Annotated in this window: 53 protein-coding genes and 1 tRNA gene (1 of these 54 running past the window's edge); 45 read left to right on the forward strand and 9 right to left on the reverse strand. The window is 69.1% G+C overall.

Features of this window, described 5'->3' with window-relative positions; genetic code table 11:
- From VKV57_06885 to VKV57_06900, 4 genes are all read left to right on the forward strand, one after another.
- The coding region (locus VKV57_06885; protein HLW59636.1) for a MoxR family ATPase at window positions 1–613 on the forward strand (613 nt) is incomplete at its 5' end.
- Between the two features lie 6 nt (window positions 614–619).
- Window positions 620–1,534, forward strand: a complete 915-nt coding sequence (locus VKV57_06890) for a DUF58 domain-containing protein (GenBank protein ID HLW59637.1) — start codon at window positions 620–622, stop codon at window positions 1,532–1,534.
- Window positions 1,531–3,324 (forward strand): VWA domain-containing protein, encoded by a 1,794-nt coding sequence (locus VKV57_06895; GenBank protein ID HLW59638.1) that lies wholly within the window; start codon window positions 1,531–1,533, stop codon window positions 3,322–3,324. Before VKV57_06890 ends, VKV57_06895 begins: the two co-directional genes overlap by 4 nt.
- A complete protein-coding gene (locus tag VKV57_06900) occupies window positions 3,321–6,065 on the forward strand; it encodes a VWA domain-containing protein (protein ID HLW59639.1) in 2,745 nt (914 codons plus the stop codon). Before VKV57_06895 ends, VKV57_06900 begins: the two co-directional genes overlap by 4 nt.
- A 32-nt stretch (window positions 6,066–6,097) precedes the next feature.
- On the opposite strand, the gene VKV57_06905 is transcribed toward VKV57_06900, so the two are convergent.
- Window positions 6,098–6,817 carry an HAD-IA family hydrolase gene (locus VKV57_06905; GenBank protein ID HLW59640.1) on the reverse strand — a complete coding sequence of 240 codons (720 nt, stop codon included), beginning with the start codon at window positions 6,815–6,817 and terminating at the stop codon, window positions 6,098–6,100.
- A gap of 207 nt (window positions 6,818–7,024) precedes the next feature.
- On the opposite strand from VKV57_06905, the gene VKV57_06910 reads away from it, so the two are divergent.
- The 5 genes from VKV57_06910 to VKV57_06930 all read left to right on the forward strand — a co-directional run bounded on the left by VKV57_06910 (window position 7,025) and on the right by VKV57_06930 (window position 12,325).
- Window positions 7,025–8,317, forward strand: coding sequence for a hypothetical protein (locus tag VKV57_06910; GenBank protein HLW59641.1), 1,293 nt, complete (start codon window positions 7,025–7,027; stop codon window positions 8,315–8,317).
- Between the two features lie 26 nt (window positions 8,318–8,343).
- Entirely contained in the window at window positions 8,344–9,144 is an 801-nt protein-coding gene (locus VKV57_06915) for an S-methyl-5'-thioadenosine phosphorylase (protein ID HLW59642.1), read from the forward strand.
- Window positions 9,145–9,160: 16 nt separating this feature from the next.
- A complete protein-coding gene (locus VKV57_06920) occupies window positions 9,161–9,436 on the forward strand; it encodes a hypothetical protein (protein ID HLW59643.1) in 276 nt (91 codons plus the stop codon).
- A 110-nt stretch (window positions 9,437–9,546) separates the two neighbouring features.
- The gene (locus VKV57_06925; protein ID HLW59644.1) at window positions 9,547–9,909 is read left to right on the forward strand and encodes an STAS domain-containing protein; all 363 of its coding nucleotides are present in this window, start codon (window positions 9,547–9,549) and stop codon (window positions 9,907–9,909) included.
- Window positions 9,910–10,093: 184 nt separating this feature from the next.
- Complete coding sequence (locus tag VKV57_06930) at window positions 10,094–12,325, forward strand: SpoIIE family protein phosphatase (protein HLW59645.1); 2,232 nt, start codon at window positions 10,094–10,096, stop codon at window positions 12,323–12,325.
- 59 nt (window positions 12,326–12,384) lie between these two features.
- Here VKV57_06930 and VKV57_06935 read toward each other — a convergent pair whose 3' ends face one another.
- A complete protein-coding gene (locus VKV57_06935; protein ID HLW59646.1) occupies window positions 12,385–14,004 on the reverse strand; it encodes a diguanylate cyclase in 1,620 nt (539 codons plus the stop codon).
- A gap of 207 nt (window positions 14,005–14,211) precedes the next feature.
- Window positions 14,212–16,059 (reverse strand): PAS domain S-box protein, encoded by a 1,848-nt coding sequence (locus VKV57_06940; GenBank protein ID HLW59647.1) that lies wholly within the window; start codon window positions 16,057–16,059, stop codon window positions 14,212–14,214.
- 824 nt (window positions 16,060–16,883) lie between these two features.
- On the opposite strand from VKV57_06940, the gene infC reads away from it, so the two are divergent.
- The 16 genes from infC to VKV57_07020 all read left to right on the forward strand — a co-directional run bounded on the left by infC (window position 16,884) and on the right by VKV57_07020 (window position 32,714).
- A complete protein-coding gene (gene infC / locus VKV57_06945) occupies window positions 16,884–17,447 on the forward strand; it encodes a translation initiation factor IF-3 (GenBank protein HLW59648.1) in 564 nt (187 codons plus the stop codon).
- A 17-nt stretch (window positions 17,448–17,464) separates the two neighbouring features.
- Window positions 17,465–17,662: a 50S ribosomal protein L35 gene (gene rpmI, locus VKV57_06950; protein HLW59649.1), complete on the forward strand. Its 198-nt coding sequence runs from the start codon at window positions 17,465–17,467 to the stop codon at window positions 17,660–17,662.
- A gap of 59 nt (window positions 17,663–17,721) precedes the next feature.
- Window positions 17,722–18,075 (forward strand): 50S ribosomal protein L20, encoded by a 354-nt coding sequence (gene rplT / locus VKV57_06955; protein HLW59650.1) that lies wholly within the window; start codon window positions 17,722–17,724, stop codon window positions 18,073–18,075.
- 13 nt (window positions 18,076–18,088) lie between these two features.
- On the forward strand, window positions 18,089–18,967 hold the full coding sequence (locus tag VKV57_06960) for an RNA methyltransferase (GenBank protein ID HLW59651.1): 879 nt from the start codon (window positions 18,089–18,091) through the stop codon (window positions 18,965–18,967).
- A 128-nt stretch (window positions 18,968–19,095) separates the two neighbouring features.
- Window positions 19,096–19,224, forward strand: coding sequence for a YqzL family protein (locus VKV57_06965; GenBank protein HLW59652.1), 129 nt, complete (start codon window positions 19,096–19,098; stop codon window positions 19,222–19,224).
- A gap of 347 nt (window positions 19,225–19,571) precedes the next feature.
- Window positions 19,572–20,594, forward strand: a complete 1,023-nt coding sequence (gene pheS / locus VKV57_06970; GenBank protein ID HLW59653.1) for a phenylalanine--tRNA ligase subunit alpha — start codon at window positions 19,572–19,574, stop codon at window positions 20,592–20,594.
- Between the two features lie 8 nt (window positions 20,595–20,602).
- Window positions 20,603–22,663 carry a phenylalanine--tRNA ligase subunit beta gene (gene pheT / locus VKV57_06975; protein ID HLW59654.1) on the forward strand — a complete coding sequence of 687 codons (2,061 nt, stop codon included), beginning with the start codon at window positions 20,603–20,605 and terminating at the stop codon, window positions 22,661–22,663.
- A gap of 29 nt (window positions 22,664–22,692) precedes the next feature.
- The gene (locus tag VKV57_06980; GenBank protein ID HLW59655.1) at window positions 22,693–23,220 is read left to right on the forward strand and encodes a CvpA family protein; all 528 of its coding nucleotides are present in this window, start codon (window positions 22,693–22,695) and stop codon (window positions 23,218–23,220) included.
- On the forward strand, window positions 23,221–24,942 hold the full coding sequence (polX, locus tag VKV57_06985; protein HLW59656.1) for a DNA polymerase/3'-5' exonuclease PolX: 1,722 nt from the start codon (window positions 23,221–23,223) through the stop codon (window positions 24,940–24,942).
- Entirely contained in the window at window positions 24,942–25,505 is a 564-nt protein-coding gene (locus VKV57_06990) for a DNA-3-methyladenine glycosylase (protein HLW59657.1), read from the forward strand. The genes polX and VKV57_06990 overlap by 1 nt, the downstream gene beginning before the upstream one ends.
- A gap of 75 nt (window positions 25,506–25,580) precedes the next feature.
- Window positions 25,581–26,477, forward strand: a complete 897-nt coding sequence (locus VKV57_06995; protein HLW59658.1) for a metalloenzyme — start codon at window positions 25,581–25,583, stop codon at window positions 26,475–26,477.
- Entirely contained in the window at window positions 26,474–28,843 is a 2,370-nt protein-coding gene (locus VKV57_07000; protein ID HLW59659.1) for an endonuclease MutS2, read from the forward strand. Before VKV57_06995 ends, VKV57_07000 begins: the two co-directional genes overlap by 4 nt.
- The gene (locus VKV57_07005; protein HLW59660.1) at window positions 28,840–29,781 is read left to right on the forward strand and encodes a cation diffusion facilitator family transporter; all 942 of its coding nucleotides are present in this window, start codon (window positions 28,840–28,842) and stop codon (window positions 29,779–29,781) included. Before VKV57_07000 ends, VKV57_07005 begins: the two co-directional genes overlap by 4 nt.
- Window positions 29,782–29,800: 19 nt before the next feature.
- Window positions 29,801–31,018: a tyrosine--tRNA ligase gene (gene tyrS / locus VKV57_07010; GenBank protein HLW59661.1), complete on the forward strand. Its 1,218-nt coding sequence runs from the start codon at window positions 29,801–29,803 to the stop codon at window positions 31,016–31,018.
- A 9-nt stretch (window positions 31,019–31,027) separates the two neighbouring features.
- Window positions 31,028–32,647 (forward strand): glycosyltransferase family 39 protein, encoded by a 1,620-nt coding sequence (locus VKV57_07015; GenBank protein HLW59662.1) that lies wholly within the window; start codon window positions 31,028–31,030, stop codon window positions 32,645–32,647.
- Window positions 32,638–32,714, forward strand: a tRNA-Ile gene (locus VKV57_07020). Before VKV57_07015 ends, VKV57_07020 begins: the two co-directional genes overlap by 10 nt.
- A 101-nt stretch (window positions 32,715–32,815) precedes the next feature.
- Here VKV57_07020 and VKV57_07025 read toward each other — a convergent pair.
- The 3 genes from VKV57_07025 to VKV57_07035 all read right to left on the reverse strand — a co-directional run bounded on the left by VKV57_07025 (window position 32,816) and on the right by VKV57_07035 (window position 36,690).
- Entirely contained in the window at window positions 32,816–33,703 is an 888-nt protein-coding gene (locus VKV57_07025) for an alpha/beta hydrolase (protein ID HLW59663.1), read from the reverse strand.
- Window positions 33,684–35,051, reverse strand: coding sequence for a glycosyltransferase (locus VKV57_07030; GenBank protein ID HLW59664.1), 1,368 nt, complete (start codon window positions 35,049–35,051; stop codon window positions 33,684–33,686). The genes VKV57_07025 and VKV57_07030 overlap by 20 nt, the downstream gene beginning before the upstream one ends.
- A 121-nt stretch (window positions 35,052–35,172) precedes the next feature.
- Entirely contained in the window at window positions 35,173–36,690 is a 1,518-nt protein-coding gene (locus VKV57_07035) for a glycosyltransferase family 39 protein (protein HLW59665.1), read from the reverse strand.
- A 426-nt stretch (window positions 36,691–37,116) separates the two neighbouring features.
- Here VKV57_07035 and VKV57_07040 point away from each other — a divergent pair, with 426 nt between their 5' ends.
- Entirely contained in the window at window positions 37,117–37,710 is a 594-nt protein-coding gene (locus tag VKV57_07040; GenBank protein HLW59666.1) for a hypothetical protein, read from the forward strand.
- A gap of 13 nt (window positions 37,711–37,723) precedes the next feature.
- Here the strand turns inward: VKV57_07040 and VKV57_07045 are convergent, their stop codons facing one another.
- Together VKV57_07045 and VKV57_07050 are read right to left on the reverse strand one after the other, a co-directional pair.
- Window positions 37,724–38,311, reverse strand: coding sequence for a GNAT family N-acetyltransferase (locus VKV57_07045; protein HLW59667.1), 588 nt, complete (start codon window positions 38,309–38,311; stop codon window positions 37,724–37,726).
- A 405-nt stretch (window positions 38,312–38,716) separates the two neighbouring features.
- Window positions 38,717–39,763 carry an Ldh family oxidoreductase gene (locus tag VKV57_07050; GenBank protein ID HLW59668.1) on the reverse strand — a complete coding sequence of 349 codons (1,047 nt, stop codon included), beginning with the start codon at window positions 39,761–39,763 and terminating at the stop codon, window positions 38,717–38,719.
- Between the two features lie 193 nt (window positions 39,764–39,956).
- On the opposite strand from VKV57_07050, the gene VKV57_07055 reads away from it, so the two are divergent.
- The 9 genes from VKV57_07055 to queA all read left to right on the forward strand — a co-directional run bounded on the left by VKV57_07055 (window position 39,957) and on the right by queA (window position 48,588).
- Window positions 39,957–42,410: a penicillin-binding protein 1A gene (locus VKV57_07055; protein ID HLW59669.1), complete on the forward strand. Its 2,454-nt coding sequence runs from the start codon at window positions 39,957–39,959 to the stop codon at window positions 42,408–42,410.
- A 161-nt stretch (window positions 42,411–42,571) separates the two neighbouring features.
- A complete protein-coding gene (locus VKV57_07060) occupies window positions 42,572–43,312 on the forward strand; it encodes a YebC/PmpR family DNA-binding transcriptional regulator (GenBank protein HLW59670.1) in 741 nt (246 codons plus the stop codon).
- 12 nt (window positions 43,313–43,324) lie between these two features.
- Window positions 43,325–43,786 (forward strand): DinB family protein, encoded by a 462-nt coding sequence (locus VKV57_07065; GenBank protein HLW59671.1) that lies wholly within the window; start codon window positions 43,325–43,327, stop codon window positions 43,784–43,786.
- 178 nt (window positions 43,787–43,964) lie between these two features.
- The gene (locus tag VKV57_07070) at window positions 43,965–44,474 is read left to right on the forward strand and encodes a crossover junction endodeoxyribonuclease RuvC (protein HLW59672.1); all 510 of its coding nucleotides are present in this window, start codon (window positions 43,965–43,967) and stop codon (window positions 44,472–44,474) included.
- A complete protein-coding gene (gene ruvA / locus VKV57_07075; GenBank protein HLW59673.1) occupies window positions 44,471–45,103 on the forward strand; it encodes a Holliday junction branch migration protein RuvA in 633 nt (210 codons plus the stop codon). The genes VKV57_07070 and ruvA overlap by 4 nt, the downstream gene beginning before the upstream one ends.
- A 53-nt stretch (window positions 45,104–45,156) precedes the next feature.
- Complete coding sequence (gene ruvB / locus VKV57_07080) at window positions 45,157–46,176, forward strand: Holliday junction branch migration DNA helicase RuvB (protein ID HLW59674.1); 1,020 nt, start codon at window positions 45,157–45,159, stop codon at window positions 46,174–46,176.
- Entirely contained in the window at window positions 46,173–46,388 is a 216-nt protein-coding gene (locus VKV57_07085) for a DUF2905 domain-containing protein (GenBank protein HLW59675.1), read from the forward strand. Before ruvB ends, VKV57_07085 begins: the two co-directional genes overlap by 4 nt.
- Window positions 46,389–46,396: 8 nt before the next feature.
- On the forward strand, window positions 46,397–47,536 hold the full coding sequence (locus tag VKV57_07090; protein HLW59676.1) for a SpoIID/LytB domain-containing protein: 1,140 nt from the start codon (window positions 46,397–46,399) through the stop codon (window positions 47,534–47,536).
- Between the two features lie 32 nt (window positions 47,537–47,568).
- Window positions 47,569–48,588, forward strand: a complete 1,020-nt coding sequence (queA, locus tag VKV57_07095) for a tRNA preQ1(34) S-adenosylmethionine ribosyltransferase-isomerase QueA (GenBank protein HLW59677.1) — start codon at window positions 47,569–47,571, stop codon at window positions 48,586–48,588.
- Between the two features lie 12 nt (window positions 48,589–48,600).
- Here the strand turns inward: queA and VKV57_07100 are convergent, their stop codons facing one another.
- On the reverse strand, window positions 48,601–49,101 hold the full coding sequence (locus tag VKV57_07100) for a hypothetical protein (GenBank protein ID HLW59678.1): 501 nt from the start codon (window positions 49,099–49,101) through the stop codon (window positions 48,601–48,603).
- 88 nt (window positions 49,102–49,189) lie between these two features.
- On the opposite strand from VKV57_07100, the gene tgt reads away from it, so the two are divergent.
- The 10 genes from tgt to VKV57_07150 all read left to right on the forward strand — a co-directional run.
- On the forward strand, window positions 49,190–50,365 hold the full coding sequence (tgt, locus tag VKV57_07105; protein ID HLW59679.1) for a tRNA guanosine(34) transglycosylase Tgt: 1,176 nt from the start codon (window positions 49,190–49,192) through the stop codon (window positions 50,363–50,365).
- Between the two features lie 2 nt (window positions 50,366–50,367).
- Complete coding sequence (gene yajC / locus VKV57_07110) at window positions 50,368–50,652, forward strand: preprotein translocase subunit YajC (GenBank protein HLW59680.1); 285 nt, start codon at window positions 50,368–50,370, stop codon at window positions 50,650–50,652.
- A gap of 18 nt (window positions 50,653–50,670) precedes the next feature.
- The gene (locus tag VKV57_07115) at window positions 50,671–51,384 is read left to right on the forward strand and encodes a phosphohydrolase (protein HLW59681.1); all 714 of its coding nucleotides are present in this window, start codon (window positions 50,671–50,673) and stop codon (window positions 51,382–51,384) included.
- Between the two features lie 397 nt (window positions 51,385–51,781).
- Entirely contained in the window at window positions 51,782–52,381 is a 600-nt protein-coding gene (locus tag VKV57_07120) for a helix-turn-helix domain-containing protein (protein ID HLW59682.1), read from the forward strand.
- A 47-nt stretch (window positions 52,382–52,428) separates the two neighbouring features.
- A complete protein-coding gene (gene hemC, locus VKV57_07125; protein HLW59683.1) occupies window positions 52,429–53,403 on the forward strand; it encodes a hydroxymethylbilane synthase in 975 nt (324 codons plus the stop codon).
- A complete protein-coding gene (locus VKV57_07130) occupies window positions 53,400–54,221 on the forward strand; it encodes a uroporphyrinogen-III synthase (protein ID HLW59684.1) in 822 nt (273 codons plus the stop codon). The genes hemC and VKV57_07130 overlap by 4 nt, the downstream gene beginning before the upstream one ends.
- A gap of 12 nt (window positions 54,222–54,233) precedes the next feature.
- Window positions 54,234–55,214 carry a porphobilinogen synthase gene (gene hemB, locus VKV57_07135; protein HLW59685.1) on the forward strand — a complete coding sequence of 327 codons (981 nt, stop codon included), beginning with the start codon at window positions 54,234–54,236 and terminating at the stop codon, window positions 55,212–55,214.
- A 126-nt stretch (window positions 55,215–55,340) separates the two neighbouring features.
- Complete coding sequence (locus VKV57_07140) at window positions 55,341–56,051, forward strand: glycosyltransferase family 2 protein (GenBank protein HLW59686.1); 711 nt, start codon at window positions 55,341–55,343, stop codon at window positions 56,049–56,051.
- Entirely contained in the window at window positions 56,033–56,713 is a 681-nt protein-coding gene (gene bshB1, locus VKV57_07145; protein HLW59687.1) for a bacillithiol biosynthesis deacetylase BshB1, read from the forward strand. The genes VKV57_07140 and bshB1 overlap by 19 nt, the downstream gene beginning before the upstream one ends.
- Window positions 56,710–57,671: the 5' portion of a hypothetical protein gene (locus tag VKV57_07150; GenBank protein HLW59688.1), read on the forward strand. It continues 586 nt past the right edge of the window; 962 of the gene's 1,548 nt are visible here — the first part of the coding sequence; its start codon is at window positions 56,710–56,712; its stop codon lies off the right edge, out of view. Before bshB1 ends, VKV57_07150 begins: the two co-directional genes overlap by 4 nt.

Below are 57,671 nucleotides of genomic sequence, written 5' to 3' on the forward strand. Positions count from 1 at the left end.
GATGCAAGAGAACGCGGTGACCGTGGCCGGCAACACGATGCCCCTCGAACCGCCGTTCTTTGTGGTCGCGACCCAAAATCCGATCGAGCAGGAAGGCACGTATCCGCTTCCTGAGGCCCAGCTCGATCGGTTCATGTTCAAGCTGCGCGTACCGTTCCCCGCGCTCGCCGATCTGCAGACGATCGTCGATCGGACGACCGGGCCGGAGGTGCCGGCGGCGCGCTCGGCCGCGGACGGGGAGGCGGTGCGGCGCATGCAGGCGCTGGCCCGGCAGGTTCCCATCGCCGGCCACGTGCGGGAGTACGCCGCGCGGCTGGTGCTCGCCACCCACCCGGACGCCGAGGGCGCGGCCGCCACGGCGCGCCGGGTCGTGCGTTACGGGGCGAGTCCGCGGGGGCTGCAGGCGCTGGTTCTGGCCGGGAAGGTGCGGGCGCTCAGCCTGGGGCGGTTCAATGTCGCGATCGAAGATATTCGCGCGCTGGCGCTCCCGGCGCTCCGGCACCGCCTCATCCTGAACTTCGAGGGTGAGGCGGAGGGGGCGGATCCCGATGAGGTCCTCCGTGCCGCGATGCAGGAGATCGAATCCCGAGCGCTCACCACGCCTCAGGCGTAGCCGGCGATGACGGAGCGGGCGACCGCGGGGATTCGAGTCGAGCGGCCGCTCCTGCTGGACCCGGCGTTTCTCCAAAAGCTCGACACGTTGAGTCTCCTGACGCGCAGGCGCGTGCGCGGCGCGCAGCGCGGCGAGCGCCGCAGCACGGCACGGGGTCGCGGGCTGGAGTTCGACGATTACCGCGCCTACCAGCCCGGGGACGACTACCGGTACATCGACTGGCACGTCGTGTCGCGCCTCGACCGTCTCTTCGTCAAGATGTTTTCCGAAGAGGAAGACCTCGACGTCTTCCTGATGATCGACACCAGCCGGTCGATGGCGGCGGGGGGCCCGAGCAAGCTCCTCCTCGCCAAGCAGCTGGCCGCCGCGATCGGCTACATCGGCCTCGTCAATCTTGACCGGGTGGGAGTCAGCGCGTTCGCGTCCACGATCGGGCCGCGGCTCGACCGCCTGAGGGGACGCGCCCGGGCCTTTGATCTGTTGGGCTTCCTGAGCGGTCTCGAGCCGTCGGGGGAGACGGACCTCACGCTGGCGATGCGCCGGCAGCTGGCGGCGACGCGCCGGCGGGGCCTTCTCGTGGTGCTGACGGACCTGCTCGATCCCCACGGCTACGAGCGGGCGCTGCTCTTGGCGCGGCACCGTCGGTTCGAAACGTATCTGATCCACATCCTCGCCGACGAGGAACTGGTGCCCGCCTTCGCGGGCGATCTCCGATTGGTGGACGCGGAAACGGGGCGGGCGGTCGAGGTGACGGTGGATGCGGAAGCGCTTCGCGCCTACGCGGAGGCCCGGGACGCGTTTCTGCACGGCGTGGAGCGGTTCTGCTTCCGGCACGGCGTCGAATACCTGCGCACGACGACGACCGTGCCGGTGGAGACGCTGGTCTTGCGCTGGTTGCGGCAGGGAGGGCTCCTCCAGTGATCCTGGGCGTGCCCGCGGCGCTGTGGGGGCTCGCCACCCTCCCGTTCCTCATCCTGCTTTACCTGCTGCGGGTGCGCCGGCGGGACCATCCGGTGAGCAGCGTGCTGCTGTGGCAGCGGTCCGCCCCGACCCTCGCCGCCTACCGACCGTCGAGGCGGATCGAGCGCAGTGTGCTGCTGCTGCTGCAGCTTCTGGCGGCGGCGGCGCTCGTGATCGGGCTCGCCCGGCCGGCGTTGGTCGCCCACGTCCCCGCGCAGGGCGACCTCATCCTGGTCCTCGATCTTTCGCTCTCCATGCGGGCCCGGGACGTTTCCCCCACCCGGTTCGAGCGGGCGCGGGCCGAGGCGCTGGACGCCGTTGCCCACCTGCGCGGGGGGGGGAGGGTCGCGCTCATCGACGCCGGTCCTCGCCCTCAACTCCTGGTTCCGCTGACGGATGACCGCGAACGGGTTGCCGCCGCGCTGCGGGCGCTCGAGCCGTGGGATGCGGCGGGCGACGTCGCCGCGGCGGTGGTGCTGGCCGCCGAACAGCCGGTGGGCCCCGGCGGGCGAATTCTGGTCTGGACGGACGCGGCCCGCGGTTCGTTGCCGGCCCTTCCCGAGGCGGCGTACCGGATCCTCGGCACCTCCGACGACAACGTGGGGATTACCGCGTTTCGGGCGATGCGCGCCCCGGCGGGTGCGGAAGGGCTGGTCCGGATCGACAACTTCAGCGCGCGGGCGCGGCGCGTTCCGCTGGAGGTGACGCACGACCGGAGTTCGGTCTACCGCAGCGACCTGGACGTCCCGGCGGGCGGGGCGCGGACCGCGGTGTTCCCGATCACGGGAAGCGGGGTCTTCAGCGCCCGAATCACGACCCACGACATGCTGCCCGACGACGACGTCGCCTCCACGGTACTCGATCCCGCGCCGCTGCCGTCCGTGCTGTTGGTGAGCCGGGGGAATCCGTACCTCGAGCGGCTGCTGGGACTGCTTCCGGTCGGCCGCGCCGCCGAAACCGCCTCCGCGGCGCCGGCAGCGTGGGGCGGGTACGGGGTGGTGATCCTGGACCGGGTCGACGCCGGACCGGTGCCACCCGGCGACTACCTGCTGATTGACACCGTGCCGCCGAACCTTCCCGCGACCAGCACCGGGGAGGTGCGTACCCCCCTCTTCGCCGCCTGGGATGAGACCGATCCGATTCTACGGTTTGTGAACCTGACCGGGGTCCGGGTCGCCAAGGCCCTCGCACTCACCCCCCAGGGCGGCCGGGTTCTCGCCGGCGGCGATGTCCCACTCCTGTGGGCATACGAAGGCGGCGGGATCCGCGCGGTTCTCCTCGGCTTTGCGCTCCAAGACTCCGATCTTCCCCAGCACGTGGCCTTTCCGATTTTGGTCGCCAACGCCCTGGCCTGGCTCGGCGGTGGGGCGCTCGACCTCGCGGCGGGGGAGACGCTGCAGGTGCCGGCCGCCGGCGGTTCCGCCGCGGAGTTGACCGGACCCGACGGAAGCCGGCGGACCGTCCGCGCCACCGAGGGCATGTACCTCCTGCCCCCGTTCGTGCGGGCCGGTGCCTACCTCCTCACCACTCCGGCGGGCGTCCGGGCGATCGCGGTCCGCAACCCTGATCCTCGGGCCGGGATGATCCGGCCCGGCCTCGTTCCGGTCCTCCCGGGCGCCGCGGCACCCCATCCGGAGCGCGCCGCGCTGCTCACCCAGGTGGCGGTGTGGCCCTGGGTTGTGTCGGCGGCACTGGCCGCCCTGATCGGCGAGTGGGTCCTGGCCACGCGGCGGCGCGGAGGGGACGCATGAGGGTGGTGTTCGCACACCCCGCGGCGCTCTTGCTGCTGCCGCTCGTCGCCCTGGCGGTGGTCCTGGGCCGGCGCCGCCTGGGGGTGCGGTGGCGGGTGGCGACCGCGCTCCGGGCGGCGACGCTCGCCCTCCTCGTGCTGGCACTGAGCGGCCCCGCGCTCCGTGTCCCGGTGTCCGGATCCAGCGTGGTATTCGCGGTCGATCGCTCGCTCAGTATCTCCGCGGACGGGCGGCGCGCCGAGACCGCCTTCGTCCGCGAGGCGCTGGCGCGGATGCACCCCAGCGACCGGGCGGGGGTCGTGACCTTCGCCGGACGGCCGCTGCTGCGGGCCCCGGTGGAGGCCCACCCCGCCCTCGACGAGGTGGGGGCGGCGGTGGCCCCCGACGCGACGAACATCGGGGCGGCGATCGACCTCAGCATGCGGGTGCTGCCCGGGGAGGGCGCCCGGCGCATTGTGGTGCTGAGCGACGGCGGCGAGAATCTGGGAGACGCCGTCGCCGCGGCGAGGGTCGCGCGCGCCGCGGGGATCACGGTGGACGCCGTCCCCCTCTCCGGCGCGACCGCCGACGAGGTCCTGGTGGACTCGGTCCGGGCGCCGCAAGAGGTGCACGTGGGCGAAGCGTACGACGTCCGGGCAGTGATCCGGTCGACGGGGACCGCGGCGGCTACGGTCACGCTGTCGCGCAACGGCATCGCGGTGGCGACGCGGCGGCTCTCCCTCTCCGCGGGGGAGGTCGTGGTCCCCTTTCCGGAAGTCGCGAAGCAAGACGGCGCGGTGCGGTACCGCGTCGATCTGAGCGCCTCTCCCGACACGCTCCCCCAAAACAACCACGGGGAGGCACTCGTCGAGGTGCGCGATCAGCCCCGGGTGTTGTTCGTGACCTCCCATCCGACGGTGCTCCCCCGATGGCTGAGCGGTCAGGGTCTCCGCGTCGACGTCCGGGCGCCCGAGGACCTGCCCGCGCTGGCGACGGGGTTCGCCGCCTACGGCAGCCTCGTGCTGGACGACGTGTCGGCGCTCGATCTCAGCCAGGCGCAGCAGGAGGCGATTCGATCCTTCGTCGGCACGGCGGGCGGCGGCCTGGTCGCCGTCGGCGGCGGGCACAGCTACGGGGTGGGCGGATACACGGGCACCCCGCTCGAGGAAGTGCTGCCGGTCTCGATGGATGTCCGGCAGACGATGGCGGTGCCGACCGTGGCGATCGTGTTGGTGATTGACTCATCGGGAAGCATGGACGCGTTCGGCAGCGAGCTGGCCAAGGAAGAATTGGCCAAAGAGATCGCCTCCTCGGTGATCGATCTGCTCGGCGAGCACGATCAGATCGGGGTGATCAGCTTCGATCAGGAGTACCGGTGGCTGGTGCCCCCCACCGAGGCCCGAAATCGGACGCAGGTGCTCGACCAGGTCTCCCGGCTTCACGCCGGTGGGGGGACGGTGATGGCGCCGCCGCTGCGGGGCGCCTGGCAGTTTCTGCGTACCTCCCCGGCCAAAATCCGCCACGCCATCGTCCTCAGCGACGGCCTGACCGACCCCGGGGAATTTCGCGCCATCACCGCGGCGATGCGTCGCGATCGGATCACGCTCAGCACCGTGGCGATCGGGAAGGACGCGGACCTGGACTTCATGCGGAACCTGGCGCGGTGGGGCGGGGGCCGCAGCTACGCCGCCAAGGATTTGTATGGCATTCCCAAGATCTTCACCACCGAGGCTCTGATGGCGGTGCGATCGTTTATCGTCGAGGAGCCGCTTCGCCCCCTGCGGTCGGGCGCGGGGCCGACGCTCGTTGGCCTCTCCGATCCGCCCGCGCTTCGCGGCTACGTCGCGACGGTGCCGAAGCCCACCGCGGATGTCGCGCTCCAGAGCCCGCGGCGAGATCCGCTCCTCGCCACATGGCGGTACGGCCTCGGACGGACCGTCGCCTTCACCTCGGACGACGGCGCGCGGTGGTCGACCTCCTGGGGGACGTGGCCCGATGTGGCGCGGTTCTGGTCGCAGGCGGTCCGCTGGACCCTACGCGATGACGCGGCGGAACTGCACCTCGCCGCCACCCTCGATGGGTCCGACCGCGCGGCCCGCGCGGTCCTCGAGGCCCGGCACCCGGACGGCACCCCGTGGGACGGGCTGACGGTGCGGGGAGAGGTGGCCGCCCCCGACGGCGAGCGCGCGTCGGTGCTCCTGGAGCAGACCGCTCCGGGCCGGTACGAAACAACGTGGCCGGCCCCACGCGTCGGGGTGTACACGCTGACGGTGGCGTCCCGCGACGCCCGGGGCGGCGGCGGGAGCCGCACCGTTGGGTTGGTGGTGCCCTATTCACCCGAATATCGGCTCCCCGCCGGTAACCCCGGGCTCCTTTCGCGGCTGGTAGAGATGACGGGGGGAGCCTTCCTGGCCCGACCCGAGGATGCGTTCAGGCCGGGCCGGGGCACCGGAGGGCGTGAGGCCTGGCCGGGGCTCGCCGGCGCCGCGTTGGGGTTGCTGCTTGCTGAGGTCACCGTCCGGCGACTGCCGGCGCTCGGGCAGCGACTCGCGCAGGCGGCCACCGCGGTGGCGAGCTGGGTCCGCCGGACTCCTCCCGCCCCCGGGGGCGCGCGGGCGCAGGCTGACGCATCGTACGCCGCCGCCGATCGCTGGGCGGTGGAGGACGCCAAGTACGCGCAGGAAGACGCGCTGCGCGCCGCTTCCATGGAACACGCCGCGCGCCTTTTTATCGCCCGGCTCCGGGGGCCGAAGCGTCCCTAACGCTTCCCGAAGGCCGGTGCCCGGTGGCGCGGCTAGCGGGGTCGGCAAAACGACAGCAGATCTTCCGGCCGGGCGAGGCGAAGATCAGGCGCGGCGGCGAGCAGTTGTCGGGCGTCAACCGTGCCCCAGAGCGCGGCCGCGGTCCCGGCCCCGGCCGCCTGGCCGGCGGCGATGTCCAACGGGCTGTCGCCGACCATGAGCGATGCAGCGGGGGGAACGTCCAGGCGCGCCGCGGCGAGGCGGACCGACTCCGGATCCGGCTTGTGCCGGCGGACGTCCTCGTCCACGATCACGATCGGACACCACCGATCGAGGCGAAAGCGCACCACCGCCGCCATCGCCGTCGAGCGCCGCTTAGAGGTCACGATTCCCATGGCGTACCCTGACCGTTTGAGCGTCTCGAGAAGGTCCGGGATCCCGGGGAACAGGCGGGCGTACCGATCGTGGAGCGCCAAGTAGCGGTGGAGATAGTCCTGGGTGAGCAGTTCGTCGCGGTCGGTGGCGAGCACATGGAACCGCTCGCGGATCGGCCGGCTCCACATGTCGAAGACCTCCTCGCGGGGGATCTCCCGATGCAGGTGCGCGCGGACCGTCGCTTGGAACGCCGTGAGGATGAGTTCGCCGCTGTCGAGGAGGGTGCCGTCGAGGTCGAAGAGGACGGCGCGGTAGGGCCGTGCCGGTCCGGCTGGAGCGCGGTCCTCCGCCGAATTCCGCAGGTGCGGCCCCCGCGCAGCGGCCGCGTCCTCGTCCACCCTCACCGGTCCACGGTCCCGCCGATCACCGGGAGACGCCGGCCCGGACCTGGACACCCACGCGGCTGCGCGAAGCGCGTGTACGGATTGGACATCCCGACCCCCGGTGACCAGCGAGGAACGCCGATGAGTTGACCCTGCGTTTACCGAGATGATACCATCGGGACGATTTCGCGCGCAATTTGCATCCTCCTCTGGAGCGTCGCAATGGCCGTCGGCGTCGAGCGGATTCCCGTAGGCATCAGCGTGCCCAAGGTGTTCCCTCCGATGGCCCGCGTGCGTCAGCGGTTTGACCGCTCCCGGCTCGACGATATCCCCGCCGCCGTCCGGTCCGAACTCCGCCGCATCGACCTCAGCGCTCGGATCCGTCCCGGCGGCCGGATCGCGGTGACCGTCGGGAGCCGCGGGATTCGCGACATCGTGCCGATCCTGCGTGCCTGTGTCGAAGAGGTGCGGGCGGCGGGTGGAGACGCGCTGCTCGTGGGGGCGATGGGCAGCCACGGCGGGGGCACCCAGGAGGGGCAGCGCCGGCTGCTCGCGCACCTGGGGATCACCGCGGAGGCGATCGGGGCGCCGCTCTCCACGTCGATGGAGACCGTCGAATTGGGCCGCACCCCCCGCGGATTCGTCGCCTACTGCGACCGGGTGGCGGCGGCGTGCGACGGGATCCTTGCGGTGAACCGGATCAAGCCGCACACCGGATTCAGCCAGCCGTTCGGGAGCGGCCTGATGAAGATGCTCGGCGTCGGGCTGGGCAAGGCCCCGGGGGCCACACAGATTCACCAGCAGGGTCCCGGGCAGAAGATGGCCGATGCCATCCGGGAGATCGCCCGATGCGTGTTGGACACCGGGCGCGTGGTGGGCGGGCTGGCGATCATCGAAAACGCGTACGATGAAACCGCTCGGGTCGTGGGGGTGTCCCCCCAGGCGATCCCGAAGGTTGAGGAGGAGTTGTTCCCCGAGGCGCGCGCGTCGATGCCGCACCTGCCGGTCGAGCGGATGGATCTCCTGATCGTCGAGGAAGTCGGCAAGAACTTCAGCGGGACGGGCATGGACGTCAACGTGATCGGCCGCTGGCGGATCGCCGGCCTCGAAGAACCGGAGATTCCCCACGCGGAGCGGATCGTCGCGTTGCGGCTGTCGGAGGCGTCGGAGGGCAACGCGCAGGGTATCGGGCTCGCCGACTTCACCACGCGGGCGGTCGTGGATCGGATCGACTTTACCGCGACTTACCTCAACTGTATCGTCAGCACATACGTGCAGCGCGCGATGCTGCCCATGGTCATGGCCACCGAACGGGATGCCATCGGCGCGGCGCTGGGGAGTCTCGGTCTCCCCGATCCGCTGCGCGCCAGGATCGTGCGGATTCCAAATACGCTTCACCTCGAGGACGTCTGGGTCTCGGAACCGCTGGCGCGGGACCTTGACGGGCAGGCGCACGTCGCGGCCGTGGGGGCCCCGGAGCCCGTGCGCTTCGACGGCCGTGGGTGTCTGTGCTGATCGGGCGAAGGGGAGGGGGCGGTGGGGTGAGGAGGGCCGAGGTTGGGGTGTTTGGCGGATCCGGGTTTTCCTCGCTGCTCGAGGGGGCCCGTGAGATCAAAGTGGACACGCCGTACGGAGAGCCGAGCGACGTGGTCACGCTGAGCGAGATCGGGGGGCGGACGGTGGCCTTCCTCCCCCGGCACGGGCGGACCCACCGGCTCCCGCCGCACCGGATCAACTACCGGGCGAACGTCTGGGCGATGAAGTCCCTGGGCGTGGAATGGCTCTTTGGCCCCTGCGCCGCCGGCAGCCTGCAGCCCCATGTCCGCCCGGGGACGTTTGTGATCTGCGACCAATTCGTCGACCGGACCTGGGGGAGGGCGGACACCTTCGCCGACGGCCCCGTGGTCACGCACCTCTCGGCGGCCGACCCGTACTGCCCGACCCTGCGGCCGCTGGCCGTGGAGACCGCCCGCCATCTCGGGATCCCGGTGCACGATCGCGGCACCGTGGTGGTGATTCAAGGGCCCCGGTTCAGCACCCGCTCCGAGAGCCGGTGGTTCGGCAATCAGGGATGGGAAGTGATCAACATGACGAATTATCCAGAGTGCATCCTCGCGCGGGAACTTGAGATGTGCTACGTGAACATCTCGTTGATCACGGACTTCGATGTTGGGGTGGAGGGGGACGCCGCCATCGCCCCGGTGACCCACGAGGCCGTGCTCCGCGTGTTTCAGGAAAACAACGAGCGGCTTCGGCGCTTGTTGTTCGCGGTGATCGAGCGGCTGCCGCGGGGGCGAACCTGTGCCTGTGCGACCGCGCTGGCGCACGCGCGCGTAGAGTAGGCGGGGGGTGTCGGGGATGCGGACCGGGGTGGATCGGGCCGGGCGCGGGGCGGGGATCGCGGTCTTCTTGGTGGGCGCGCTGCTCCTCCTCGCGGTCTTCTATCTCGCCTACGTCGACTTGATCGCCACCGGGGCGCTCGCGAACGCACAGGCGGCCGCCCCGCCGACGGCGAACCTCGCATTGCTCGTGGCGACGAAGGGGTTGTTCCTCTTCATCATGGGGTTCGCCGCCTCCGCCATCGCCAATAAGGGGATTGGGCTCTTTCAGGCGGCGACGCGCGGGGAGCCCTGATCGGTGACGCCGGGCCGTCGCCTGGCGGAGCGCGGGGCAGGGAAGGGCACGGCACGGTGAGTTCAGGCCATCGAGCGTGGCGTCGCGGGTGACGCCGGGGAAGGTGCGATGTGGAGCTTGAGATCGGCGTCCGGACCGTTGGCGAAATCACGATTATCGACGTCGCGGGGGAGCTGGATCTGTACACCGTTCCCCGTTTGGACGAGGGGTTGCGCACCGCCGCGGGTTCGCCCCGGCCGTTGTTCGTGGTGAACCTGGCGCGCGTCGCCTACATCGACAGCACCGCCCTGAAGGTTCTCACCGACCATCATCGGCGGGCGCGGGAGGCCGGTGGGGAGCTGGCCATCATCGCGCCGCAGCCGACGATCGCGAAGATCTTCCGCATCACCGGGTTGGACAAGGTCCTCTCCGTGGTGGCCTCGGAGCCGGAGGCCCTGGAGATCGTGAGGGCGAGCCGCCCGGCGGAGTCCTGACCCCTCGGCCGGCCCGATCATCGAGGATGGCCCACGGCGGTCCCTCCCCGTCGAGCGGACTCGTCGCCGTCGTCGTGCACCCGCACGGCACCGGCGGGACGGCTGCGGCCATCGTGCGAAGACCGCCGGACGACCTCACCGAGGGGTGTTTGGGCATCACCGGGGCGACCGAGAGGGGGTGAGGGTGAAGAGGTTCCGGCTGGGGGTCCGGGGCAAGATCGCGGCGGTCATCCTGATCTGCATGATCCCGGTCCTGATCCTCGGGATCTTGCTGTTTCAGTACCGGAACCAGGGCCGCCTCGAGCTCGTGAAGCGGGGGCATCGGGAGGCGGCGCAGGCGATGGCCTCGGATGTTCAACTGTTCCTCGCCGGCGCGATCGAGACCGAGCGCACCGCGGGGGCGGCGGTCACGAGCCAGCCTTACCCGGTCCCGGGCATCATCCAATTGTTCTCCGCGATCCGGGCGAACAATCGCGCACTCCTCTCGCTGACCCTCGTTGATCCTCACGGTCAGGTGATCGCCGAGAGCCCACCCAAAGCTTCGCCCCCGGCGCTGCTCGAGCTCCCGGCGTTTGCGGCGTTGGGGGGGGAAAAGGATTGGGTGGCCGGGCCGCCGACCCGCACCGCCGGCCGGCCCACCCTCGAAGTCGGGACCACGATCCAGGATCGAGGTCATCTCACCGCGATCGTGATCGGGCGGCTCGACCTCGAGCGACTGCGCACAGTCTTGCCGCGCCCACCCGGGCCGTTTGCCGATGGGATCATCGTCGACCAGGACGGGCGGACGATCATCGATCTTCGCCAGCCCGCCCGGGCCCAAGACGCGTTTCGCGGCGTCGGGGCGGTGCGGGAAGCCCTGGTCGGCCGCGAGGCGACGATCGACGCCTACGAGCTGGCGCGCACACGGTACCTGGGGGCGGCCGCGCCCATCCCCGGGCTGGGGTGGGCGGCGATCGTGATCGAGCCGGAGGCGTCCGCGCTCGAGTCCATACGGCAGGCCGGGGCGCAGGAACTGACCGCGGTGCTCACCGCCGTCGGGGTGGGCTTGTTCCTGGCTTGGGTGCTCGGCGCCGAGTTGAGCGCACCGATCATCACGCTCGTGCGGGGGGCGCGCGCGATCGGGCGAGGGGATCTGGGGACGCGCGTAGCGGTGCGCCGCAGCGACGAACTTGGTGAGCTGGGGAGCGCGTTCAACGAGATGAGCGAGCGCCTGTCGCGCAACGTGACCGAGATGAACGCGCTGCAGGCGGTGAGCGATGCGGCGCTGTCGACGGTGCGCCTGGACGATCTGCTTCCGCCGCTCGTTCGGCAGGTCGTGGCCGCCCTTCATGCCGACGATGGGATGATCTGGTTCGTGGAGGAGGGGACCGGCGACCTCGTCCTGCCGGCGGGGTTCAAAGGAGAAGTGGCCGAGGCGGCCCGCCGGCTCGAGCGCGGCCGGGGGGTTGCGGGACGCGTGGCTGCCGATGCCCGCCCGCACGTCATCTCCGATCCCGCCCGCCTCACCGCGGTCGATCCAGACCTGCGGCGGGAGGGCGCCTACTCCACGGTGGCGGTCCCGCTCCGGGCCGGCGGCCGGGTGATCGGGGTGGTGCAGGTGTTCTCGAAACGCCCCCGCGAGTTCACCCCGCACGAGGTCCGCCTGCTGGAGGCGTTTGCCGATCGCGTGGCGCTGGCGGTCGACAACGCCAAGGCCTATGCGCGGGAGCACGAGATCGCGGAGATCATCCAGCAGACACTCCTCCCACCGCGACGGGTGGAGTTGCCGGGCCTCGTGGTGGCGGGACGATACCTGTCCAGCCGGGAGGTCGGCGGCGACTTCTACGCCGTGCTGCCCGTGGGGGGTGACCGGGTGGGGCTGGCGATCGCTGATGTGTCCGGGAAGGGCATTCCCGCCGCCACCCTGTCCGCCCGCGCCCGCTACCTCCTCGAGGCGTTCGCATCTGACGGGGGCCCCCCGCAGCGCGTTCTCACCCGGCTGAACCAGGCGCTCGCGGCCGACGCCGAGCCCCGGTTCGTCAGTCTGTTCTACGGGGTGATCGATCCCCGGGAGGGGACGTTGGTGTTTGCCAGTGCCGGACACCTCCCGCCGCTGCTGTTGCGGGCCCGAGACCCCAGGCCGGTCCCTCTGGAAGCGCCCGGGCTGCTGTTGGGGGTCCGCGCGGGCACGACCTACACGGCCGCGGAGGCGCGGGTCGATCGGGGCGATCTGCTCCTCTTGTTCACCGATGGGATTACGGAGTCGCGCGGCGGTAGCGGGGAACTGTTCGGCGAGGAGCAGGTGTCGTCGCTGCTGCTGACCCTGCGCGATGCCCCCCCCGATGAGGTGGCTGATCGCGTGATGGAGAAAGTGGCGGGGTGGGGCGGTGACAATCCCGCCGACGACCAGACGGTCGTGGCTGTCCGCATTGCCTGAGCCCGGCGGCCGTAAATCGGCGCGGAGGCCGGTGCGCCTTCGATGCCCTCAGCGGTGACCTACGACCCGCTCCCTTCGTGCCCGGCCGGCTGAGGAGTCTGCGCGGGCACCGTCACGACGACCCGGTCGCGCCCTTCCGCCTTGGCCCGATAGAGAGCTCGATCAGCCGCGTCAATCAAGGTCTCCAGGGTTGCGCCGTGGTCCGGGAAGACGGAAACCCCGATGGAGAGGGTGACGTTCCCGAGCGCTTGGCCGGCGTGCTGGACGGTGATGTGTTTGAATTCTCTTCGCCAATCCTCCGCGCGCCGACGGGCCTCTTCACCGGACGCACCCGGCAGCACGAGCAGCAACTCCTCACCCCCGTAGCGGCACGCAATATCGACCCCCCGGGTGCGCTCGCGCAAGAAGGCGCCCACGGCGCGAAGGAACGTATCGCCCGCCTGGTGACCGAATGTATCGTTGAAGCGCTTGAAGGCGTCGATGTCGAGCATGAGGAACGCGACGGGCTCACGATTGCGGGTGGCCCGGTGCAACTCTCGGTCCGCGGACTCTTCCATGTAGCGGCGATTGAAGAGATTGGTCAATGGATCGCGGATGGACTGACTGCGAAGTATTTCCCGAAGACGCAAATTCGCCAGTGCCAAGGAAAGGCGTTCCCCGGCCGCAGACGCCTGGCGGATCAGGGTATCCATTCCGCCCGGTGAGCCCTTCGCCGAAGCGGCGAGGAGTTCCGGGGGTTCGGCAACGCACAGGACCCCGAGGGTCTCGCCTTGCGCCGCCAACGGCACACAAACGTGCTCCGCGAGCTTGGCGCTGCGGACATGGGTGCAGGTGATGGATGCCCCCAGCGCCTGCGCGACGTGCATCTTGCCGCGGCGGAGGGCCCAACAATCATCCGGCGCAAATACCTGATCGGTGACCGGGTGGGCGCCCCACGCCGCGACGACTCTCACGGTGTCCCGCGAGGGGCTCGTCACGGCCAACGCGCCTGATCGGGATCCAAAGAAACGGCCCAGCATGGTCCCTGACACCGCGTAGGCCTCTTCCAGACTCGGACACGATTCCAACATGTCGACGAGTTCCGTGAGCATGGCGCGCTCTCGGGTCCGCTCCTCCACTTCCTTCAGGGCGACCGCGAGCTGCTCATGCGCCTTGCGCGCATGTTCCAGGCTCTCCATCAGGGTCTGCTCGATGCGTTTGAACTCGGTGATGTCCTCGGCGATGCCGACCAGCCGATAAAACTTGCCTTTCGCGTTCTGCACCGGGAACGTCCGCCCTCGGATCCAGCGAATCGCACCATCCGGTCGGACGATCCGATACTCCTCATCCCCCGGCGTGCCGCGCATCGAGCGCTCATAGAAAGTGAGGACGCGGGCGCGATCGTCCGGCAGGATTGTCTCCATCCAGGCCTCGGGTCGATCGTAGGCTTCCTGGCGGGGCCTGTTCCAGATTTCCTCGTAGGCCGGACTGAGGTAGGCGACGCGAACGGGGTCGACTTCGTAGATGAAAAAGACTTCGCGAATGTGATCCACCAATTGCCCGAATTGTTCTTGGGTGCGCCTTAGGGCTTCCCGTGTTTGTGCTTGACCCTGCCGGGCTTCAACCTTCTGCCGGGCGCGGGATGATCGGACTCGCCGCGCCGGTTGTGTTGGCATCGCTGCGCTCCGACTTGTGCTCATGCTGGCGGCGCACTTGGCGCGGACCGGTCGCTCATGCTGGTCACACCATAGAAGTGCGGCGGCGGCCCGAGCGTAGCGCCTTCCCGCAGCATTTCGCCGCCGCGGTGCCGCCGCGGGTCACTCGAACGCGGGTGGGCATCGTGTGCGTGCCGGGGAAAAGAAGGTGTGTCCACGTGACGGTGATCGTCCTCGACCGGTCGGCTCCGGTCATGCGCCATTGCTCCTCGGCAGGGTGAAGTAGAACGTCGCGCCCTTCCCAATCTCGCCTTCGGCCCAGACTCTACCCCCGTGTCGACGGACGATGCGTTGGACGGTGGCGAGGCCCACGCCCGTGCCCTCGCGCTTCTCAGCGGGGTGCGGCCGCTGAAAGATGTGGAACAGCTTCTCAACGTACTGCATGTCAAACCCCGTTCCGTTGTCCTTGACGAAACAGGAATGGTGCGTGGGAGTATCCAGATCGCGACGCCAGCCGACCTCGATCACCGCGTTCTCGCGGGCGCGGCTGAACCTTAGCGCGTTGGCGAGCAGATTCACGAAGATCCGCTTGACGAACCCGGGGTCTGCCACGCAGGTTGGGAGGTCACCGATGCGAACGGTCGCCCCCCCACCCATTCCGGCGTTGTTGAGCTCCGCCAGGGCAAGGCGCGCCGCATCGGCGAGGGCGACCGGTTGTGGCGAGAGAGGCTGGCGGCCCAGCCGAGAAAAGGCCAACAAGTTGTCGATCAGACTGCTCATGTCCCGAGCGCTGTCGGCGATTTGGTGGAGAAGGCGTTGCCCATCCTCCGACAGAGCCGCGGCGTGATCGTCAATCAGCATCTGCGAAAATCCGCCGATCGTGATGAGCGGTGACCGCAGATCATGGGCGACGGAATACGCAAAAGCCTCGAGGTCCTTGTTGGCCGTTTCGAGCTCCACGTTCCGTTGGGCGACCCGATCCTCCAGATGTTTCCGTTCGGTGAGGTCGCGGACGGCGGCCATCGCCATCGTCCCTTCCTCTGTCTCGAGGGGGCTGAGGCTGATCTCCACCGGGAATTCGCTCCCGTCGCGCCGTCGGCCGGACAGGTCCAGTCCCGACCCCATCGCACGGGTGTGGGGGGACGCGAAGTACCCGGTGCGGTGGCCGCTGTGCGCGTGCCGGTAGCGGTCCGGCACGAGGATCTCGATCGGCTTCGTCAGGAGTTCATCGCGGGGGTACCCGAACAGCTTTTCCGTTTGGGCGTTCACGAGAACGATGCGGCCGTCGCGGTCGACGATGAGCATGGCGTCCGGCGCCGACTCGAGGAGGGCGCGGAACTTCGCTTCCGTGCGCTTCCGTTCGGTGAGGTCGCGGACCGCGGCCATCGCCATCGTGCCCTCCTCCGTTTCGAGGGGGCTGAGGCTGATCCCCACCGGGAATTCGCTCCCGTCGCGGCGTCGGCCAAACAGGTCCAGCCCCGCCCCCATCGCCCGGGTGCGGGGGGAGGCGAAGTACCCGGTACGGTGGCCGCTGTGCGCGTGCCGGTAGCGGTCCGGCACGAGGATCTCGATCGGCTTTGTCAGGAGTTCTTCGTGGGGGTACCCGAACAGCTTTTCCGTTTGCGCGTTCGCGAGAACGATCCGGCCGACCCGGTTGGCGACGATCGTCGCGTCCGGCATGGACTCCAGGAGCCCTCCGAATTTCGCCGCCAGCGCTTCGGTCTGCCGGAGGCTCCTGAGCTCGGTGATGTCTCGGTCGCTGACGACGATGCACTCGAGTTTTCCCTGTGCGTTCCTCACCACTCGGTCGGTGACGACCACGTAGATGTCCGACGCGTCCCTTGGACGACGCACGGACTCGTAGGTCGACATGCCGCGCTGGGTCGCCTGCTGGATCTCCCGGCGTGACCGCTCCAGCAGATCGGGGGGGACGATGAGGTCGAACACCGACCGGCCTACGGCGTCCTCACGTGCATATCCGAGGACGGCCCGAGCGCTGTCGCTCCAGGCCAGAATCCTTCCGTCGGGCGCGATGGCGAAAACGGCGTCGAGCGGCGCCTCCGCGAGGGCTTCCGCGAGCCGCTTCTCAGGGTCGATCATCCCGCCCACCTGGAAACGCCGTGATCATGAGCCCCACGGCAGATTGGGCGAGCGAGACCCCCATGTCGCCGACGCGAATTGGCGCAGCTCCCCCTACCTAGCCGGGAAGGGAACGTCCGTCCGCCGGCGGGGGTGAACGAAAGAGGTGGTTCGGAAGTCTGCGGCAAACCAGGTTTCCTCCTCCAGGAATGACCGCCAGCGCGAACCCTCGGCCGGCTTTCCTGTGGGCCGCTACGCTGCCGCGGTTGCCGGCCTCACCGCGTCCTCCAGCCGAATTGCGCAGATAGATCCCCGCCGGGGCAGGGGTATCCGGGATCCTCGGTCTTACCCGTGTTCTCTGACACCCCCGCATCTATACAGGTGCCCCTCACCGGGATCGCTTAGACTTCCGGGAAGATGCCGGGAGATTTCCTCCTCGTTGCGGGTCCCATGCGTGCTCGGAGAGGATGATCGATACCGCAGAGGACCCTCGGCAACAGCGAAGGCCAATTGGGTGGTTCCGTGCGGATGAGCGGTGTGTTCGTCGTCTCCTGGGCGTCGGCGTGCCGACTCACGATGATCTCTCCGGCACCGGCACATTTTCTGCCCCGTGAGCATACTCGGAACGGGCGGCGGGCATCGGGTTTGAATCCGCACGGGGGAACAGCCTGCAGAATGCAGGCGGCGAAGGTGTGCGACGACTCCTCCCATCTTAAAATTGACGCTCCCGGGACGCCTATGATATACTTTCCCTTGCTCAAGCAGAAGCCATCTGCTTCTCACCTCGGGGCGTCCGCGTGTGGGATTGCCACCGAGGTTTTGGTCCGGGGTTCGATCCCGAGGGGATGGCGCATGTGGCCATCCCCTTCCGTGTATACAAGGAGGCGGGGAACTCTATCGAGCGCGGAGCGCGAATCAACGACCGAATCCGGGCCCGTGAGGTCCGGTTGATCGGGGCCAACGGCGAGCAGCTCGGTGTGATGCCGATTGCGGAAGCCATGGCGAAGGCTGAGGAGGCCAACCTGGATCTCGTCGAGGTGGCCCCAACGGCTGCGCCTCCGGTGTGCCGCATCATCGACTACGGCAAGTACAAGTACGAGCAGGCGAAGCGGGAACGGGAGGCCCACAAGAAGTCCAAAACCTCCGAGCTGAAGGGGATGCGCCTGGGTCCCAAAATCGGCGAGCATGATCTCCAAGTGAAGACCCGCACGGTCAGCGGGTTTTTGAAGGACGGCGACAAAGTGAGGGTGTCGATGTGGTTTCGGGGTCGCGAGATGGCGCATCCTCACGTCGGAGAGCAGATCCTCCGTCGCATGGCGCTTCAACTGGCGGATGTGGCGGTGGTGGAGCGTCACCCCTTGATGGAAGGGCGTAATATGATCATGATTCTCGCTCCAAAGAAGAACTGAGAAGTTAGGGGAGCGGCGTGGGGAAGCTGAAGACTCATCAGGGAACGGCAAAGCGAATCCGGATCACCGGACGCAAGCGCCTCCTTCGGGGCCGACAGTTGGGCGGGCATCTCATGGTGCATAAGAGCGCCAAGCGGAAGCGGTCCCTTCGGCAAGATCCCGCGGTGGAGCACGTGGACGTCGCCCGGCTCGGACGCCTGCTTCCGTACCGCTGACGCGGCGGCGAGATACCGGCTCGCGCTGGATTCGTACCTCGTGTTGGGAGTGATCGTTGATGGCACGGGTCAAACGAGGGGTCACCGTTCGGCGTCGGCACCACAAGGTGCTGAAGCTGGCCAAGGGGTACTGGGGCAAAAAGAGCCGTTGGTTCAAGCTCGCCAACCAGACCGTCGTGCGTGCCCTCGCGCAGGCCTACGCGCATCGGCGGGCCCGGAAGCGCGACTTCCGGCGGTTGTGGATCGCGCGGATCAACGCCGCCGCGAGACTGCACGGGTTGTCGTACAGCCGCCTCATCTTCGGCCTGCGCCGCGCGGGGATCGAAGTCAACCGTAAGGTGCTGGCCGATCTCGCGGTGCGGGACGCTCACGCGTTTTCGGCGCTGGTCAAACAAGCCCAGCGGACCGAGTAGTTTCGACGTCGCGATGGGGCTTCCCCGCGAGCCCTCCCCGAAGGGGGAGGGCTCGCATCGTTCGGGGCGCGGGGCGGATCCCGAAATCATCACCAGTCGCAAGAACCCGCTGATCCAGGAGCTCCGCGATCTGATTCGCTCGTCGAACCGGCGGATCGCGCGGTGCGTGGTGGAGGGGCGGCGGGCCCTCGAAGCCGCCGCCGCAAACGGCGCTGAGATCCAGCGGGTGGTGCACACTCCGGACGCGACCGCCGATCCTTCGACCGCCGCCGTCCTCGAGCGGCTGCGGGCCACCGGGATCCGTATCATCACGGTCTCCGCGTACGTCTTTGCGCCCCTCAGCCAGGTGGAATCTCCCCAGGGCGTGCTCGCGGTCGCGCGCCGGCCGCGCGAGGCGACCCCGAGCCTCCTTGCCGATCCTCGGGTGCTGCTGGTGGTGCTCGACGGCCTCCAGGATCCCGGCAACGTCGGGACGATTCTGCGCACCGCGGCCGCCGCGGGGGCGGCTGGCGCCCTGATCGTCGGCCCGACGGCGGACCCGTTCGGGCCCAAAGCGATCCGAGCGTCCGCCGGAGCCGTGTTTGGCGTGCCGGTGCGCTGGGTCGCGAGTGCCGAGGACTGCGGGGAGGCCCTCGCGGCGCACCGGGTCCGGGTGCTGATCGCGGATCCGCGCGGGGATCATCTCGACTCCGACACGTCGTTCGCCCGACCTCTCGCCCTGGTGTTTGGGGGAGAGGGGAGGGGGGCGGGGGCGGCTTGGAAGCGGTACGGGACGACCGTCCGCCTCTCGATGGCCGGGACGGTGGAGTCGCTCAATGTCGCGGCGGCCGCGGCGGTTCTGCTCTATCGGGTTCCTCCGACCCTCGGCCCCGAGGATCGCGCGGAGCGGTGATTCGTTGTCATGGTTTTCGGCCCTGTGCTATACTTGGGCCGACCTGCGGGGGCCACACGCGACGCTGTTCGTCCTGGACCTTCAGCCGGCTCAGCGGTGTCACACTGGCGGGGAGGAGGGGTGGCGTGGTGGAGATTGGGTATACGCCCGAGACCTTTTGGCGGGTGTTTGAGACCACCGGTTCCATCTGGGCGTACCTCGTCTACCGGCAATTCGTCAGGCGGCAACAGCACTGGGTGGTGCCGATTTTGAACTAACGCCCGGCGTGCCGGGCGGAACCGCATAGGACGTGGTGATGACGGAGAGGGTCCGGGGATCGCGGCGATCAGACAGGGCCGGTCATTGACAGTGAGCCCGCCCGCGAGGCGCCCCGCCGACGTTCACTCCCGAGCGGTCCGCTGACTCTCTCTCGATGGGGGAGAGGTAGGCGGGCGAGGGAGATCCGGCCCGGACCCCGGAGCAGCAGAGCCGCCGGCGTCGCGACGACGGCGGGCGGAAAAAGGGTGGGACCGCGGAAGACGCACTTTCGCCCCTTGGGCGGGGGTGCGTTTTCATTGCCGGCCCCGGGACCCGCGGGGTGACGGCGAGTGGGGAGGGGGCGACAGTGGACCTCAACGAGGTGCGCGCGATCCGCGGTCAGGCCGAACGGGAGGTCGCGCAGGCGGTAACGGCGGAGGCCCTCGAGGGGGTCCGCGTCCGGTACCTTGGCCGGCAGGGTACCATCACCGCGGCCTTCCGGCGCCTCGGCACCGTTCCCCCGGTCGACCGCCCCGCGGTGGGGGCCGCGCTCAACGATCTCAAGACCGTCGTCGAGGGACTGCTGTCTTCCCGCACCGAGTCGATGCGCCGCGAATCCCAGGGGAGCCGCCTGGCCGCGGAGGCGATCGACGTCACCCTCCCCGGGCGCCGGCCGCATCTCGGCCGGACGCACGTTCTCACCCGCACGATGGAGGAGATCGCCCAGATCTTCCTCGGGCTGGGGTTCGAGATCGTCGAGGGGCCCGACGTTGAACACGACGAGGACAACTTTGAGCGCTTGAACATGCCGGCGTACCATCCGGCGCGGGACGCGCAGGATTCGTTTTATCTGGGCGGCGGGTGGCTGTTGCGGACGCACACCACGGTGGTGGACGTTCATGTCCTCGATACCCATCGTCCACCGATGCGCGCCCTGGCGTACGGGCATTGCTACCGGCGGGATCCGGCCGACGCGAGCCATTCCCCGATGTTCCACCAGGCCGATGGATTCCTGGTGGACCACGGCGTGCGCTTCTCCGACCTGAAGGGTGTCCTCCTCAGCTTCGCCCGGGAGTTCTTCGGGCCGCAGACCCGAGTGCGGTTCACGCCCTCGTACTTTCCCTTCACCGAGCCCAGCGCTGAGATGTCCATCGGCTGCCTCCTCTGCGCGGGGCGGGGGTGCGCGGTCTGCAAGCGGTCCGGATGGCTGGAAATCTTAGGATGCGGGATGTTCCATCCCCGCGTGTTGACCATGGCGCACCTCGATCCTGAGCGGTACACGGCGTTTGCTTTTGGCATGGGCGTCGAGCGCCCGGCGATGCTCAAGCATCGGATCGATGACATCCGGCTGTTCTACGAAAACGACCTGCGGTTTCTAGAGCAGGTGTAGGAGAGGCGATGCGCGTTTCCCTGGAGTGGCTGCGCGAATACGTGCGGGTCGACGCCTCCCTGGAGGCCCTCGTCGATCGCCTGACCGGCCTCGGCCTGCCCGTCGAGCAGGTTGAGCGGGTGGGGGATGACACCGTCCTGGAGATCGAACTGACGTCCAACCGACCGGATTGCATGAGTGTGCTAGGGATCGCCCGAGAGGTCGGTCTTCTGGGGCGTCGCCCGGTTCGGCCGCCGGCTCGAAAACTCGTCGAGGCGCGCGATCGGTCGTCGGCTCGAATCGCCGTCCGGGTCGCCGATCCCGAGGGGTGCCCGCGGTTTACGGCGAGGATGATCGAGGGCGTGCGGGTCGGCCCATCCCCGGCGTGGGCTCAGCGGCGGCTGGAGGCTTCGGGGATCCGAGCCATCAACAACGTCGTCGACGTGACCAACTACGTCATGCTCGAACTCGGGCAGCCGATGCACGCGTTCGACTATGACCGAATCGCCGGCGGGCGGTTGGTGGTGCGTCGGGGCGAGCCGGGGGAGCGCCTGACGACGCTCGACGGGGTGACGCGCATACTCGATTCCGACATGCTGGTCGTCGCCGATGCCGAGCGGGTGGTGTCGCTCGCCGGCATCATCGGGGGTGGGGAGACGGAAATCGGCGTTCGGACCGAGACGGTGCTCCTGGAAGCCGCCTACTGGCACCCGCCCGCGATCGGGCGGACCGCGCGGCGCTTGGGGATCCGGACCGAGGCGTCGGCTCGATTCGAGCGAGGGATGGACCCCGCCGCTCCTCCCCAGGCGCAGGATCGCGCGGCGGCGCTGCTCGTCGAATGGTGCGGCGGGCGCATCCTCCGCGGGATGATCGATGTGTACCCCAAGCGGCTCCAGCCGCGCCGGATCCGCCTTCGTCCCACCCGGGCGGTGGCGGTGCTCGGCGTGGAGATCCCCCGAGCGAAGATGACCCGTGTCCTCCGCTCGCTGGGGTGCACGGTCACCGAGGCCACCACGCTTGTGGTTCGCCCGCCGTCGTTCCGGCCCGATCTGGTCCGCGAGGAAGATCTGATCGAAGAGGTGGCGCGGATCCACGGCTACGACCATATCCCGCCGACGATGCCTCGCGGCGCCTCGACCGCAGGGACCGTCGTGCCGGCGCTGCGTGCCGATGCCCGGGTGCGGGAGACGTTGGCCAGGCTGGGGCTGACCGAGGTGATGACGCTGACGCTCGTGCCCCCCCAGGAGGCGTCGCCGGCCGGCGACGCCCCCGTGGTGCTTCAGAACCCGCTCCTCACCGACCAGGCCGCGTTGCGCACCTCGCTGCTCCCGGGCCTGGCCGATGTGCTCTCGGGCAACGCGGCCCGCCGCGTGGAGGACGTCCAGGTCTTCGAGCTCGGCCGGGTGTTTCGCGGTGGGGGCCGCGACGCCCGCCCCATCGAGCGCCGGACCCTCGGGATCGCCATGATGGGGCGGTGGCGAACCGGCTGGAACATTCCCCCCGACCAGGCCACGGTCGACTTCTTCCATCTGAAGGGAGTGCTCGAAGCCCTCCTGCGGGAAGTTGGGGTGCGCGGGTGGGCGGTGGAGGCCCTCCCCCAGCCGGATCGGGGTTCCCCACCGTGGTGGCATCCCGCCCGCGCCGCCGCCCTCATGCTCGGGGGGAACGCGATCGGTCGGTTCGGCGAGCTCCACGCGGACCTCAGCGCCGGCCGGCGGCTGCCGCATCGGGCGTTCCTCGCCGAGGTGGATCTCGAAGCGCTCTTGGCCTCGTCCGCGCCGCCCGTCGCCTCCCCAAACCCGCCCCGCTACCCGGCGGTGGAACGGGACATCGCGCTGGTGTCCCCGGTGGGGACGCCCGCGGCCCAGATCGAGGGCGCCATCCAGGCCGCCGCCGGGCCGCTGCTCGAGGCGGTGGTGCTGTTCGACGTGTACACCGGCCCGCCGGTGCCCCCCGGGCACCGCAACCTCGCCTATCGGCTGCGGTGGCGGGCGCGTGACCGCACCCTAACCGCCGCGGAGGCGGAGGAATCCGTTCAGCGGGTCCGAATAGCCCTCCAGGAGCGGGTCGGCGTACAGCTCCGCGAGTAGGTGCCTCGCGGGAGGATGCCGCAGGAGGGATGGCCCGGACCATTAGCGTGAACTGGATCGACTGGGTCACCCTGGCGATCGTCCTCGTGTCGATTCTCCGCGGTACCCGCTACGGGATTTTGGCGGGGCTGTTTGACCTGCTCGCCCTGGCCGGGGCCTTTTTCACCGCCGCCGTCCTGTACCCGCAAGCCATCCCCGTGCTGAACAAAGCGCTGTACCTCCCCAGTGAGTGGGGGGGGTTCCTCGCGTTCGTCGTGATCTGGCTCGTGATCTACATCGGAGTCGGGATCATCATCCGGCTGGTGCACGGGGTCAAGACCCTCCCGCTGTCCGAGATGCTGGGAGGGGCGTTCGGGCTGCTGCGCGGGCTCACCCTGGCGACGGCGTGCCTGGTCATCATGCTGGCCGCCCCATTTCATGGAGCGATCGATCCCGACGCGAAGCAGTCTCCGGTCGCCGGCTTCCTCCTGAAAGGTTACAACGCGGTGATGGTCACCGTCGTCCCAACCCTGCCCGTGCGCATCCCGCGGATCGGCCCCGGCGGACACGCGTTTTAGGTGAGCGCCAGAAACCTCGAGATCGCCCGCATCTTCTCGCAGATCGCCGACCTCCTGGAGATCAAGCAGGAGTCGGCGTTTCGCGTCAATGCCTACCGCAAGGGCAGCCGCGCGCTGGAGGGGCTGGCGGAGGACGTCGAGGCCATCGCCGCCCGTGGGGAGCTTCGGAAAATCGGCGGGATCGGCGAGAGCCTCGCCGAGAAGATCCGCGAGTACCTCCAGTCCGGCACCATCGCCTACTTCGATGAACTCCAACAGGCCCTGCCGCCGGGGTTGTCCGAGCTGATGACGATTCAGGAAATCGGGCCGAAGACCGCCCTGCTCCTCTTTCAACGCCTCGGGGTCGCGGACATCGACGCGCTGGAGCGGGCGGCCCGGGACGGCAAAGTGCGCGAGCTGCCGCGGTTGGGGGCGAAGATCGAGCAGAACATCCTCGCCGGGATCGCGCGCCGGCGCCAGCAGACGTCCAGGCGGCCGATCGGCGCCGTCCTTCCGCAGGCGCAGGCGGTGGTCGCGTCGCTGGCGGGAGTCGCGGGCGTGGAGGCGGTGAGCCCGGCGGGGAGCCTCCGCCGGATGCGGGACACGATCGCCGACATCGACATCGTCGTGGCGACCCGGTCTCCCGAGGCCGTGATGGATGTGTTCGTCGGACTGCCGCAGGTCAGCCGCGTGTTGTCGCGGGGGGCGACCCTCAGCAGCGCGATCCTGGGGGCGGCCGAGGTGCAGTGCGACGTGCGGGCGGTCGAGCCGGAGTCGTACGGCGCCGCGCTTCAATATTTCACGGGCAGCAAGGACCACAACGTCCGACTCCGCGAGATGGCGGTCCGGCGGGGCCTCAAAATCAACGAGTACGGCGTCTTCCGCGTCAAGGACGAGCGGAGGGTGGGGGGGAAGACCGAAGAGGAAGTCTATGCGTCGCTCAAACTGGCGTGGGTGCCTCCGGAGATTCGCGAAGCCCAGGGGGAGATCGAATTGGCCCAGCGCGGAGCGCTTCCGCGCCTCGTCGCCCTCGCCGATGTTCGGGGGGATCTCCACATGCACACCACGTGGAGCGACGGGGATGACACCGCGGAGGCGATGGCCCGCGCCGCCAAGGCGCGCGGGTATGAGTACATCGCCATCACCGACCATTCGCGGTCGCTGAAGTTTGCCGGCGGGGTCACCGTCGATGATCTCCGCGCGCACGCCGGCGCGATCAGGAAGCTGCGGGATGAGGTGGGGATGGCCATCTTCATCGGGTCGGAAGTGGATATCCTCCCCGATGGGTCGCTCGACTATCCCGATGAGATCCTGGACACCCTCGACCTCGTGATCGGATCGGTCCACAGCCGGTTCCGGATGTCCGCGGCGGAGATGACGCGCCGGGTGATCGCCGCGATGCAGAATCCCCACCTGGACATCCTCGGCCACCCCACCGGGCGGCTGTTGGGCCAGCGGCCGCCCTTCGAACTGGACCTCGATGCGGTAATCGAGGCCGCGCGCCAGACGGAGACCGTGCTCGAGATCAACGCCTCGCCCGATCGGTTGGATCTCAGGGACTCGCATGTGCGGCTGGCCCGTGATCACGGCGCGCTATTCGAGATCGGAACGGACGCGCATCGCCAGGATCATCTGCGGACGATGGAGTACGGGATCGGGACCGCGCGGCGGGGTTGGGTCGAGGCCCCGAGCGTGATCAACACGTGGCCGCTGGCTCAGCTCGTCGACTTCCTCGCCGGTTAGTGCCGCTGCCGCGCGCGTTCTTCGCGCGCCCGACGCTCGCCGTGGCCCGCGCCCTGCTCGGCTGTTACCTGGTCCACGACACGCCGGCGGGGCGGGTCGTGGGGCGGCTGGTCGAGGTCGAAGCCTACTGCGGGGCCCGCGATCCGGCGAGCCATGCCTACCGCCGGACGCCCCGCAGCGCCGTGATGTGGGGGGTGCCGGGGACGGCCTACGTGTATCGCAGCTACGGGATCCACGCCTGCATGAACGTCGTGACCGAGCGGCTGGGGCGTCCCGGCGCGGTGCTCCTGCGCGCCCTCGAACCGGTGGAGGGGATCGGATTGATGCGGCGTCGACGCGGGGGCAGGATCGCCCGGCTGCTGGGGAGCGGACCCGGCCGGTTGACCCAGGCGATGGGGATCACGATCGCCCACAACCGCGCCGATCTGATCACCGGGCCGCTGTTCCTGGCGCGCGGCCGCCACGCCGAGCCGATCGTTGCCACCCCCAGGATCGGCATTTCGGTCGCCACCGACCGGCGGTGGCGGTACGCGCTTAAGGGATCCCCGTGTCTCTCCCGCTGAGCGCGGAGGGGCGCCCTCGGGCCGGCGGTCCCCCCGGCCCACGTTTGTGGTATCATGCGGGCGGTGCGGATCCTCATGGTGTTTGTTGACGGGGTGGGGCTGGGTGATCCCGACCCGGCCGCGAACCCACTGGTCCGGGCCGAGACGCCCACGATTCGTCGGCTCCTAGGGGGCCCGCTGGCCGGGCGCGGCCCGGTTAGGACCGAGCAGGCCGTGATGGTGCCCCTCGACGCCCGGTTGGGGGTTCCCGGCTTGCCCCAGAGCGCGACGGGGCAGGTCACGCTCCTCACGGGGGAGAACGCGCCCGCGCTGGCGGGCCGGCACGTCACGGCGTATCCGACGCAGGTCCTGCGGCACCTCCTTTTGGAGCGGGGACTCTTCCCGCGTCTGCGCGCGGCCGGCGTCGAGGCGACCCTGGCGAACGCCTATACCCAGGACTACTTTGCCGCCGTCGAGGGGCGGCGCCTCCGCCACGCCGCGATCACCCTCAACGCCATTCAGGCGGGGATCCCGCTCAGGGGCGTCGACGACCTGAGCGAGGGCCGGGCGGTGTACCACGACCTGACGAATGCGCGTCCGCGCGAGTGGGGCCATCCCGTCCCCCTGATCTCGCCCGAAGACGCCGGCCGCCACCTCGCCGAAATCTCCGCCGCGCATGCCTTTACGCTGTTCGAGTTCTTCCAGACCGATCTGGCGGGCCACGGCCGCGTCCCCGACCGCCTCGGCGTGGTGGAGCGGCTCGACCGGTTCCTCGGCGCCACCCTCGCCGCGGTCGATTTGGCGGACACCCTGATGCTGGTCACCAGCGACCACGGGAACCTGGAGGATGAACGGACGCGGGGGCACACCCTGAACCCCGTGCCGGCGCTTCTCGTCGGGGCGGGGCGGGAACGGATGGGGGGGCGGCTGCGCGATCTCACCGACGTCGCTCCCGCCTGTCTCGCCGCGCTTGGGAATGGGGTGCCTCCGTGACCCCCCGCTCGCTTCGGGTCCTGGAGTTCTCGGCGATCTCCGACCGACTGGCCGCCCGCTGCGCCTCGACGCTGGGCCGCGAAGCGGCGCTGGCCCTGCGCCCCTCTCCGGTGCTCGCGGAGGTGGCCCGCGCACAGCAGGAGACCTCCGAGGCGCGGGGGCTGGCCGAGACGGGGAGCGGCCTCCCGGTCCAAGGGATCCGCGAGATCCGCGATGCGGTTCACCGGGCGGCGATCGGCGGCGGCCTCGACATCCGGGAACTGCTCGATATCCGCGACACCGTCGCCGTCGCCCGGAGCGTGAAGGGGTTTGTGCTGGCGCGGCGGGCGGAGGTCCCGATGCTCGCGGAGGTGGCCGAGTCCGTCGTCGTTTTTCCGGATCTGGAAGAGGCGATCGGTCGGGCGATCGGCCCGGACGGCGAGATCCTCGACGGGGCGAGCCCCGAGCTGGGGAAGATTCGACGCGAGCGGCGGACGGCGGAATCGCGGCTGCGCGACCGGCTGGAGGGCGTGCTGCGGACCCCGGCGATCGTCCGAATGCTGCGCGAGTCGTTGATCACGATCCGCGGCGACCGGTACACGGTGCCGGTACGGGCGGAGTTCCGAAACCAGTTTCCGGGGGTGGCACACGATCAGTCGTCGAGCGGCGTGACGGTCTTCATGGAGCCGCTGGTGGTGGTCCCGCTCGGCAACGCCGTCCGCGAGCTCGCCATCAAGGAGCGCGAGGAGGTGGCCCGCATCCTCGCCGCGTTGAGCGGCGCGGTGGGGGGAGCGGCCGAAGATCTCGCCGTCACCCTCGAGGGACTGGCAGCGCTCGACCTGGCGGCGGCCAAGGCGTGCCTCAGCCTGGAGATGGCGGGATCCGCGCCCCGGCTCAACGCTGAGGGGCGACTGGACCTGCACACCGCCCGGCACCCCCTGCTCGCGGGGCAGGTCGTCCCCGTGGACGTGCAGTTGGGCGGGCGGTTTCGCACGCTGATCATCACCGGGCCGAACACGGGGGGGAAGACCGTGACCCTGAAGACCGTGGGGCTCCTGACGCTCATGGCCCAGGCCGGCCTCCACATTCCCACCTCTCCCGACAGCGAGGTGGCGGTGTTTCCCCACGTCTACGCCGACATCGGCGACGAGCAGAGCATCGAGCAGAATCTCTCCACATTTTCCTCGCACCTCACCGCCATCGTCGAGATCCTCCGCGACCTGGACCGCGATCCTCCCGGGACCGCGCGCGCCCTGATCCTCCTCGACGAGGTGGGGGCCGGTACCGATCCCACCGAGGGCGTCGCGCTCGCCCGCGCTCTGATCGAGGCGCTGCACGCGGTGGGCGTTTGCACCGCCGTCACCACCCATTACAACGAATTGAAGGCGATGCCGTATACGCACCCCGGCATGGAAAACGCCTCGGTCGAGTTTGACGAGATCACCCTGCGGCCGACGTACCGGCTGCTGATCGGCACCCCCGGCCACAGCAACGCGCTCGCGATCGCGGAGCGGCTGGGGCTCGACCCGGGGATCGTGGCGAGGGCGCGGAGCACGCTGTCGCAGCAGGACGCCGACCTCACCCAGGTGCTGCGGTCGGTCGAGGCCGAGCGCGAGGCTCTGGCCCGCGAACGCGACGCCGCCGCCCGCGCCCGCCGGGAGCTCGAGCTCAGGCAAGCGCAGGTGGAGGAGGATGCGCGCCGCCTCGACGCGCAGCGGCGCGTGCTGTTTGAGCAGGCACAGGCCGAGGTGCGGTCGGCGGTGCGGCGCGGCCGCGAGGAACTCCAGGGCCTGTTGGCGTCGATCAAGGCGAGTCCGTCTCCCCAGGCCGCCGCCCAGGCGCGCGCGCACCTCCAGGAGTTGAGCCGCACCGCCGACCGCTACGGAGCGCACGCGCAGTCGCCCGCGGCGGGAGCGCCTCCCGAAGACCTCCGCGTCGGGGAGACCGTGCTGGTCGTGTCGCTCGGCCAGCCGGCGGTGGTGGAGGTCGCTCCCGATCACCGGGGCGAGGTCGAGGTGCGAGCCGGCAGCCTGAAGGTTCGCGTGCCGATCGCCGATCTCAGGCGGCTCTCCGCGCCCGAGGCACCCGATCCGGTGCGTACCCCGCTCGCGTCCCCGGGGCTCGAGAAGGCGCTCCAGGTGCCGTCTTCGGTGGATCTCCGCGGGATGGCCGCCGATGACGCCATCTTGGAGCTCGACAAGTACCTCGACGACGCGGGCCTGGCCGGGCTGGAGCGGGTGACCGTGATTCACGGCAAGGGCACCGGCGCCCTCCGCCACGCCGTCCGCGAGCATCTTTCCCACCACCCCGAGGTCGCCGCGTTCCGGCTGGGCGGGGACGGCGAGGGGGGGACCGGGGCGACGATCGTGGAGCTCGCACGCCGGTGAGCGCGGGGCTGCACGCGCACGGTCCGCACGGCCGCCCGGCCGGGGCGGCGGACCCTCGTCAGCCCTTCGTCGCGGCGCTCCTCGTGACCATCGGCCTGATGGCCGTCGAGGCGGTCGGCGGGTGGCTCACCGGCAGCCTGGCGCTGGTCGCCGATGCCGGGCACCTGTTGGTGGACGTAGGGACGCTGGGGCTCGGCTGTGCCGCGAGTTGGCTGGCCGCCCGGCCGGCGACCCCCCGGATGTCCTACGGCTACCGGCGGGCGGAGATCCTCGCCGCCGCCACGAACGGCCTGGCGCTCTGGGCCGTGGCGGCCGCGATCATCTACGAGGCCGTGGCTCGGTTTCGGACGCCGCACGCCGTCTCGGCCCCGGGGATGCTTGTGGTGGCGCTGCTCGGGCTGTGCGGCAACCTGGCGGCGAGCGCGGTGCTGGCCCAGGGACGGGAGGAGAACCTCAACCTCCGCGTGGCGTTCGCTCATGTCCTCGCCGATGCCGCCGCCGCGGTCGGGACGATCGCCGCGAGCCTCGTCATCCTCACCACGGGATGGACGCGGGCCGACGCCGTGGCGGGGGTTGCGATCGCGGCGCTGATCTTCGCTGGATCGTGGCCGTTGCTCCGGGAGGCGGTGCAGATCTTGATGGAGGGGACCCCCCACCGGCTCTCGCTGTTCGAGGTGGAGGAGGCGATGCGGGGGGTGCCGGGGGTGGTGAACATCCACGATCTGCACATCTGGTCGCTGACCTCCGGCGTGGAGGCGGTGAGCGGTCACGTCTTGATCGCCGACGGGCGGGAGAGCCAGCGGGTGCTCGCGGACCTCTGCCGGTTGCTGAACACCCGCTACGGCCTCGGGCACGTCACGCTGCAGGTGGAGGACGAGGAGTTCGCCGATTCGGGCCACCCCAACTGCACGCCGCGCGCGGGGACAACGTCCGGGTGAGGATGTTATAATCACACGCGTGAGCCCCCTCAGCCCCGCCGCCCAACTCGAGCAGCTCAGGCGGGGGACCGTCGAGATCATTACCGAGGACGCGCTGCTCCAAAAGCTGGCCCAGGGGCGACCGCTGCGGATCAAGCTCGGGTTGGACCCCACCGCTCCCGACATCCATATCGGCAACGCCATCGTGCTGCAGAAGCTGCGGCAATTTCAGGATTTGGGCCACGAGGCGATCCTGGTGATCGGCGATTTTACGGGGCTGATCGGTGATCCATCGGGGAAATCCGAGACCCGTCCGGCGCTCACCCCCGCCCAGATCGAGGACAACGCCCGGACCTACCGTGATCAGTACGGCCTGATTCTCGACCCGGCCCGGACACGCGTCGTCTTCAACAGCCACTGGTTGGGGGCGATGAAATTCTACGACGTGATCAAGCTGGCCAGCCGCACCACGGTGCACCGGATCTTGGAGCGCGACGACTTTGCGAAGCGGTACGCGGAGCACCTGCCGATTCATCTGCACGAGCTGCTCTACCCGCTGTGTCAGGCCTACGATTCGGTGGCGATCGAGGCCGACGTCGAGCTCGGCGGCACCGACCAGAAGTTCAACAACTTAATGGGGCGCGAGCTCCAGCGCGAGCTGGGGCAGGAGCCGCAGGTGGTCGTGCTCACCCCGCTGCTGCCCGGGCTCGACGGCGTGCAGAAGATGAGCAAGAGCCTGGGCAACGCGATCGGGATCACCGATCCGCCGAGCGAAATGTACGGTAAGGGGATGTCGCTCGCGGATGCCCTGATGATTCCGTATTTCGAGTACTGCACCCTGATGCCGCTCCCCCAGGTCCGCGAGCTGGAGGGCGACCTGGCGGCCGGGCGGGCCCACCCCCGCGATGTGAAGGCGCGGCTGGCCCGGGAGATCACCGCCCGCTACCACGGCGAGACGGCGGCGCGGGCGGCGGCGGTCGAGTTTGAACGCGTGTTTGCGTCCCACCAGCTGCCCGAGGAGATCCCCGACGTGGACCTCCCGTCCGACCGGCTCCGCGGCGGCGCCATCCGATTGGTCCGCCTCTTGGTGGAGACCGGGTTGGCCGATTCGAACGGCGAGGCCCGCCGTCTGATCAGCCAGGGGGGCGTCAGCCTGAACGGCGAGCGCATCAACCAGGATGTCGACGTCGCGGTCCGGGACGGAATGCTCATCCGCGTCGGCCGGCGCCGGTTCGCCCGCGTTCGCCTCGGCGAGTAACTCCGACACGTGGCCAGGCGCGAGCGGGGCGGCGGTCGGTCCGCCCCCGGCGAACCCGGTTCTCTGCCTCGACCGAACGGCCCCGCGCCGTGGGAGGGACGTCACCTCTCCCCCGGCCTCTATCGCTGGGGGCTCGTCCTGGCCGCCGCGTTGGGGGCCGCGCTCCGCGTCGCCGATCTCGGCCGTCCGTTCAACGGCTTCGGCGCCACCGGGTGGAACGAGGGGCACTACGCGCTGATCGCGCTGAACTTTGATCGGTACGGGCTCTGGTCCCAGCACGACGACCTCGGGGCGGATTACACGTTCTCCCCCGGGGTGCCCTGGTTGATCTGGCTGGCGTTCCGGGCGTTCGGCCCGCACGAGTGGGCGGCGCGGCTCCCGGGGGTCCTCTGCGGCGTCGCGGCGATTGTGCTCGTGGCCGCACTCGTCCGCCGGTTGCTCGGGAGCGAGCAGGTTGCCCTCGCCGCCGCGGGGTTCGTGGCGACCGCTCCGGGGATCGTCTACTACTCGCAAAACACCCAGCTGGACACTCCCAGCATCGCCTGCGCGCTGGCCGCCGCGGTGTCCGTGCTGCGGCACCGCGACTCCGGGGGTGGGAGGGAGCTGATCGCGGCCGGGGTGTGGGCCGCCCTCGCCGTGTGGTTCAAGTTCACCGCGGTACTCGTCTACCCGGCGCTCCTCGCCTGGTGGTGGGCCCTCCGTCCCCGTCGACCTCTCTCGGCCGCGTTCGCGGCCGCGGCGTGTGTCGCCCTAACCGTCCTGCCGAGCGCGGCGTGGGTGCTGTACGGCGAATGGACGGGGCGGACCGTGGGGAGCTTCTACCATCGCCCCTGGACGCTGCGGGGGGTCGAGCAGGCGCTGATCGAGATACCGCTGATCGTGATGTCGCACCTGTTCGTTCCGATCGGGGCGCTTCTCCTGGCCGGGATCCCGATCGCCTGGCGCTGGCGCCCGCGCTTTCGCTGGCTCGGCATCTGGTGCTGGCCGTGGGTATCGCTGTTCCTAGTGTTTCCGTATTCCAGCGTCGTCAACCGGTACTACGATCTCCCGGCGACGTACCTCCTCGTGACGCTGGCGGCGTTGGGGCTGTGGGCGGCGCTGGCCGCGCGGCGTTCGGCCGACGCGCTCGGCCGCGCGGTGCTGATCGGGCTCGGGATCGTCGTCGCACTGAACGCCGCGTACGTGCTGTGGGATCCGACGACCGATCGTTTGAGCCGGACGATGACCGCGCATCCCGCACCGCTCGATCCGGCGCCGTTCTACTCGGCAAAAGTTGTGGCGCGCCTCCCGCGGGGGCACACGGTGGTAGACGCGCCCCAGACGATGTTCTATGCGGGGGGGGATCCGGCGTGGGTGATCCTCATCGGCGGCGACGGCGACGTCCGGAGGGCGATCGACCGGGAAACCTTCGACTACATCCTGCTCAACGATTACTGGCACTCCCAGCCGCCGTACTACCCTGTCGACGACGCGCTGCGCTCCAGGCTGGCGCGTCATCGTTACGTCCAGATCGCCCCCGCCGCGTGGGCGCACACGTCCGCAGGGCAGAAGGGATGGATCCCACCCTCCCGCCCCTACATTGACGCGCGGAAGGGCTTCCGAGTAGTATGGGATCCGGCGGGCCCTTAGCTCAGGTGGTTAGAGCGCACCCCTGATAAGGGTGAGGTCCGTGGTTCGAGTCCACGAGGGCCCACCATAATTTATCAATGCAGGATCGATCTTGTGTTGGTCTGGAGAATCGATAGGGCTGTCCGATCAGTGCTGGACGCCGCATCTACCCTGGAAATCTAGCGTCAGCTATTGTGGAACGCACACGCGGTCGATGAAGGCGCGTAACACTAGATTGGTCTTCACCGGATCGCGGCCGAAATTGTGATGCCCCCCACCAATCACCGTGACCACGGGAGCGCCGGTCGCTTCAGCAATCGCGACACCATGGGTGTATGAGACGATCTTGTCCTGATCTCCGTGAATGACGAGTACGGAGCATCGGATCGACCGGTAAAGGGCCACGGCCTCCTCCGGGTGCTCGGTGAGGTGCGTCAAGACGCCGCGCCCTTCGATCGTCGCAATGAGCACCTCCGGCGTCGTCTCCAACCCCCAGGCCACCCCATCCTCGATGTGTTTACTGGAATGTGGCTCCGAGAAGACCTTGGAGAAGAAAAATTCCAGGAACCCCCGATAGTCTTTGCGCCAGTAGTGACGATTGTGCTTGGCCCAGCCGTCCTCGGTTTCAAGGCGATCCTCAAAACTGTACACCGCTCGCTCTGGCAGCGGCCGCCCCAGCGGCGACCTGGAACCGATCATGACCGCGGCCAGCACCCGGTCCGGATGGTGCGCGGCCAGCAGCGCCGCAAGCCACCCGCCAGTGGAAAGACCCACCATGACGGCGCGCTCGGTCCGAGTCGCGTCCATGACAGCCAGCGCATCCTGGACATACTCGGTGTCCGCATACGCCTGCGAGGTCAGCGGACGATCGGACCTGCCGTTTCCCCGTGGATCGAAAGTGACGACGCGGTAGTGGCGCGCGAAATAGGGAACCTGCGCCTTCCAGATGCGAGAGTGGCAGATCGCCCAAGCGGGCAGGAAGAGCACGGTCGGCGTCCCGTTCCCATAGATCTCGTAGAACGTGCGAACGCCGCCGCGCTCGACGTATCCTTCCTGGTCAGGGTACCGGGCCCGCATCAGCGCTCCCCGGCGTTGCGTCCACAGGCAGCTGGCCCACGCCACTTGACCGGGTGCCTGACGAGCTGCCCGACAATAATGCCGCGATCTGCGCCGCGGTGCGTCTCGCGCCGTCGCGCGGAACCTCACGATAGGTCACCGGCGCCCCGACGAGTTGCTGTAGAGTCTCCGCCACGCGGCGGGGGGTCAAATCCCCATACTCCAGCCGGGTGAGGGCCCCATAATGACGCAGCCGGCATGAGACGTGGTGCTGCTGTTCCCAGTGCTTGCGAAGAGGAACGTAGGCGAACGGGCGGCGCGTGGCTACCAGTTCCATCGTGGTGCTGAGGCCGCCTTGGACGATCGCGGCGTCTGCACACGCCAGGTGTTCGAAGAGGTTGTGCACGTAGGCGCGTTTTTCCAGGCCGGGTACATCGGCCACGTCCGCCGGCGCGAGGCGCGGACCGGTGACGACGACCATCCGGGCATTGGGCCTCGACTCCGTGAGCAGCGCAAAACCGTCCACCACGCGCTCCACTAAGTCGCGCCCAACGCCCGTCCCCCCGACGGCGGCGAATAACAGCGGATACCCGGTGCCATACCTTAGCCGCGCGCGCAGGGCGGGCGGATCCCGGTACTCCAACGGGTCGAACGGCAAGATGTACCCTACTGGAGCGAACCACTCACGTGCCCAGTCGCGAATGGTTGGCAGTCCGGGGCCAAATGCCGCGTCCGGAAGGTCATCGTATTCCCCAACATACAATGACAAATCGCGCAGCGCGGGGTACCGAGCGCGCTGTTCGATCATCTCGGCGTTGTAATCGGCACACAGCGCGGCCTCGCGCGGATCGCCCAGAGGGTCCACGGGCAGAAAGCCGATCACGTCGGTCAGGAAGACGTAGGGGGCCGACTTTAGCTCCGGATTCTCGTGCAAAAAGTAGTCCACTTCCCACGACTCGTCGCCGATCCACAGATCGTAGGGCGTTTCCTGGACAGCCTCATGAAACAGCATGAAGTTGGCCACGAGGATCTCGTCCATTCGGCGAAACGCATAAAAGGCGTGGAGCTCGTGCTGCGAGGATTCTTCCTCCCAGTGCGCCGATTCCAGCGCCTGGAGGTGACTTTTTGGATGGATGCGCTCCCCCGCTGCCTCCAGAGCCACCGTGGCCGGGTGCTGCGCCCACCAATGAATCTCGAGGTCCGGAACGAGCGCGCGCAGTTCCCGGGCCACCGCCAGGTCGCGCTGGATGTGGCCGAGGCCGATCGATGAGGAGACGAAGATGGCCCGCCTGGGGCGCGTCAACGCGTGGTGCCAGGTCGATGAGCGGGAGTGTCGCGCGCCACCCGAGGTCCCGATATTCTTCGTCATCGTCGCTCCACCACGATGGCCGACCCGCCACTTGCATTATCAGACTTACTCGGCCGTTCTTGCGTCCTCCTGTCGAGCGCAAGAGTTTACACCTGTGCCTTGGTGATTCCTGAATGTGCCGTTATGGTCCCTTGCGGCCGAGATAATCGGGTTTCGCGCACAAAAGGACGAGGATCCCGAAAAATCTGCGGGTTCTCACGATTGGATACGGTTGAGTGAGCCGGGCGAGGAGCGCCCGACCCCCGGCGAGATCATCCGGAGTTCCCATCTCGTTGCGCCCCACGACGAGCCAAACCCTATCGTAACGTGCCGGGAGTTCATCAACCACCGCGTCGACCGATTGTTGCGGCGTGGTGACGGGGTTGGCGAGTGCGCGCACGAACGGGCGCTCCGGAAACACCACGGTGGGGTCGGTGTGCCCCGTGTCGTCGCGGTAGTAATCAAATGGTTCCCGAACGTAGGGCGGATAGAAAAGCACGGCGTCGGTAGGGCGGGATTGCGCGATGATGAATTGGGTGGCCGTGCGCCAGTTTTCCTTCGGAAAGTAAACAAAGTAGCTCTGGATGCCGTGGGCGGACAGGGCGACGATGGCCACCGCCGCGCCGACAGACGCCCATCGGGGGCGGATCCTGGTGACCCCGATGGCGGCAAGGATGCTGAGGGGCGGCAGGCAGACCACTAAGTAGCGTGCGCTGAACACGGGTTTGATCAGCGATATGCCGAGCGCCGCCAGAATCGGCACCAGAAGCCACGCGACAACGACGCCATACCGCCAGGCCTCGACTGAAGTTGACGCGGACGTCCACGCCCGCCAAATTGGGCCGCAGGCGAGGAGGCAGGCGAGGGCGTAGGCGAGGAGAAGGAGCCACCCGCCGGCCCCGGTGATCGCCATGAGCGTGTAGTAGATCCCGGGCAGGCTCGGCTTGGGAATCCCCCCGATCGCGCCGGTGACGTGACTCGCGGCGATCCCCAGGGGGACCGTCAGGAGGGCGACGAGCCCCAGACAGATGAGCGCCTGGGTGGTGAGGATGCGACGCCGGAGGAAGGCCAGCGAGACCACGTGGGCGAGGAGGACGAGGGCCGCGAAGAAATGGCTATACACGGACGCCACCGAGATGAGCACATAACCGCTCCAAGCGGACCGAGACGGCCGCTCGACGCTCCGCGCCAACGCCAACGTGGCAAGGCTCGTCAGGAAGACCAGCAGCGCGTAACTGCGAGCCTCCTGAGCATAGCGGATATCGAACGCGTTGACCGCCAGGAATAGGGCCGCCAGCAACCCCACCCTCGCGTCGAACGCGCGGCGTCCGATGGCGTAGACGGTCGGGATTGTGGCCACGGCGGCGATGGCGGAAAGGCTCCTGAGCGTCGCCTCGCGCTCGCCCAGGTGGCGCCAGAGGTGGAGGAGGCCATAATACAAGCTCATATTTGGTTCCTGGTGCATGACGGCCGAGACCAGCGAAGGCCAATCCAATCGGGCGATCGTGATGCTTGTCGCCTCGTCCAGCCAGAAGCTCTTTTCTCCGAGGGCAAAGAACCTGAGGAGCGCGGCCAGATACACGATTCCCACGACGAGCAGCAACTCAGGGGTAATGTGCGTGCGCAGCCACTCCCGCTGCGGCGAGGTTACCCGCAACATGACGGGAGCTCCGAAGCGAAGATCCGTTGCATGAACACGTGAGGTTGATCCACCACGGTTCCTTTATGCCCGCGCCTCTTGCGGGCCAGACCTTCGCCCGATTCGCTCATTCTGTGCAACACTCGGAGGTAAGGTCCGAGCGGCTCAATTCCTGCCAATCCCGCAACCGGGCCCGGAGGGGGGGACGAAGGCCCAATGGGTGGTGTGGGGCGAGGCGCGCTCTGTCGCGCCCGGCGGTCGGGGGAGGGACTTCTCCCGCGCCGGCGTTGGTCGATGTCCCCGCTCCCGATCGTGCGCAGATGGGCTGGCCTCGGACGCGTTGCCAGGGCGGATCACTCATCACTTGGGATGATGAGATTCGTTCGGACGACTCCGGCAAGATTCTCTGGAAACGTGGTATGCTCTAGGCACAAGAGAGGTGGACCCATGATGCGATTCCTCGTGATTGCGCTCGTGTGTTCGGCGGTGTTGAGCGTTCTGACCCCGGCATCGTTCGGCCAAACGCCCCCCCCGGTGGCGCAGCAGCCCACCTGGGCGGTGGGGGACACGTGGACCTACGCGGGAGCTGACGGGGTCCCGTTTACATTGACGGTGCGCGGGGTGACCCCCCGCCAGTATTCTGTGGAGAGTAAGACCGGAGCGAATGTGCGCGTGGTCCAGGTCGATCTCAATCTCTCCCTCAACGCGTTCTCCACTTTCGAATGGCCGCTGCAACTGCAGAAGCGGTGGAGTTCGAACAGCAGGGCCCCGCGGGGCATCACCGGGACGGAGACCGATGACTATACGACCACGTCAACCGTCGACGCGTTCGGTCCGGTGACGGTTCCGGCCGGCACCTTTCCCGCCTTTCAGATCAAAGGCAGGCAGTGCAACATCACCAAGAAGAGTTGCGGCGACTTCGTGATCTGGTATGCGGCGCAGGCGAAAACCTACGTGAAGATTTCGTGGGCGTCGGCCGGGTACTGGGGGGGATTGCTCTCGGGCAAGTCGACGGAGCTGGTCTCGTATAAAGTCCGCTGAGCGGCCGCGGCATTCAGGCCGGCCGCCCGGGAGCCGCGACCAACATCCGCTCCAACTCGATCTCGTCGCGGATGGGAATGCCGTAAGTCCCGATCATCGCGATGGCCGGTTTCAGCTTTCGGGCGTCGGTCATCGCGTTGACGTGAATCGCCGCTAAGGTAAAGCCCCGCCGCTGGTAGAACCGCAGCGCGTCGAGATTGTCGTTCGTGGTGATCAGCCAGAGGCGCCTTCCCCCGGCGCGCCGCGCCTCGTCGGCGACCGCGTCGATGAGCGCGCTCCCCGTTCCCTGACGGCCGGGAACGGCATTTAGCGTCACGATCTCGCACTCGGCATCAACCAGCCGATAGGTCAGGATCCCGCAGCGGGTTCCATCGCGTTCGGCCACCAGCGCGGGAAGGCTGAGCCCGTCGTGCGCGGTGCCGCGACTGACGATTGTGGTTCCGCCCCAATGCTCACGGAGAACCGCTTCGACCCACGGGCGGTCGTGCGCGCTTCCCCTGCGGACGAGACACCTCATGACGGCGGTCCCTCCCGTCACGCTCGGCGGGTCGGTGTCCGCGTTGCCGACCTCACGCCACCGGCCTCGGCGCGCGCGGATCATTAGAGTTCGCCCCTGGCGCGGGGCGCTTCCTCCCGGTGTCGTGTCCCAGTCCCAGTTGGGTTTGCCGGCACGTCGATCGGGGTCGGCACGGCGCGGATGAGCGGGGTGAGCGGGGTGAGCGGGTGCGAAAATGAGGCCGGGGCATCTCCCTGAGCTATCCTAGTCGGGGAAGGGGGGAATTCCGGCAGGCGCCCCTGGAGATGCCCCATGTTATGTTTCCCCGCGGCGTTCGCGGGCTAAACATCATCGAGTGTTCCGATCCGATCGCGATGCGCTCGTTTCAAACGATGCCCCCGGGGTATACCTGAGGAGGGATCGGCCCCGGCGGTAGACGCGGGGCACTCCTGAGGAGCGGTGATGCGCGGCGCGACAAATGGACCCCGATCGTCCCGTGACGCCAGTCGGTTACCGGATGGGATCCAGCGAAAATTCCTCGGCAAGGGCCTCCAGGCCCTTCACCACATGGGCGTCCAGCGGGACGCCGTCCCGGCGTCGCGCGTCCGCCATCTCGAATTCGATTTCTCCCGGGACGTACAGGCGCTCCACTCCGGGCGCCCGCGGCGTCGCGTGCACCATATCGATGTAGCGATCGACCTCTGCCAGGAACTCGGGGAGAGGGCGGAACCGTGCCACGTCGACCGCGGCGAACAGGTGCCCCACTTCTTGCGGACGGTTGTGTTCGGGCAGTGCGAGCCCCGCGACTCCCGCCGACCACCCGCCGCCCGCGAGGGGTCCGCACAACAGATCGAAGATCATCGCCAGGCCAAATCCCTTGTGCGCGCCGAAGGGGAGCAGCATTCCCCCCTCCATGATCTCCTCGGGGCGGTCGGTGGGCTGCCCCTGACGGTTGACGCCCCAATCCAGCGGAACTCGGTCGCCCCGGCCCTGCGCCCGCTGGACCTTACCGCGCGCCACGACACTGGTGGCGATGTCCAAGACGACCGGGCGGTGCCGGCCGGCCGGAATCGCGTAGGCGATCGGGTTGTTGCCCACGATCGGCGCCGCGCCACCCACCGGGGGCATCAGCGGGAGGGTGTTGGTGATCGCGATCCCGACCATCCGCTCGGCGGCGGCGCGCATGGCATAGTACGCAGCCGCGCCGAAGTGTGTGGAATGCGCCACCCCCACCACCCCGACCCCCGCCTCGCGGGCCTTGCGGATGGCCAGATCGATCCCCCGAGCCCCCACCACCTGGCCGAGACTGCCGTGGGCATCGAGTTGAGCGAACGCCGGTCCGTCCGCGGTGGTGGTGACGGTGGCCTGTGGGCGGACCAGCCCCGCCTGGATGCGCTTGATATAAATGGGAAGCCGCATCACGCCGTGCGAATGAACACCCCGCAGATCGGCCTCCACGAGCGTGTCCGCGACGAGGAGCGCGTCTGGGTCAGGGACCCCCACCTTGCGGAACACGGCCTCGACAAACATGGCCAACTGGGATGCAGCGAGGGGCATACTCGGGCCTCCGAGGTGTGGGTACGGACAGATTCTCTCGCATCCGCGGTCGTTCCTGTCCTTGCTGCCCTCGGCCGGGGTAGGGTATACTGGGGCCGGTGACCGGGAGCGCCAGCGGCGGCCGCAATCGATCCGCCGGGATTGTGCACCCTGAGCGCATCGTCGCCGCCCTCTTGATGGAAAGGTGCCCGCTGTGAACAGACCCCCGGAACGACCCACCCGCGGTTCCCCCGGTGCCCGGGGTCGCACCGCCGTCCGTCAGTCCCGCGGGACCCCCGCCTGGCTCGTCCCTTCGCTGCTCACGGCGTTGCTGGTCGGCGTGGCGGTGCTCCTCACGGGAGCGGGGGTGCTGGTCGGGACCGCCCTCGCGATCGGCGGCCACCTGCCTTCGGTTGAGGCCCTCTACACCCCTCCGAGCGAGGCGACACGCATCTATGCCGCCGACGGGCAACTGATCGCCAGCTTGTATCAGGAGAACCGAGCAAACGTCCCACTGTCGAAGATTCCCCGGGTCCTGCAGCGTGCCGTGATCGATACAGAGGATGCGGGCTTCTACCGGCACCATGGGATCTCGCTGCGGGGGGTCCTGCGCGCCTCCTTCCGAAACGTCCGCGAGAAGGGGTTTGCCGAGGGCGGGAGCACGATCACTCAACAACTCGCCCGGAATCTCTTCCTGACCAACGAGAAAGCCCTCAGCCGAAAGATCGCCGAGATGCTGCTGGCGATCCAGATCGAGCGGCGGCTGACCAAGGATGAGATCCTGGAGCGCTACCTCAACCAGGTGTATTTTGGGCAAGGCGCCTACGGCGTGGAAGCGGCCTCGGAGGTCTACTTCGGAAAGCCGGCGCGGGATCTGACGCTCCCGGAGAGCGCCCTGCTGGCGGGGCTGATTCGCGCGCCGTCCTATTACTCGCCCTACGAGCACCTGGACCAGGCCAAGACGCGCCGGGGCGAGGTCCTGCAGCGGATGGTCGACCTCGGGGACATCACGCCCGCGCAGATGCGGGTCGCCGACGTTGCGCCGATCCACTTGATCGAGAAGGGGAACGCCGGGTTCATCGGGATCCGCGCACCGTACTTCGTCAGCTACATCCTTCCCGGGCTCCTGGCGAAGTACGGGGAGGATGTGCTGTACAAGGGCGGACTCCGGATCTTCACGACCCTCGACCTCTCCCTGCAGGCTCAGGCCGAGGCGGCGGTGCGCGCGGGGATCGACCGTGCGACCCATGATCACCTGAACGCGCATCAGGCGGCGATGGTCGTCTTGGATCCGCAGAACGGGTACATTCGGGGGATGATCGGCGGGTACGACTTCCACGCCAGCCAGTTCAACCGAGCGTGGCAGGCGCACCGCCAGCCGGGCTCGGCGTTCAAGCCATTCACGTACACGACCGCGCTGCTGCACGGCATCCCGCTCACCACCCTCCTGGACGACGATCCGATCTCGTTCCCCCTGCCCAACGGGAAGACGTGGGAGCCCAAGGACTTCGACCACACGTGGCACGGGTGGATCACGATGCGGTACGCCCTGGAGAACTCCATCAACGTGGCCGCGATTCGGCTGGAGGCGAGGATCGGCCCCCAGGCGATCGTGGACCTGGCCCACCGCATGGGGATCCAGAGCACGCTGCAGCCCAATCTTTCGCTCACGCTGGGATCCTCGGACGTCACCTTGCTGGAGATGGCGTCGGCCTATGGGGTGTTTGCCAGCGGAGGGATCCGGTCGACTCCCCTGGCCGTTCTCCGGGTGACCGACTCGAAGGGGAAGGTCCTTGAGGACAACGTCCCGCAGCGCACGGTGGTCCTGAGCCCCGAGGTTGCCTACATCATGACCGACCTCCTGAAGGGCGTGGTGGCGCGGGGGACGGGCACCGCGGCCAATATCGGGATTCCCCAGGCCGGGAAGACCGGAACCGCCGACGACTACCGCAACGCCTGGTTTATCGGGTTCACCCCGTCGATGGTCACGGCGGTCTGGGTGGGGAACGACGACGACTCCGCGATGAACCGCGTCGTGGGAGGGGGGCTGCCCGCTCAGATCTGGGCGTCGTTTATGAAGCCCGTCACCGCCCAATTGCCGAAGACCGACTGGGTGCGCCCGGAGGGGGTGGTCGCGGCGACGATCTGCGGGTCGACCGGCGGACCGGCCACCCCCGAGTGCACGGACTCACGGCCCGAGCTGTTCATGAAGGGCACCGAGCCCGAGGCGCCCGCCCCGGCTCCACCGGGGACGCCGGCCGCCTCCCCGACTCCGCCGGGAGCACCCGCCGCCTCCGTGGCCCCATCGGGGGGCACGGCCGCACCCGCCGTCCCCGCCAACGCGCAGGGGCCGGTGGGACCGGCGTCGGGCGGGGCGTCGCTGCCCCTCTCCGTGACCTCCCCCGCGAATGGAGCCCAGGTCACGGCGCCGTTTGAGATCACGGGCACCACCCGTCCCGGCGCGAACGTGCACATCATCGTCCACGTGAAGGGCGGGTTCCTGGACGTGCAGGCGGCAGACGTCTACATCCCCGCGGATACTGCCGGCAATTTCTCGTACCTCGTGAGCCCGACGATCAAGCCGTATGGCTCCACGTTCACGATCACGGTGTCCGCGGTTGACGGCCGGGACACCGCCACGGTGAGCCTCGCCGTCCAGGAGCACTAACCCTTTCCTTCGCGGGTGGTCTCCTCGCGCCGTGAGGAGGGGGCCGGCCGCGCCGACCCTCGGCCCCCGAACTCCTTGCACCGCGATGGGCGCCGGACTATAGTTAGGGTTGCAGGTGTGACCTGCGGTTCGTATGCGTTAGCGGAAGCGGGGGAGCGGCCGTGTCCGGACACTCCAAGTGGCACAACATCAAGATCAAGAAATCGAAGGTCGACCAACAGCGCGGCAAGCTGTTCAGCAAGCTGGCCCGCGAAATCATCATCGCCGCCAAGGAAGGCGGGGGCGATCCGAGCGGCAACATGCGCCTTCGGGCCGCGGTCGAGCGGGCGCGCGAGGCCAGCATGCCCAACGACAACATCCAGCGGGCCATCCAGCGTGGGACCGGAGGGGGCGAGGGGGTGACCTTCGAGGAGGTCACCTACGAGGGGATGGCTCCGGGTGGGGTCGCGGTCCTCGTCGTCGCCCAGACCGACAACAAGAACCGCACCGCGTCGGAGATCCGGAACATCTTCGCTAAGGCGGAGGGCGGGATGGGCGCGTCGGTGGGGTGGTTGTTTGAGAAAAAGGGCCTGATCACCCTCGGCAAGGAGGCGGCGTCGGAAGAAGAGGTCCTCACCAAGGCGGTGGACGCCGGCGCCGAGGATATGAAGACGACCTCCGACGAGTACGAGATCACGACGACCCCGGAAACCTTTGCCGCCGTCCGCCAGGCGCTCGAGGGGGCCGGGTACAAGCTGATCTCCGCGGAGGTCACCCTCGTGCCGAAGTCGACGGTGCCGCTCGAGGGCAAGGAGGCGCAGCGGGTGCTGCGGCTTATGGAAGCCCTGGAGGACCACGACGACGTGCAGACCGTCTACGCGAACTTCGACATCCCAGACGAAGTGCTCCAGCAGGTGGGGTGAGCGAGCGGGCCGATGGGAATCCGCGAGGCGGTGCAGCCGGGCTTTCACCTGGTGTGGAGGACCGTGCGGAAGAACGTGGAGGCGATGCCCGCCGATGGGCTGGAGTTCAAGCCGGAGGGGTTGGACACCCGATCGTTCCGGGAAATTGCGCTGCATATGGCAAACGCCACCGTGACATTCGGCGAGAACATCGGGAAGACGGCATGGGAACGGCTGATGCCGTTTCCTCCTGAGCGGCACACGGCCAAGGCGCAGGTCCTGTCGGCGCTGTCGCAGGCGGGGGATCGGTTTCTCGCGAGCCTCGGCGGGCTGACCGACGAGGAGGCCGCCCGAATCGTTCGGGTCCCCTGGGGCGCGGAGATGGCCCAGGGGGTGGTCGTCGCGGCGGAAGTGCCGCACATGTTCTATCACAACGGCCAACTGGCTATTTATATGAGGATGCGTGGGGTGAAGCCGCTCTTTTTGGAGCGGTAGCCTCTGTGCCCTCGCCTCCCGAACGCCGCGCCGGGCACGCCCGGGCGGCGTTGCCAGTTCTCCCCGGCGCAACGTGTGAGGGGCTGAGAGGAGCGGGGCAGGGAAGCGGCGAACACTGGTTCGGATCTCCCATGATCGTTGGCTCAACTATTCCACCGACACTTTGACGGAGCAGGGTATGCGCATCCTTGGGATTGATCCTGGCCTGCGGCTCACCGGATACGGTTTGGTCGAGGGGGCCCCCGATGGGCCCACGGTCATCGATGCCGGGCTCATCCGCACCGATGGGACCCAGTCGTTGCCCACCCGCCTTCACGAACTTCACGCCGGGCTCACCGACATCGTGGGGGACGGACACCCGCATCTCCTGGCGATCGAGGACATCTTCGCCCACCCGGGGTTTCCCCGCACGGCCATCGTGATGGGGCACGTCTGCGGGGTGATCTGTCTGGCGGCCGCGCAGGCGGGGGTGCCGATCGATACCATTCCGCCCGCGTCGGTGAAGCGCGCCATGATCACATCCGGCCGGGCCGGGAAACGGCAGATGCAGCGGATGGTTCGGATCCTCCTGGAGATGGCCGAGGACCCGGGCACCCACGTCGCGGACGCGCTGGCGGTGGCGCTCGTCGCCCTTTCCCGCCGCGGCCAATCGCTCGGGCGGCCGCTGGCCGTACGCGGGTCGGCGTGATCGCGTTTCTTCGCGGTCGGGTGCTGCGCCGCCTCGAGCAGATGCTGGTCATCGAGTGCGGTGGGGTGGGGTACGAGGTGCACCTTCCCGGGTTCATGCGGGACGCGGTCCGCGGCCAGTCCGACGGATCGGGCGACATCGTTGAGCTGCACATCTCCTATCACGTCTCCGCGAACCAGCCGCGTCCGCTGCTCGTGGGGTTCCTGCGCGAGGTGGAGCAGGAGTTCTTCGAGCGGTTCATCACGGTGGACGGGTTGGGCCCGACGAAGGCGATGAAAGCGATCGTCCATCCCATCGAGACGATCGCCGATGCGATCGAGCGGAAGGATACTCAGTTCCTGCGGCGGTTGCCCGGGATCGGCGAGAGGACGGCGGAGAAGATCGTCGCGGCGCTTCGCGGCAAGATGGGGAAGTACGCACTGCTCCGCTCCGAGGCGCCGGCGGTCCCCGACGACGCCGGCGTGGACTTCCGGGAGGAGGTCCTGGAGGTGTTGACCCGCCAGCTCGGGCACCGATCCGCGGAGGCACGCCAGATGGTCGAGCAGGCGCTGAAGCGGAATGCCGGGATCACCTCCGCGGAGGAATTGTTCCAGGAAGTCTATCGCGCCGAGCGGGGGGCGCTGGCGTGACGCGGGAACGCGTGGTCGGACCGCGGAGCGAGCCGGCCCCTGACCCCGAGGCGGTGGGACGGGAGCGGAGTCGTGCGGAAGACGAGCAGTTCATCCGCAGCTTGCGCCCCCGAACCCTCGGCGAGTGCATCGGGCAGTCGCGGGTGGTGAGCGGCCTCCGTATCAGCCTCCAGGCGGCCCGCGAGCGGGGGGAAGCCCTGGACCACGTGCTGCTCCACGGGCCGCCCGGGCTCGGCAAGACCACGTTCGCCAACGTGATCGCGGAGGAGATGGGGACGAGCATCGTCACCACCTCCGGGCCCGCGGTGGAGCGCGGCGGCGACCTGATGGGGATCCTGACGAATCTGGCCCGTGGCGATGTGCTGTTTATCGACGAGATCCACCGGCTGCCACGGGCGGTGGAGGAATTTCTTTACCCGGCGATGGAGGATTTCTGCGTCAACTTCACCATCGAGAAAGGCGCCCACGCACGCACGCTTCGCTATACGCTGAAGCCCTTCACGCTGGTGGGGGCGACGACCCGTGCGGGGTTGCTCTCATCGCCGTTGCGCGAGCGATTCGGCATCGCCCACCATCTCGATTTCTACCCGGTGGACGAGCTCACCCGGGTGGTCACGCGCTCAGCCTCTATCCTGGGCGTCGAGGTGCTTGAGGACGGGGCCGCGGAGATCGCCCGGCGCGCAAGAGGGACGCCGCGGATCGCGAACCGGCTGCTGCGGCGGTCGCGGGATTATGCGCAGGTCAGGGCCGAGGGGCGCATCACGCTCGCCGTGGCGCAGGAGGCCCTGGAGTTCGAAGGGATCGACGCGCTCGGGCTGACGGCCCAGGACCGCGAGTTGTTGCGGACGATCATCCAGGTGTACAATGGCGGCCCGGTGGGGATCGAGGCGCTGGCCGCGACCCTCAACGAGGAGGTCGACAGTCTGGTGGAGATGGCCGAGCCGTTCTTGCTGAAGATCGGATTCCTGACCCGCACCCAGGCCGGCCGGCGCGTCACGCCGCAGGCCTGCGACCATCTGGGCATCCCGGCACCGGAGCGGGGCCCGCGCAGCCAGGGCTCGCTGTTTGCATGACGGTCCCCCACCTCGGGCGCCTGCTGGTGGGGCTTGGGCTGCTCATCGCCGCGGCCGGAGCGGTGGTGTGGTTGGTGGGGGGGATCCCGCGCCTGCCGGGCGACATCATCGTGCAGCGGAGGGGATGGACCCTCTACATCCCCATCGTCACGAGCATCGTGCTCAGCCTCTTCCTGACGCTCCTGCTGAACCTCTTCTTCGCCCGCCGATGAGGAGCCGGTTGATCGCTGCGGGTGTGGCGCTGGCGCTCCTCGGCCTGGGGGGCGGTGCGCGGCTTCCGGCATCGGCAGGCGAGCCGCCGCTTGTCCGGGTCGGGGTCGCGGTCGAGCAGCCGGCGGTTCGCATCGAGGGCGACGGCCCCATCTCCGCGGTCGACCTCCTCGCGGGGAGCTCCGCCCTGCTGATCGGCGGTCCCTGGGTGTTTCAACCGACGGCCACGGGGATGAGCATCCTCGGGACGACGTTTGGGCCCGCCGTGCGACTCACGGTTCAGACGGGATTTCTCCGGGTGAACGGCGTGCCGTACCGGGGGGTGATCGAGCTCCGCCGCACCGCGGCGGCCCGGGTGACCGCGATCAATGAGGTGGACATCGAATGGTATCTCTACGGCGTCATCAAGGGCGAAATCGACCCGCACTGGCCGCCGGAAGCGGTGAAGGCCCAGGCGGTGGCGGCACGGACGCTGGCGTTGGAGAACCTCGCGTCGTCGCACGTGAAGTACCCGGCCGAAGGCTATCAGCTCCGCGCGACGACCGACTCCCAGGTCTACCTGGGCGTGGCCGGAGAGGACCCCGCGGCCATCGCCGCGGTCGAGGCGACGCGAGGGCTGGTGGCGACGTTCCATGGGGATCCCATCTTCGCCGCCTACCATTCCAATTCGGGCGGGCACACCGAGGACAGCGAGAACGTTTGGGGGACCTCTCACCCCTACCTGCGCGGGGTGCCGGACCCCTTCGCCCTCCAGGCGCCGGGGAGCCAGTGGGCGGCACGGCTGCCGCTCTCGACGATCGAAGAGGACCTGCGTCGTCGAGGGGTGGACGTCGCCGGGTTGGTGAGCGTTGAACCGGGCCGGGTCACCCCTTGGGGCCGGGCGATCACCGTGCGCCTGGTCGAGGAGGGCGGGAAGAGCGAGGATCTGAGCGCCAATCAGTTCCGCCTCGTGCTGGGCGCTGGCTTGATTCGCAGCACGATGTTCACGATGACGCGCGAGGGTGCGGACATGAGTTTCACCGGGCGGGGCTCCGGGCACGGCGTCGGGCTGGATCAGTGGGGGGCGCGGGCGATGGCCCTCCAAGGATATACCTTTGAGCAGATCCTCAGTTACTACTACACCGGGATCTCGGTGGAACGGCGGTACTAGGCCGCGCCCACCGCTCGTCCGGTTCGGTTTCGATGAGGCTCTCCGACTTCGACTTTGCGCTTCCCCGCGAGTTGATCGCACAGGTCCCGGCACGCCCACGGGACAGCTCGCGCCTTCTGGTGCTGGATCGGCAGACCTCGACGCTCGCGCACCGGGTGTTCCACGACCTTCCCGAGTACCTTCGACCCGCCGACGTCCTGGTGCTGAACGAGACAAAGGTCCTGCCCGCGCGGCTGCGGGCCCGGCGGCCCACCGGAGGCGCCGTGGAGGTGTTGCTGCTGCGCCCGAGGTCCGACGGCGAGTGGGAGGCGCTGATCAAGCCGGCCCGCCGGGTCCGTTCGGGCGCCCGCCTCATCTTCGCCCGCGGGGTGTTGGAAGGCGTGGCCGGAGAGCGGACGGCCACCGGGACCCGCCTCATCGCGCTTGAACATCACGGGGACCTGCACGCGATCCTCGAGCGGATCGGGGAGATGCCCACCCCCCCCTACATCCGGCGCATCCCGGAAGGAGGGGACTACCAGACGGTGTACGCGCGAAGGGTCGGCGCCGTGGCGGCGCCGACCGCCGGGCTGCACTTTACGGACGCGCTGCTGGCCCGAGTCCGCGGGCTCGGGGTGCGGACCGCGTTCCTGACGCTGCATGTCGGCCTCGGGACGTTCCGGCCGGTCAAGGTGGACGACGTGACCCGCCACCGCATGGATGAGGAGGCCTTCGAGGTGAGCGGCGAGACGGCGGAGGCGATCAACACGGCGCGGGCGCGTGGGGGGCGGATCGTCGTCGTCGGCACGACCTGCGTGCGCGCCCTGGAGTCGGCCGCCGACGAGGACGGGCGCGTGCGGCCGGGGGGCGGGGGCGCCACACTGTTCATCACCCCGGGATACCGCTTCCGCGCCACCGATGCACTGATCACGAACTTCCACCTGCCGCGCTCGACCCTGCTGATGTTGGTCAGCGCCTTCGCGGGGCGCGAACGCATCCTTGCGGCGTACGTGGAAGCGATCCGCGCGCGCTACCGATTTTACAGCTTCGGGGACGCGATGCTGTTGCTGTGAGCGATCCCGGGTCTACGGGGCGAGCCGCGTCCACCCGCGCGCGTGCGGATTCCACTGTTCGAGCGGGCGGCCGAGATAATCCCGGCCTTCCACCTGGTAGCCGGCGGCCCGGAGGCGTGTGCGGGCCTCGGCGTAGTAGCGATAGTCGAGCTGCCAGACGCCGCGGAGCGGATTCCGGTAGAGACCCAACCCGCCCAGGAGCCGTTCGATATTTTGCATCTCCGTGGCGTCGCAGCGAAGCTCGACGCCCTGGGTGAGGGTGCCGAACGCCTCGATCTTGGGATTCTGAGGGGCGACCGGAGGCGCGCCCCCGGGATTGACCGATGTCGCGCGCCCGGGGACTCCGGCCGCGGCGGCGGGCCGGGCCACCGGAGGGGTTGGGGTCGCGGCACCCGACGCTCCGGCGGCGCGCTGCGCCTTGATCGCGTCGGCCTTCGCCTTTGCCGCGGCGATCTTCTCCTCCCGGCTCACCTCGGGCCCCGGCGCTGCGGCCCCCGGCGTGTCTTCGCTCATCGGCGCCTCCTTCGTGGGTCGTCCCGAAGGCATTGTACCCGACCGGTGGGAGGACCTCAAGCGATGGGGCTGTGTTATACTCCGAGCCGTGGCTGTGCGTTTCGAACTTCTCCACGTCGACCGCGACACGGGTGCGCGGGCGGGGCGGCTCCACACCCCGCACGGGATCGTGCACACCCCGGTGTTCATGCCGGTGGGGACGCACGGGACGGTCCGCGCGCTCACGCCGGAAGAGGTGGAGTCGACCGGCGCCGAGATCATCCTGGCCAATACCTTCCACCTATCGCTCCGGCCGGGGGGAGCACTGATCCGCCGGGCGGGGGGATTGCACGCGTTCATGCACTGGGCGCGGCCGATCCTCACCGACAGCGGAGGGTACCAGGTGTTCAGCCTTCCCCACCTGCGGAGGGTGACCGATGAGGGGGTAGTCTTTCGCTCGCCGATCGACGGGGACGAGGTGTCGTTCACCCCCGAACGGGTCATGGAGATCGAAGAAGAGTTGGGGGCGGACATCGTCATGCCGCTCGACGTCTGTCTGGGGTATCCCGCGCCGGACGCCGAGGCCGCGCTGGCCCTGCGGCGGACGCTCCTCTGGGCGCGGCGCGCCAAGGCCGCCCACCGGCGTCAGGATCAGGCGCTGTTTGGGATCGTGCAAGGGGGGTTTGCCCCCGAGCGGAGACGGCAGGCCGCCGACGATCTGGTCGCCCTCGACTTTCCCGGCTACGCCGTGGGCGGGCTCTCCGTGGGGGAGCCCAAGCCGATGACGTATGATCTGCTCTCCGCCGTCACGGAGCGGCTCCCGGAAGCCCGGCCGCGATACCTGATGGGGGTAGGGGCGCCGCCGAGCCTGGTGGAGGGGGTGGGTCGGGGGGTCGACATGTTCGATTGCGTGATGCCGACCCGCATCGGCCGGACGGGCATGGCGCTCACCGCGGCGGGCCCGCTGAGCCTCCGCCGATCGTCGCACGCCGAGGACCTCCGGCCGATCGAAGCCGGGTGTCCGTGTCCGGCCTGCGGCGACTACACACGGGCGTATCTGCGGCACCTGTTTAAGGCCGGAGAGATGCTGGGCCCGCGGCTGGTGAGCCTGCACAACCTGGCCTTCATGGGACGGTTGGCGGCGGAGATGCGCGGCGCCATCTGTGAGGACCGATTCGGCCCCTGGAGCCGGGCCACGCTCGCCCGCTACGGGGACGGCGTCGGGAGAGGGAATCGTCCGGATGCCGCAGAACCCTCCGGCACTCTGAATGGATCGGAGGCGTAAGCGTGCCGGCGCAGCAGGCGATCTCCGCGTTGGTTTACCTGCTCGCGGTCTTCGGTGTCCTCTACCTGCTGATGATCAGGCCGCAGCAGGTCCAGCAGAAGCGGTACCGGGAGATGGTGGGGCGGTTGAAGAAGGGGGACCGGGTGCTGACCCGTGGCGGTCTGTACGGGGTGATCCTCGATGTCAAGGATAACGATCTGACCCTGGAACTGGCCCAGAACGTGCGGGTCCGCGCCGACCGCACCGCGGTGCAGTCGCTCGTCAAGCGCGGGAGCCAAGGGAGTTAGCCCGCGGGCTCCGTCTTCATGGCCGACCACCGCCCCGTCCCCAGTCCGGTCACCCCGAGCGTCCCGGGGTTTTTGCTCACCCTCGAAGAGATCAAGCGCGACCGCGAGGTCGAGGCCTACGTCGCCAAGGCCGACGAGTACACCAGGGCGATCGGCTACACCGAGCACGGCACGCGCCACGCCAACCTCGTCGCCAGCATCGCGGGAAATGTCCTGCGGCGGTTGGAGAGACCGGAGCGGGAGATCACCCTGGGGACGATCGCCGGGTACCTGCACGATATCGGCAACCTCGTCGGCCGGGTCAACCACGAGCATACCGGGGCGCTGCTTGCGGGGGGGATCCTCACCCGCCTCGGGATGGAGCCGATCGATATGGCGACTGTGATGGGTGCGATCGGGAATCACGAAGAGGAGACCGGGGAGCCCGTGAGCGCCGAGGGGGCGGCGGTGATCATCTCGGACAAATCGGACGTGCACCGAACCCGGGTCCGAAACCCCGATCCCACCACGTATGACATGCACGACCGGGTGAACCACGCCGTGGAGCACTCGTTCCTCCGCGTCGACGCGCCCGCCCGGACCATCACGCTCGAGCTGACGATCGATACCCGGCTCTCCCAGGTCATGGAGTACTTCGAGATCTTCCTGCCGCGCATGGTCATGTGCCGCCGGGCGGCGAAGTTTTTGGGGTGTGAATTCAAGCTGATGATCAACGGCACGAAACTCTTGTAGGGGGGACGCGTATGCCTGCTTGGCAGTATCGGTGTAAGTCTTGTGGCGACGTGCACGAGGCGCCTCTGCGCCCTGGAGGGACCGTGTACCTGCGGTGCCTCACCACCCGCGAATGGGCCTGGTACGAGGCGTCGAGCTTCCGGACCCCCTCCGAATCGCGAGGGGCCGTGGTCGCGGCGCCGGCGCGAGGGGGAAAGACTGCGGCGCGGTCGATCGGCCGCGGGTCCGCGGGGAGCGGGCGTCGCCCCGGCACCGCTCGCTCCGCTCGGAAGTCCGTCGCCCGCCGCGCCACGAAGGGGGCCCGCAAGAAGGGCCGGTGACCCCCGTGTGCGCGGAATTGAAGGAGAGGATTCTATAGATTTTCCAAGAATTGCATAGATTCGTGGATGGCCTTGGCGTGGCTGAGGGGGCCCGGGGTCGTTGGCTGACCTTGGGAGAGGCCGCCCAGCGGCTCGGCGTCGACGTGACGACGTTGCGCGGTTGGGCAGATAAGGGGAAGGTTCGGGTTTTTAGAACGCCCGGGGGCCACCGCCGGTTCGATCCCGCCGATCTGGAATCGCTCCTCAAGACGGGCCTTTCCCCCCGCCGCGCGGCGGGTACCACGTTTTCGTCGAGCGCGGCGTCGGCCCGGGAGTGGCTGGCCTCGCATCCGTGGTACGCCCGAATCCCCGAGGGATCCTTGGTCAGCGTGCGGGCGCTGTGCGGCGACCTGATGCGCATTCTGGCCGCGTATACGGACGGCGAACCGGCCCGCCCGCCCCATCTCGCGGAAGGCAGACGAGTCGGCGCCGCCCTGGGGAGGGAGGTGGCCGGATGGGGTCTCTCCCCCGCCCAGTCGACCGAGGTGTTTCTCCACTTCAAGATGCACGTCACCGAAATGCTGTCTGCGCCCGCCCAGAGCGGTGAGGATCAGGTTCGATCGCTGCGGGACGCGGATGCGTTCCTCGGGCAAGTCCTTCAGGCGATGATGGAAGCCTACGAGGCGGCCAAGGCCTGAGGGCCGCGATCCCCACCGGTCGGCGACGGAGGATGGTGGAGGCAAGGGTGAGACGGGACCGTGTGCGGCTGGGGACGCGTGGGAGCCGGCTGAGCCTGCGGCAGGCCGAGTTGGTGGTCGAGGCCCTTCGGGCGAGCCATCCGGCGGTGTCGGTTGAAATCGTGGTGATCAAGACCGCCGGTGATCGCGCTCCGGACGTGCCGTTGGAGCGGCTGGAGGGAATCGGGTTCTTTGCCAAGGAGTTGGAGGCCGCCCTCCTCGACGGTCGCTGCGACCTGGCGATGCACAGCGCCAAGGACCTCCCCACGGCGATCCACCGCGATCTCGCGCTGGGGGCGTACCTGCCTCGTACCGACCCCAGGGATGTCGTGGTGGACAGGGAGGGCCGGATCCTCGCCTCCCTGCCCGCGGGCGCGCGGGTCGGGACGAGCAGCGTGCGGCGGGCCGCGCAGATCCTCCACCGCCGACCCGATCTCCAGCCCACCTCGATCCGCGGCAACATCGATACCCGACTTGCCAAACTGGACCGCGGCGTCTGCGACGCGATCTGCCTTGCCGGTGCCGGGCTGCTGCGGATGGGGTGGCAGGCACGGATCACGGAGTGGTTGGATCCTGAGGTCATGCTCCCCGCCCCCGGCCAGGGGGCGATCGCGGTCGAACTGCGAGGGGGGGATGCCGATCTGCTCGAGCTGCTCCGCTCCATGGATCACCCGCCCACCCGGGTGGCGGTTGCGGCGGAGCGTGCCTTCGTGGCCCGCCTGGGGAGCGGGTGCCGCGCGCCGGCGGCCGCGCTGGCGGCGGTGGCAGGGGAGGCCGTGACCCTCGAAGGGCTCGTCGCGCTCCCGGACGGTAGCTGCGTACGTCGCCACCGCGCGACCGCGGCGCTCGCCGCCGCGGTAGAGGTCGGCGAGGAGGTGGCGGATTATCTCCTGGCGCACGCGGGGTTTGCGCTGGAGGTCGGACCCGCGGGGTCGGGTGCCGCCCTCACCTCCGGGGAACTGCGGCGGGGGGCGGTGTCGTGACCGCGCCCGGCGCGCTCGACGGCCGGTGGATCGTGGTGACCCGGGCCCGGGCGCAGGCGGGCGCCCTGGCGGCGCGGCTCGAGGCGGAGGGCGCCCGGATCGCCGAGTTTCCGACGATTCGGGTGGGTCCCCTCGACGACTACGGCGAGGCAGACCGCGCCATCGATCGGCTCGGCGACTATCGGTGGATCGTCTTCACGAGCCAAAACGGGGTCACCGCGTTTCTGGATCGTCTCCAGGCGCGCGCCGGGACCGTGCGTGGGCTCGACCACCACGACCTCGCAGCGATCGGCCCCGCCACGGCGGGGGCGCTCCGCGCCCGCGGGCTGCGCGTCGATCTGGCCCCCGCCGAGTTCGTCGCGGAGGCGCTGGTCGAGGCGTTCGCCACCGCCTCCTCCGCCGGGCCCAGTCGGCTGCGCGGCGCTCGGGTCCTCCTGCCGCGTGCGCTCGAGGCGCGCGGCGTGCTGCCCGAGGGGTTGCGGGGGCTGGGGGCGATCGTGGACGTGGTTCCCGTGTACCGCACGGTCACGGAGCGCGACCAGGCCCCCGCGGTCCGCCGGCGGCTCCTCGACGGCGAGGTCGATGCGGTCACCTTTACGAGTTCGTCGACGGTTCGAGGCTTCGTCGAGGTGCTGGGGCCCGAGGCGCCCCGGGTCGGCGGGCGCGCGTTGATCGCGTGCATCGGCCCGGTGACCGCGGCGACCGCGCGCGAACGCGGCCTGCCCGTCGGGCTGGTCGCCCGGGAATACACGGTCCCGGGGTTGGTGGCGGCGCTCCGCGAGCGCTTGGGGCGCGCCGTGCCAACCGCCGACCGATAGGGGAGGAAGAGGATGGCGTTTCCACAGCACCGCCTGCGGCGGCTGCGCCGCACCGATCGGCTGCGAGAGATGGTGGCGGAAACCTCGCTCGCGGCCCACCACTTCATCGCGCCGCTCTTCGTCAAAGAAGGCCTGGCCCGCCCGGTCGAGATCGAGGCGATGCCGGGACAGCTGCAGCATACCGTGTCGAGCCTCGTCGAGGTCTGCGGGGGTCTGGCGGAACTCGGCGTCCCCGCGGTGCTGCTCTTCGGGATTCCGTCGCGGAAGGACGCCGAGGGAACGGGGGCCTGGGATCCCGACGGCATCGTCCAACAGGCGTTCCGGGCGGTGCGCGCCGAACTCGGCGACCGATTGGTCCTCATCGGCGATTTGTGCCTGTGCGAGTACACGGACCACGGACACTGCGGGATACTCCGCGGGTCCGCGGTCGACAACGATGCGACCCTGGACGTCTACGCCCGGATCGCCGCCTCGTACGCGGAGGCCGGGGCGGATTGGGTGGCGCCGTCGGGGATGATGGACGGGCAGGTGGGGGCGATCCGGCGCAGCCTCGATACCCTCGGGCACCAGGACGTTGCGGTTCTGGCATACGCGGCGAAGTACGCCTCGGCTTTCTACGGACCGTTCCGCCAGGCGGCGGAGTCGACCCCCCGATTCGGCGATCGCCGCGGGTACCAGATGGATCCGTCGAATGTGGAGGAGGCCCTTCGCGAGGTCCGCGCCGATGTCGAAGAAGGCGCGGACGTCGTGATGGTCAAGCCGGCGCTTCCGTACCTCGACGTCCTCAGCCGGGTCAAGGCGGAATTCGGACTGCCCACGGCCGCGTATCACGTCAGCGGTGAGTACGCGATGCTCAAGGCGGCCGCCGCCCGAGGGTGGATCGATGAAGACCTCGCCATGTTCGAGGTCCTGTACGCGATTCGGCGGGCCGGCGCGGACCTCATCCTCACCTATTTCGCCCGGGCAGCGGCGGAGCGGCTGCGGCGCGGGTAGACTCGGCCTCGCCGGGGTCAAAGCCGGCGCGCCGCGCTGACGGCACAGGGTGCCCGCCCGCGGCGGGCGGGGCATACCGCGCCGAGGGGGGGCGTTTCTCATGGTACTGCTGAGCCCGGGGGAGCTATGCGTCCGATCGTCATTATGCCCCTCTACAATGAAGAGGAGACCGTTGCGCAGGTCCTGGAGGAAGTTCGGCGTCACACGGTCGCAAAGATCTTGGTGGTCAACGACGGCTCCACGGATCGGTCGGCGGAAATCCTCAAACGGAGCCGCCTCGACCTTCAGGTGGTGACCCACGCCCAAAACGAAGGGTACGGGCAGTCGCTGATCGATGGATTTCGCGGGGCGATCCGCGACGGGTACGACGTTGCCGTGACGATCGACTGCGACCTTCAGCACGAGCCGCACATGATCCCGCAGTTTCTTGAGCTGGCGTCGGAGTTCGACATCGTTTCCGGGAGCCGCTACCATCCGGAGGCACCGGGCGTCCAGGATCCCGCCCCGCCGGATCGGCAGCGGATCAACGAAGAGATCACCCGGATCATCAATGACCTGACCGGGTATCACCTCACCGATGCGTGGTGCGGTTTCAAAGCGTACCGCGCCGCGGGTCTCGCCCGGATGACGCTCGACGAGCGAAGTTACGGCTTTCCCCTGCAGGTGTGGCTGCAGGCCGCACGGGTGGGGCTCACGGTCACGGAGGTTCCCGTGCCGCGGATCTACAAGAACCCCGGGCGGCGGTTTTGGGGGGGCCTCGATGATCCGGCCGCGCGACGCACCTACTACCTGACGATCATCGACCGCGAGGTGAGCCGATGGCGGAACTCCTCGTAATCGGCGCCCACCCCGATGATGTGGAGATCGGGATGGGCGGCGCGGTGGCGACCTTCGTCCGGCAGGGCCACGACGTGACGATCCTCGATCTCACCGACGGCGAGCCCACCCCGATGGGGACCCCGGAGCGGCGCCGGGCCGAGAGCGAAGCGGCCGCCGGGGTGTTGGGGGTGCGGCGCCGCACGCTGCCGCTGCCCAACCGATACCTCCAGGATACCGTGGAGAACCGGATGGCCGTCGCGGAGGTGATCCGCGAGGTCCGTCCAGACATCCTGTTCATCCCGTACGGGGTGGATGCGCACCCCGATCACGTCGCCGCGGAGCGCCTGGCGGAGGCGGCCCGATTCTACGCCAAACTCACCAAGACCGAGATGCGGGGAGACCCCCACTATCCGGGCCGGATCCTGCACTTCTTCTGCACGCACTACCGGCTGCACGTGGCCCCGGCGTTCGTCCTGGACATCACCGAGCAGATCGAGCGCAAGATGGAGGCGATCGCCTGCTATCGATCCCAGTTCAACGAGGAGCGGGGCAACGCCGGGGTGCTCGAGGCGATCCGGACTATCGCCGCGTACTGGGGCACCCGGATCCGGCGGCCATACGGCGAACCGTTCGCCAGCAAGGAAGCGCTGGGGCTGCGCGGGCTCGGGGAACTGCTGTGAAGGTCGGCCAGCCTGAGATGCCCACCGCGTACAAGGTCCCCGCGCGCTCCGGGGAGGCCCTGATCGTCCCCCCCAGGGCGAAGATCCCGGCGATCCTCGCCGCCAGGGGCGAAGCCAGCTGGGGGCGGGCGGAGATCATGGGCGTACCGCTCGGCGAGTTTCGCGCCCGCGTGCGGCGGCGCGCGATGGCGCTGGTGGAACCGCAGCCGGGCACACAGTCGGGTCCGGTCGTGGTGATGGGGCACCAGCCGCTCTTCTTTCACCCGGGGGTGTGGATGAAGTTTTTTCTTCTCTCCCGCCTCGGCGCGGATCTAGGGGGGGTCGGGCTGCACCTGATCGTCGACAGCGATGCCTCCGGCGCGGTGACGGCACAGATCCCCGCCCGGACCGACCGGCTGATCCGTCGTACGGAGACGCTCCTGGAGGTCCCCGACGAGGTCCCGCTGGAAGCCCACCGGCCCCCGTTCCCTGAGGAGTGGGAGGGGTTCTGCGCCCGCGTCCGCGGGCACCTCGCGACCCTGGCCCTGGGGGAGGTGTCGGATAGATTTGAAGCGTTCGCGGAGGGGGGGACGGCGGGGCGGCGGCGCGGCCGCTCGCTGGGCGAGTTTTTGGCGCACGCCCGCCGCGAATACGAGGCGCGGATGGCCCCGCCGACCTACGGCGAGTTGACCGTTTCCGGCTTTTCGGATACCCCGGAGTTCAGGACGTTTGTCCTCCACCTCCTGCAGGATCCCCCGGCGTTCCGCCGGTGCTACAATGCGAACCTGGACGCGCACCGCCGGATCCACCGGTTGCGCTCGGCGGCCAATCCGTTTCCCAACCTGGGGGAGGTCGATGGCGCCCAGGAGATGCCGGTGTGGGCGCTCCACGGCGGGCGGCGGACAGATCTCTACGTCGAGCGGGCGGGGGATCGGGTTCGGCTGCGCACCGCCACGGAACCGATCGCCGAGGTGCCGGC

Source organism: bacterium (assembly GCA_035307765.1).
Taxonomy (GTDB): Bacteria; Sysuimicrobiota; Sysuimicrobiia; order Sysuimicrobiales; family Segetimicrobiaceae; genus Segetimicrobium.

What these genes read in the sequence shown, in the direction of transcription:
- VKV57_06980 (HLW59655.1), top strand. Translation starts at nt 22,693, where the DNA reads ATGGCCCGGACCATTAGCGTGAACTGGATCGACTGGGTCACCCTGGCG.
- VKV57_07115 (HLW59681.1), top strand. Translation starts at nt 50,671, where the DNA reads ATGGCCGACCACCGCCCCGTCCCCAGTCCGGTCACCCCGAGCGTCCCG.
- VKV57_07070 (HLW59672.1), top strand. Translation starts at nt 43,965, where the DNA reads ATGCGCATCCTTGGGATTGATCCTGGCCTGCGGCTCACCGGATACGGT.
- pheT (HLW59654.1), top strand. Translation starts at nt 20,603, where the DNA reads ATGCGCGTTTCCCTGGAGTGGCTGCGCGAATACGTGCGGGTCGACGCC.
- infC (HLW59648.1), top strand. Translation starts at nt 16,884, where the DNA reads ATGGCGCATGTGGCCATCCCCTTCCGTGTATACAAGGAGGCGGGGAAC.
- VKV57_07045 (HLW59667.1), bottom strand. Translation starts at nt 38,311, where the DNA reads ATGATCCGCGCGCGCCGAGGCCGGTGGCGTGAGGTCGGCAACGCGGAC.
- VKV57_06960 (HLW59651.1), top strand. Translation starts at nt 18,089, where the DNA reads ATGGGGCTTCCCCGCGAGCCCTCCCCGAAGGGGGAGGGCTCGCATCGT.
- VKV57_07040 (HLW59666.1), top strand. Translation starts at nt 37,117, where the DNA reads ATGATGCGATTCCTCGTGATTGCGCTCGTGTGTTCGGCGGTGTTGAGC.
- VKV57_07140 (HLW59686.1), top strand. Translation starts at nt 55,341, where the DNA reads ATGCGTCCGATCGTCATTATGCCCCTCTACAATGAAGAGGAGACCGTT.
- VKV57_06940 (HLW59647.1), bottom strand. Translation starts at nt 16,059, where the DNA reads ATGATCGACCCTGAGAAGCGGCTCGCGGAAGCCCTCGCGGAGGCGCCG.
- VKV57_06920 (HLW59643.1), top strand. Translation starts at nt 9,161, where the DNA reads ATGCGGACCGGGGTGGATCGGGCCGGGCGCGGGGCGGGGATCGCGGTC.
- VKV57_06900 (HLW59639.1), top strand. Translation starts at nt 3,321, where the DNA reads ATGAGGGTGGTGTTCGCACACCCCGCGGCGCTCTTGCTGCTGCCGCTC.
- VKV57_07030 (HLW59664.1), bottom strand. Translation starts at nt 35,051, where the DNA reads ATGACGAAGAATATCGGGACCTCGGGTGGCGCGCGACACTCCCGCTCA.
- VKV57_07085 (HLW59675.1), top strand. Translation starts at nt 46,173, where the DNA reads ATGACGGTCCCCCACCTCGGGCGCCTGCTGGTGGGGCTTGGGCTGCTC.
- VKV57_07035 (HLW59665.1), bottom strand. Translation starts at nt 36,690, where the DNA reads ATGTTGCGGGTAACCTCGCCGCAGCGGGAGTGGCTGCGCACGCACATT.
- VKV57_06910 (HLW59641.1), top strand. Translation starts at nt 7,025, where the DNA reads ATGGCCGTCGGCGTCGAGCGGATTCCCGTAGGCATCAGCGTGCCCAAG.
- rplT (HLW59650.1), top strand. Translation starts at nt 17,722, where the DNA reads ATGGCACGGGTCAAACGAGGGGTCACCGTTCGGCGTCGGCACCACAAG.
- VKV57_07100 (HLW59678.1), bottom strand. Translation starts at nt 49,101, where the DNA reads ATGAGCGAAGACACGCCGGGGGCCGCAGCGCCGGGGCCCGAGGTGAGC.
- VKV57_07025 (HLW59663.1), bottom strand. Translation starts at nt 33,703, where the DNA reads ATGCGGGCCCGGTACCCTGACCAGGAAGGATACGTCGAGCGCGGCGGC.
- VKV57_06890 (HLW59637.1), top strand. Translation starts at nt 620, where the DNA reads ATGACGGAGCGGGCGACCGCGGGGATTCGAGTCGAGCGGCCGCTCCTG.
- VKV57_06995 (HLW59658.1), top strand. Translation starts at nt 25,581, where the DNA reads ATGGTGTTTGTTGACGGGGTGGGGCTGGGTGATCCCGACCCGGCCGCG.
- bshB1 (HLW59687.1), top strand. Translation starts at nt 56,033, where the DNA reads ATGGCGGAACTCCTCGTAATCGGCGCCCACCCCGATGATGTGGAGATC.
- queA (HLW59677.1), top strand. Translation starts at nt 47,569, where the DNA reads ATGAGGCTCTCCGACTTCGACTTTGCGCTTCCCCGCGAGTTGATCGCA.
- VKV57_07065 (HLW59671.1), top strand. Translation starts at nt 43,325, where the DNA reads ATGGGAATCCGCGAGGCGGTGCAGCCGGGCTTTCACCTGGTGTGGAGG.
- hemB (HLW59685.1), top strand. Translation starts at nt 54,234, where the DNA reads ATGGCGTTTCCACAGCACCGCCTGCGGCGGCTGCGCCGCACCGATCGG.
- VKV57_07050 (HLW59668.1), bottom strand. Translation starts at nt 39,763, where the DNA reads ATGCCCCTCGCTGCATCCCAGTTGGCCATGTTTGTCGAGGCCGTGTTC.
- VKV57_06935 (HLW59646.1), bottom strand. Translation starts at nt 14,004, where the DNA reads ATGAGCACAAGTCGGAGCGCAGCGATGCCAACACAACCGGCGCGGCGA.